Here is a 56430-nt window from a genome sequence, read left to right as displayed (position 1 = left end):
GGTGTAGCCGAAGACGTAGTCCAGGGCCCGGGCGGCGGGGATGTTGCGGCCGCGCCTCCCGAAGACCACGGCCAGTTCCACCTCGTAGTCCAGCTGCTGGGTCACCGGGTGGCAGACCACCGGTGCGTCGGGTCCCACCACCGCCGTGGGGGGCTTGGTGAAGAACACCGGCACCTCCGGCGGCGCCACTCCGCCTTCCCGGGCGTGCTCGGCGTAGTTGCGGCCCATGCACACGATGTTCTTGCGGGGCCGCGGGACGGGGGCCAGCAGGCGGGTCCGGTGCACGGGCGGGGCGGGACGTCCGGCGGCCACCCACGCCTGGGCCTCGCGGGCCAGAAAGGCCTTCAAGGTGTTCGTGGGCGCGCACCAAGCGCTGGCGACACCACGCCTTCTTGACCCCCACGATGTCAGCCTCATCATTTCTCAGATCCGACCGATCACCACCCGTCCCAGGGGCGCATCACAACGTCAGCGCGACGCCTTTACCTGAACGCCCCCGACGAACACCGCCATCACCGCCTCGGGTTGACCGAGCAGTTCGGGACGGTCCAGGGGGTCCCCGGCGACCAAGATGACATCGGCCAGCTTGCCGGGTTCCAGGGTCCCCAGGCGCGAGCCCAGGCCCAGAAGCTCCGCTGCCGTCATCGTCGCGGCACGGATCGCGTCCAGCGGCCGGAGTCCCGCCCGCACCAGCATCGCCACCTCCATCCCCGCCGCCCCGTGTGGGGTGAGCACCGATCCCGCATCGGTTCCCGCGGCGATCTTCACGCCCATCTGGTAGGCGAGCTGGACGTTGGCGTGGTGCTTCTTCGTCCGGTGGCCGACGTTGTCGATCATGAATTGCGGGAGTCCCGCGTCGCGCCCCTGGCGCAGGATCCGCTCCATGACGATGAGGGTCGGCACCAGGAAGACACCCGCTTCCACGGCTCGCGCCGCGCACTCCTCGTCGAAGGACATCCCGTGCTCGATGGAGCGTACGCCTGCGGCGATAGCGCGCAGGATGCCGGGCTTGTTGTGGGCGTGGCAGGCCACCGGCCGACCAGCGAGTCGGGCCGTGCCGACGATGGCCCGCAGCTCCTCCTCGTCGAACTCCTCTGCCTCGATCCGACCGTCAGGATCGATAACGCCGCCGGTCTGGAAGATCTTGATGTGGTCGCATCCGGCCTCGACCTGCCGGCGCACGGCGGCGCGCCCCTGCTCTGGGCCGTCCACGACTTCGGAGATATCGCCGTGGGCCACATGGATCCAGGGCGGGACGATAGTGCCGTGGCCGCCGGTGGAGGTCAGTCCCTTCCCGGCCGCCACGATCCTGGGGCCGCGAATCCGCCCCCTGGCGATCGCGTCTCGCGCCGCAATATCGATGTATCCGATATCCCCCACAGTCCGGATGGCCGTGACTCCGGCCTCCAGGGTGGAGGCGAGGTGGCCGACGGTGTCAAACGCGACCTGAGGCAGCGACCGCTGGAGGGACATCGCCAGGAGGTCGGCCCCGCCGGTCATCGTGATGTGCACATGGGCGTCAATCAGACCGGGCATCACCGTCAGGCCCTCCCCATCAATGACGCGGGCTCCGCCGGGAATGGCAACCCGGGAGGCCGGGCCCACGGCAACGATCCGCTCGCCTTCGAACACCAGCGCCGCGCGGTCCACCGGATCCGCCCCCGTGCCGTCGATCAGCCGTGCTCCTACGATGGCCGTCTGTTCCGTCATCTCGAGACCTCCTCTCTGCGCGCTAGCCGCGACCGCGGCCGGTCTTTGACAAAGTCACGGACAAACTCGGCGAGATCGACCAGCGTCCCTTCTACACACAGCCCGCCCGAGTGCCGCGTTCGCGCCCCGCGGGTCCCCGATCGCGCCGCTCCCCGTCGAGATGCTCGGGCATGGGCCAGATGTATCCAGCGGATGCTCCCGTGGGCTGTGTGAAAGTAGGGATATCCGCACAAGTCCCCCCGGGACCAGCGGCTTGGGGCGGACCGGCGGCGAGCCAGCGTGAGGCCATCAAGACTTCCCAGACTCCCGCGCGTGATCGCCCGCTGCCGCCTGACCGCTCGGGGCCCTTGAGCCGAAGCTCAGATAGGCGAACTCCACCTTCTCTCGTCGCACCAGGGGTGTGAGCCACCGTCCCGAGGGACTGGTCGTTGCCGACACGGCCGTCCAGGGCGAGGAATTTCCGTACCCTGTAACGGGACGAACTTTCCACCACGTCGAGCAGGAAGCCGGCTATGGTCTTCCGGTGTAGGCAAGCGGTCTCGGGGAAGTTTAGATAGCGCGGCGAGACGCCCAGCATGATCGCTGGCGCGACGAGGCCAAGAGGCAAGATTGCTGATCCAAGCGGGAGGTGAACTCTAGGGCGTGGGACGGCATCACAGACCGTGATCAGATTCGGTCCGTGCTGCTCTTGCGCACCGACCGGGACGAGCCTGGCCCCCGCCGCAACCTCAGAACAGATCATTTCCGGCAGGTAGCAGAGCTCGCCTTCAGGGCCCACCGCCGGTCTCCTCGCCTGCGACCTCCAGTATGATGCTGACCCGCTCGCCCGGATGGACGGCGAGGCCCCGGCGCCGCATCGAGGCCACGAAACTCCGCTCGAAGGGGGCACGTACCGTTTCCACGACGTCGCCGTAGGCGTCGACGAGTTCGGCGACCACCGCCTCCCGGGGTACGATCTCCCCGGGTCGGGCCTTTGGGAGGAGGATCCCGCCCCGCCGCACCTGCATCATCTGGGATGCCCCCAGGATCGTGTAGCGGGGCTGGCGAACCACCGGTTTCTCCACCATTTCCAGCGCCGCCAGCACCCCATGGAGGGCCTGCTCGAAGTGACGGAGGTCATCGTCGGTGACGTCGCCGCCGCCCACCTCTACGATCACCGCCGGAATCCCTTCCTGGGTGAGGCGGGTGAACATTGCCCCGGCGAGCCAGTCCGCCCGCGAGGCCCACAGATACGGCGTGCCTGCCGCCTCCGCCATCCGGCGGGCGGTGCGGCTGGCTTCCGAGCCGTCCGCGTGGTAGATGGCGTAGAACGGCACCCGGCCTAGGTCGCCGCCGCTGTGGAGGTCGAGTGCCGCGGTCGCCGTGGCGCGCACGAGCCCCCAGATCCGGTCGGCCATCTGGTCGCTGAAGCGGCCCGCGGCGTTGCCGGGGAATACCCGGTTGAGGTTGGCGTGGTCTACGGGGCTCTCGCGGCTGCGGGCGCGAAAGGCCGGTACGTTGAGGATGGGGACGGCAACAATGGTTCCCCGGAGGCGGGACGGCGATAGCGAGGCCAGCAGCCGGTGGAGGGCCAGCGTTCCTCCCACCTCGTTGCCGTGGATGCAGGCCTGGATCCACAGTACCGGCCCCGGACGCGCCCCGCACATGATGACGACGGGCGCATCGACGGTGTCGCCGTCCGGGCAGGTCAATAGCCGGAAGCTCGTTCGTGCCACCTGTCCGGGGGCCACCGTCGTCTCACCGAACTGAAACACGATCGGCCTCCTTCCCTTTGGAGGGAAACACCTGCAGGTCTTCGGGCAACAGCTGGATTCGCAGCGAGCCCTGTTGCAGGGCGGTGCGGGTCTCCTGGCGGTTGTGGGCACTGATCTGGACGACATCCCCCTGCCGGAGGCGCACGGTGGCCCGCAGCACGTCGCCGCCGAAGATCAGGCGCTCCACGGTTGCTTCGAAGAGGTTGGGGCCCTCCACATCGGCCCCCGGCGGAAAGAAGCGAACGCGATGCGGTCGGATGAACAGGCGCACGCTTTCCTCACCAGCGGGTACGTGCTCGGGGGAGACCACGAGCTCCGTGCCCCGGCTCGTGGTGAAGACGACCCGGCCATGGTCGCGGCGCAGCCGGCCGTTTAGGGTATTCGTTTCGCCGATGAAATCCGCGACCTCGGGCGTTGCCGGGCGCTCGTACAGCTCGTCCGGCCGTGCGTACTGGTGGACACGGCCGTGGAAGAGCACGGCGATCCGGTCCGAGAGTCCGAAGGCTTCGGTCTGATCGTGGGTCACGTAGACGGTGGTGATGCCCAACTCGCGTTGAATGCGCTTGATCTCGGCCTGCATCCGCTGACGCAGGGCCAGGTCGAGGTTGCTCAGCGGCTCGTCCAGCAACAGGATGCGCGGGTTGATCACAACGGCACGGGCCAGGGCCACCCGTTGCTGCTGGCCGCCAGAGAGCTGCCGCGGCAGCCGCTGTTCGTAGCCCACCAGCCCCACCAGCTCCAGCGCCTCGGCCACGCGCCGCCGGGCCTCCGCGCCGGTCACCCCGCGGTAGCGGAGCCCGAAGGCGACGTTGTCGAACACGGAGAGATGGGGGAAGAGCGCGTAGTTCTGGAATACCAACCCGATGTTGCGGCGATAGCTGGGCACGCCGGTGACGTCCTCCTCACCGATGCGGATCGCCCCGGCCGTGGGCCGCTCCAGCCCGGCGATAAGGCGCAGTGTCGTCGTCTTGCCGCACCCGGAGGGGCCGAGGAGGGAGACGAATTCCCCAGGGGCCACCTCGAGGCTGACCGGTCCCACCCCCAGCACGTGTCCGTAGTACTTCACGACCCCCACCAGCGCCAGGGGAACGGCCATGACCGTGTTAGCCGAGGACCTCCTTGTTCCAGCGCTCCGCGTGCCGGTCCCGATTGGCCAGCATGGCCTTGATGTCGAAGCGCATCCGGCCCAGGTTCGCCATCTGCTCCGGGGTGAGCAGGACGTTGGAGTTGCTCGGGAGCAGGGCCTGGGCTCGCCGGTTCGTCGGCGGATAGCCGGTGAGGATGCCGAACTGCGCTTGCTGCACCGGGTCCAACGTGAAGTTGAGGAACTCCTGGGCCAGCGCGGTACTGGCGGCGCCGCGTCCCCGGATGATCCCCAGGTTGAAAGTCCAGTTCAGAGCTCCCTCGGAGGGGAAAACGAACTCCACCGGCGCCCCGGCGTCGCGGGCCTGCTCGGTGCGGGCGGTGTAGAAGGGCTGAATCCAGGTCTCTTCGCTCGTCAGCAGGGCGATGCCGTGTTCGACGTTGTTCATGATCACGGCGCGGTTGGCGCGCACCAGCTCGCGGCACTTGGCGATGCCGGGATCGATGTTCGTCTCGGTGCCGCCCCAGACCCGGTTGACGGCGTAGAACCAGGTATTGCCCACCCACTCCCACTTCGGGATGGCCACCCGGCCCGCGAAGACGGGATCCCAGAGGTCCTTCCAGGACGTCACCTTCTTCGGTGCCCGACGGGTATTCACGGCTAGGCCGAAGGGCGCCAGCACCTTGCCGACAAAGTACGGGAAGCGAAACGCCTCATCCACGTCCTTGAGGTTCGTAACGATCCGCGGATCAGGCGGCACGAGCAGCCCCAATTCATTCAGCTGGGCTGCAGCATACTGGTGCATGTGGATCATGTCGAACCGCGGGTTGTCGCGTTCGGCGATGACCCGGGAGATCTGCTGGGCCGAGTCGCCGACGCTGAAGACCACCCGCACCCCCTTCGCCTTCTCGAAGGGCCGGGCGTAGATCCGCTCGAAGTACTCCTTCCACGTCCCCCCCGCGAACAGCAGGTTGAGGTCCGAAACCGGGGCGGCGGCCGTGGCCGGGCTCCCGCCCGATAGCGCGGCGAGTCGGCCGAGGACCGCCGCGCCGACCGTGGCCGCGCCTAGCCGCAGCAAACTCCTCCGGCTGAGGACCAGCTCGATCCGATCGCCTTCTGCCCGGATCAGCATCCTCCCACCTCCTCGATGGCGTGCGTTGTGCTGCAGACCTCGTCAGTACCTCACGACAGCATCCAACCCGGCCAGCCGGTGAATCACCAGCGCGATGACCAGGATCATCGCCACCTGCACCGCGGCAATCGCGGCGATCACGGGCGTGCTCTCCCAGCGCAGGTAGGCGAACACCTCCACCGGCAGCGTCGTGGTCCGCGGCCCGGTGAGAAACAGGGCCACGTTTACGTCGGTGAAAGAGAGGGTGAAGGCGAACAGCATCGCGGCCAGCAGCCCCGATCCGATCAGCGGCGCCGTGACACGGGCGAAGGTCTGCAGGGGATTGGCACCCAGGCTCAGAGCTGCCTCCTCCAGTTGGGGATCACTGCCCTCCAGGCTGGCCGTGATGGCCCGGATGGCGATGGGTAGGGCGATGAGCGTGTGGCCAACCACGATGCGGAGCTCATCGGCGAAGGTGTAACGGGCAAAGAACAGCAGCAGGGCGATCCCCACCACCATCTGGGGGACCATCATCGGCGACAGGAACAGCGTCTGAAGCAGGGTGCGTCCTCGGAACCGATAGCGGCTGAGCGCATACGCCGCGGGCAGGGCCAGGAGCCCCGTGACGACAGCGACGATCAGGGCCAGCTTCAAGCTCACGGCAACGAAGGCGTGGGTGAAGTTGTCGGCCTGGAGGAACTCCCGATACCAGATGAGCGAGACTCCCTGCGGGGGGAACAGGTTCAGCCGGGTCGGGTTGAAAGATGTGAGCACGGCGACCACGACGGGGGCGAGGAGAAAGACAAAGACCGACACGAGGTACAGACGTCCCAGCGCCCGGAGCAACGTCATGGTCCCCTCCCGGCCCGCCCTCGGGCCGTCGCGGCGAAGAAGAGGAAGACGGGGAAGGCTTCAAAGGCCAGGAGGATGAAGGCGACGGCGGAGCCGAAAGGCCAGTTTAACGTGGCGGTCATGAGCTGGTAGATCAGCGTCCCCATGGTCTGTGTGCGCGGGCCGCCCAGGACGGCCGGGGTCACGATCGCGCCCGCGGACAGGGTGAAGACGATCACCGTGCCCGAGACGATGCCCGGCAGACTGAGGGGCAACACCACGCGCCGCAGCACCTCCAGCGGGCCGGCGCCCAGGGAGGCGGCCGCCGCTTCCAGCGTGGGGTCCACCTTCTGCAAGGCGGAGATCAGGGGAAAGATCATGTAGGGCAGGAGGATCTCGATCAGGCCCAGGACGACGGCAGTCTCCGTAAACAGGATGCGCACCGGCTCCTGGACGAGACCCAGGGCCAGCAGCAACTGGTTGACGGTGCCGTTGCGCCCCAGCAGGACGATCCAGCCGTAGGTACGGACGACGATCCCGACCATGAGCGGCGTCAGCAGCAGGAAGATGAGCCACCCTTTGACCCGGCTGGTCGTTCGGGAAAGATAATAGGCCAAGGGATAGGCGAGGAGCAGAGCGGCGGCGCTTACGACCGCCGCCAGGCGGAGGGTGGAGAGCAGGATCCGGCGATAGAACGGGTCGAGGAGAAACCGCAGGTAGTTCTCCAACGTGAGGCGGTCCCCGACGATCTGGGCCGGCGCGTAGTTGCGAATGCTGACGAGGAACATCAGCGCCAGCGGATAGACGAGAAAAACCCCGAAGAAAACCAGGGGAAGCGCCGCCAGCGCGAGGTAGGGCCGGCCCTGCACCGCCGCTCCCAACGAGCGGATTTCGCCCCGAATTCCGGGGAGCGCGACGTCGTTCATCGGCGTCGCGGCCTCCCTGCTGCCGTATCCCACCAGCGATCTCCGAGGGCCCGGCCCAGGCGCTCGCCCCGCAGGAGCAGGGCCTCGACGATGCGCTGCTCGTCCTGTGGGGAGACACCGGCGATCGGATAGGAGACGCTGAGGGCGAAGGATTCGTCGTCCGCGGTACTGGTGAACCCGATGCCCGCGGCCTTGATCCCGTCGAAGGTCTCCTGGTCGGCGACGGCGTAGCGCCGGGTCCGGGTCCGCCCGAGCTCGGCCAGGAGCGCGGGAATCTCGCGCAAGGTGGCTCGGGTGAGAGGGATCAGCGGCATGTTGCCATAGAGGCGCGCCACCTCTTCATCCGGCAGGCGGGCCAGGAGCGCTTTGCCGATCGCCGTAGCGTACGCCGGGAACCGCTCGCCCGGTTTGACCACGAGACGCACCCGGTAAGCGCCGGCCTCCGATGCCAGCACCACGACGTCGGGGCCAGCCAGGACGCCGACGTACCCGGTGTGGCCGGTGGAGGCCACAAGATCCTTCAGCGCCTCCAGGGCCAGCGGCAGCCATCGGTGGCGGTGCGTGTAGCGCGCCCCCAGATCGAACAGCCCGATGCCGATGCGATACCGTCGCGACCCGACTTCCTGTTCCAGGAGGCCTTCCGATTTCAGCGTGGTGGCGATGCGGTACACCACGCTGCGCGGCAGGTCCAGGCGGCGGCTGAGGTCGGAGATGCCGAGAACCGGGTGGGCAGCATCGAAACAGCGGAGCAGTTCGATAGCCTTTTGGAGGGTCTTAAGTTTTCCGGAATCCGGAACAGCATCCATTAACAGGAACATTCTCTTCGCGCCCGGCAACTCCTTCACCCGGGAGCGAGCGGGTCAAGGGAGGGTAGTGGGCGGCGGTCAGCGCGGCGCGACCACCTGGTTGCGCAGGACCCCGATGCCCTCCACCTCCGCCTCCATCACGTCGCCGGGCTGCAGCCACCGGGGCGGGGAGAACCCCATCCCCACCCCTTCGGGGGTGCCGGTGGCCAGGATGTCGCCGGGCTCCACGGTCATCCCCGCCGACAGGGTTTCGATCAGCTGCGCCACCGAGAAGATCATCTTGGCGGTGGTGGAATCCTGGCGGATCTCCCCGTTGATCCGCATCCGCAGCGACAGGGCCTGGGGGTCGGGCAGGGCCGAGCGGTGGACGATCCACGGCCCCAGGGGGGCGAACGTGTCCAGGGACTTGCCCTTGAACCACTGCTGGTGGCGGCGCTGCAGGTCCCGGGCGGTCACGTCGTTGAGGATGGTGTAGCCGAAGACGTAGTCCAGGGCCCGGGCGGCGGGGATGTTGCGGCCGCGCCTCCCGAAGACCACGGCCAGTTCCACCTCGTAGTCCAGCTGCTGGGTCACCGGGTGGCAGACCACCGGTGCGTCGGGTCCCACCACCGCCGTGGGGGGCTTGGTGAAGAACACCGGCACCTCCGGCGGCGCCACTCCGCCTTCCCGGGCGTGCTCGGCGTAGTTGCGGCCCATGCACACGATGTTCTTGCGGGGCCGCGGGACGGGGGCCAGCAGGCGGGTCCGGTGCACGGGCGGGGCGGGACGTCCGGCGGCCACCCACGCCTGGGCCTCGCGGGCCAGCGTCCGCAGGACCGTGAGGGGCACCTCGGCGATGACGTCCACCATCTCCCGGGGCACCCGCACCCGCCGCTGGCGGGCCACCGCCTCCAGGTCCACGATCCTGTCGCCCACCACGAATCCCACCCGCGCCTCGCGCCCTGCCTGATACGTCGCCAGCCTCACGCCCGACCCTCCTCACATGAGAGTGCGGCCCGCGGCCGGCCGCACCCGCGACGCGCCGCTCCGCCGGCAGGGGAGTTTCCACGCGCAGCGAAGGCTACCCTCCGACGCGCGGAGGAGGGTGGAGATGGCATCCGTCCGGGTCTGGGTGGGGACGACCGACGGGCTGTACGCATTCACGTCCGACGCCCGGCGCCTGAGGTGGCGCCGCCAGGGACCCTACCTGCGGGGTCTGTCTGTCAGCCACTGCGCCTGGGACGCCCGTACGCGGACCCTGTACGCCGCCACCCTCACCGATGGCGTGTATGCATCCCGGACCGGGGGGCGGACCTGGACGGCGCTCAACGACGGCCTGTCCATCCGCCGGGTGTGGACGGTGGCGGTGAATCCGCGGGATCCCGACCAGCTGTGGGCGGGGACGCACTTCAGCTATCTGTTCTGGAGCGCCGACCGCGGCCGCACCTGGCGGGTCCACCCGGGCTACCTGGAGGCGCCCGGCAAGGAGGGACGGTACGGCGACTGGGGATACGGGACCATCGGCAACTCCCTGCACGGGATCCACCTGGACCCGCGCGACCCCCGGCGGATGCTTGTGGTCAGCAGCACCAACCACGGCGCGGTGCGCTCCCTGGACGGCGGGCAGAGCTGGGAGTACGCCCGGACCGGAGTGTACGAGTCCTGCCCGGTGGCCGGCACCGCCGACCTGCGGCGGCCGATGAGTGCGGACGAGCGGGCCCGGGCCGTCGAGCAGCACCTGGCCGAGGTGCACGCCTGCACCCACCGCATTGACGTCTGCGCCGCCAACCCCCGGGTGCTGTACCGGCAGCAGCACTGCGGGGTCTACCGCAGCGAGGACTTCGGCGCCACCTGGCAGGACATCTCCACCGGGCTGCCCGACCGGCACGGCTTTCCCGTGGCCGCCCACCCGGCCGACCCCGGGACTGCCTTCACGGTTCCGGCCTACCAGGGCACGGGGTGCGCCCGCCACAACTCCTGCATCCGGGGACCCCTGGACGTCTACCGGACCCGGACGGGGGGACGGACCTGGGAGCGCCTGTCCGACGGCCTGCCCCGCCGGGTGCACTGCGTGGTCCTCCGCCACGCCCTGGACGCCGACACCCTGCGTCCGGTCGGCATCTACCTGGGGACCACCAGCGGCGAGGTCTACGGCAGCCCCGATGAGGGCGACCGGTGGGTGATATTGGGGCGGGGGCTGCCCCGGGTGCAGGGGATCACGGCGGTGGTGGGGTAAAAGCGGTCCCGCACTCGCGGGCCGGGCCGCGTCCACGGAACGTCAGAGGGGCCGCTGCGGCGCGCAGGACAGACTCAGGCGCCTCCCGGTGCGAGGTCGGAGGCGGGGGCGTCCTCCAGCAGGGAGGGATCGCGCTCGAGGACCTCCACGGGGCCGGTGGGGAGGGCGACCACCCGGATCCGGAAGTCGCGGTACAGGGCGGGCGCCAGCGGCCGGGCCACCTCCCGGAAGATGGTCACCGCCACCTCCCGCATCTCCTGGTCCACGTGCAGCTCCCCCCGCTTTTCGAAGAACTCCCGCCAGGCCCGGTGGTTGCCCGTGATGACGATGTGGGTTTCGGTCATGTTGGGCAGGACGCACCGCGCCGCCTCCCGCGCCCGCTTCCGGCGCAGGGTCCTGTCCTCCAGGCCCCGCAGCTTGCGGGCGCCGATCTCGGTGAGGGCCTGGTAGGCGTGCTGGACCCGGTCGTACAGGTCCAGCAGGACCGCCAGGGCGTCGGGGTCGTCGCGGAACAGCGGGGGGATGACCCACGGGGCGTCGTCCTCGCTGACAAAGCGCTGGCTGAGCTGGGAGAAGCTGAAGTGCCGGTGCCGCACCATCTCGTGGGTGAACGAGCGGGACACGCCGGTCAGCATCACCGTGAACCCGGCATGCTCGAGGACCGAGTAGTGCTTCTGGGACAGCAGGTGCGCCAGGTACCCGGCGTTGGTGCGGGTGGCGGGATTGGGCTTGTGCCAGGACTGGTAGCACGCCCGCCCGGCAAACTCCACCAGGGCGGCGGCGTCGTCGGCAGCGTCGGTGGACCATACCGCCCAGGGCGTTCCCTCCCGGTCGTCCAGGACGAACCGGGTCTCTGCAACCTTCACCACTCGCAGGTGCGCGGTCCGCATCGGTGTCCTCCTGCCAGCAGCGACCCCAGGGAGGAGGTGCGGGCGAAGGAGGAGTGGTCAGGGTACTGCCGTGTGGGGAGCCTGGCGTGGAAGGCGTCCGGAATCAGACTCGAAGGCTCCTCCCCCCTGTGGGTCCGAGGGAGGTATTTCCCCACTACTCCCCCGGATTCCTGCCGGGAACATCAACATCTTGTGGACAACCCGGGGATCTGGACCCAGATTCTGGGGCGATCAGGTGTTTGAGGTCGTGGGTGGAGGACGGCGAGGCCATGGGCAAGGCGGATCTGGACGAGATTGAGTGGACGATTCGCAGGCGACTGGCGGGCCGCCCCCGCAAGGAGGTTACCGAGCCGGGCCTGCGCCGGGCGGCCGTGCTCCTCGCCCTGCTCTCCCGTGGGGGGGAGGTGGCCGTGCTCCTCACCCGGCGGACGGAGGTGGTGGAGCACCACAAGGGACAGATCTCCCTGCCCGGCGGGACGGCCGACCCCGCCGATCGAGGCCCTGTGGATACCGCCCTGCGGGAGGCGGAGGAGGAGCTGGGGATTCCCCGCGGCGCCGTGCAGGTCCTGGGTCTTCTGGACGACGTGGTGACCGTGGTGAGCGGCTTCGTCATCACCCCGGTCGTCGGGATCCTCCGGGAACCCGTGGCCCTCCGGGTCAACGCCGCGGAGATCGCCGAGGTCCTGACCGTGCCTCTGCGGACCTTCACCGACCCCCAGGCCCTGCGGATCGAGCGGCGTCTGAGGGACGGTCGGTGGGTGGAGGTCCTGTCCTACCGGTACGGACCCCACGAGGTCTGGGGTGCCACGGCGCGGGTCCTCAAGGGTTTCGTGGACGCCGTGTTCGGCACCGACCCCCCGCCCCCCGCGAGGATTTAGGGGTCAGACCCCATATCGTCCGGGTTATGAAAATAGCGGTCAAAGAACTTTACAAGGAAAGAATTGGTTGAATTTGAGGAGTTTCAGGTCAATATCTCGATTTTTCCCGATTTTTCGTCGCAGATCTGGCCATCTTCGACGCCTGTTCGGTGGTTCCGGGGGGAGGCCCCCGTTGCTATACTGGTCGCCGGCAGGATCCCTCGGGAGGCTCCCCATGACGCACTACACTCGTCCCGTGTTCACAATTACCGTCGCCGCCAACCTGGTCGGGGTCTCTCCGCAGACGCTGCGCCGGTGGGAGAGGGCCGGGTTGCTCTCGCCCCTCCGGGAGGGGCCCCGCAGGCGGAGGCTGTACTCCTGGCGCGACATCGAGCGGGCCCAGGAGATCCGCTACCTCGTGGTACGCAGGCGGCTGCCGCTGAAGGCCGTGCGGGCCCACCTGCGCCTGGCGGCCGCCAGGCGGCTCGTGGCGGTGCTGCCGCGGATCGGATCCCGGACCGGCACGCCGCTGGTGCCCCCCATCGCCCTGGCCATCCCGCGCTGACGGTCCGTCCGTGGTAGGCTGGAGAGTGAAGTCCCCGGCCGCGAGCCCCGGCCGGTGGGGAGGGGCCCATGAGCGCGCCGCGGCGCATCTACATGGACTACGCCGCCACCACCCCGGTGGACCCGCGGGTGGTGGAGGCGATGCTGCCGTACTTCACCGAGCGGTTCGGCAACGCCAGCAGCGTCCACCAGTTCGGCCAGGAGGCCCGGGAGGCGGTGGAGCGGGCGCGGGAGGCGGTCGCCCGGGCCATCGGCGCGCGCCCCGCGGAGATCGTCTTCACCAGCGGAGCCACCGAAAGCGATAACTTCGCCATCCTCGGGACGGCGTGGGCGAACGAGGACCGGGGGCGCCACATCATCACGTCGGCGGTGGAGCACCATGCGGTCCTGGAGCCCTGCCGGTTTTTGGAGTCCCGCGGATTTGAGGTCACCTACCTGCCCGTGGACCGGTACGGCCGGGTCGACCCCGACGACGTGCGCCGGGCGATCCGCCCCGACACCATCCTGATTTCGGTGATGCACGCCAACAACGAGATCGGGACGCTGCAGCCGGTGGCCGAGATCGCGCGCCTGGGACGGGAGCGCGGCATCCTGGTGCATACCGACGCCACCCAGTCGGTGGGCATCCTGCCGGTGGATGTGGACGACCTGGGCGTGGACCTGCTGTCCCTGTCGGCCCACAAGCGGTACGGCCCCAAAGGGGTGGGCGCCCTGTTCATCCGGCGCGGCGCCCGGGTGGCCCGGATCCAGCACGGGGGCGCCCACGAGCGCAACCGGCGGGCCGGCACCGAGAACGTTCCCGGCATTGTGGGCCTGGGGGCGGCCCTGGAGCTGGCGATGGAGCTCCGGGAGGACGAGGCCGCCCGGCTGCGCCGCCTGCGGGACCGGCTGATCGCCGGACTGCTGGAGATCGAGGGGGCGCGCCTCAACGGCCACCCCGCCGAGCGCCTGCCGGGGAACGTCAACGTCTCCTTCGCCGGCACCGACAGCGAGTCGCTGCTGCTGGCGCTGGATCTGCGCGGGGTGGCGGCCAGCAGCGGGTCCGCCTGCACCGCGGGCAGCCTGGAACCCTCTCACGTGCTGTCGGCCATCGGCCTGCCGCCCGAGGTGGCCGCGGGGACGCTGCGCCTGTCTCTGGGCCGGGGCACCACCGAGCAGGACGTGGATGACGTCCTGGCCCTGATGCCCGAGATCGTCGCCGCCGTGCGCCGCGCCGGGCGGGGCGCGCGCGCCGGCGCGCGTTGACACCGCCCGCGGCCTCTGCGATCATCGGGAGTAGTGGCGGACTTCGTTCCCATCGTCGTCCACATCGCCCTGGTGGTGCTGGTGGTGGCGGGTCTGGTGGCCTTCCACCACCTGGTGGGCCGCCGCCGACCTGTGCCGGGCAAGCTGGAGCCCTACGAATCCGGCGTGTGGCCCGTCGGCACCGCCCGGGAGAGGGTGCCGATCCGCTACTACCTCATCGCCATGCTCTTCCTGCTCCTTGACGTGGAGGCGGTCTTCCTGTACCCGTGGGCGGTGGTCGCCCGGGAGCTGCGGGTCCTGGGACTGGTGGAGATGCTGGCCTTCGTGGGCGTGCTGGGCGCCGGGTTCGCGTACGCCTGGCGGCGGGGGGCGCTGCAGTGGCAGTGATCGGGTCGGCCACGGTGGTTTCCCGGGCCCGCTCGCCGGACGAGGCGACCGAGGCCGACGTGCGCGCCCTGGAGGGCAACCTCCTGACCACCACCGTGGAGCGGCTGCTGGCCTGGGCCCGGCGCAACTCCATCTGGCCGGCCCAGTTCGGGCTGGCGTGCTGCGCCATCGAGATGATGTCCGCCGCCGCATCGCGGTTTGACATCGCCCGCTTCGGCAGCGAGCTGTTCCGGGCCTCGCCCCGCCAGGCGGACCTCATGATTGTCTCGGGTCGGGTCAGCCAGAAGATGGCGCCGGTGGTCAAGCACATCTACGAGCAGATGCTGGAACCCAAGTGGGTCATCGCCATGGGCGACTGCGCCTCCTGCGGCGGCGTGTTCAACAACTACGCCCTGGTGCAGGGTGTGGACAAGCTGATCCCGGTGGACGTCTACGTGGCGGGATGCCCGCCCCGGCCCGAGGCCCTGCTGTACGGGCTGCTCGCGCTCCAGGAGCTCATCGCCCACCCGGAGCGCCGGAGGAGGCGGCCGTGACCGGGGCCCCCGCGCGCCTGGCCGCCCGCCTGGCCGCCGCCGTCCGGGAGCGGGCGGAGTTTCGGGACGAGCTGACGCTGGTCGTCTCCCGGGAGGACCTCCTGGAAGCCCTGCAGGCCGCGCGGGCGGAGGGCTTTGTGATGCTGACCGACCTCACCGCGGTGGACCGCCATCCGGCCCGGCCGCGGTTTGAGGTCGTCTACCTGCTGACGGCCCTGGACCCGCCGGCCCGGGTGCGGCTGAAGGTGCGGGTGGAAGCGGACGATGCCACCGTGCCCTCGGCCACCGGCCTGTGGCCCGGCGCGTCCTGGCTGGAGCGGGAAGTGTACGACCTGTTCGGCATCGTGTTCATCGGGCATCCCGACCTGCGGCGGATCCTGCTGCCGGACGACTGGGAGGGTCACCCCCTGCGCAAGGATTACCCGCTGGTCGAGGAGCCGGTGCAGTTCCGGGGCCACACGCCCAAAGTCCCCAGCCAGATCATCCCCCGGGTTCCGCCGGGCCAGTAGGCGGATGGCGCCGGGCGGCGGAAGAGGGTCGGCCGGCGGCGGGCGCGTGTGCGAGTGCGGGCATGGCTGAGCTGACGCGGGAAACCCTCGTCCTGAACATGGGCCCCCAGCACCCCAGCACCCACGGGGTCCTGCGCCTGCTGCTCGAGCTGGAGGGCGAGGTGATCGTGGGCGCCCACCCGGTGATCGGCTACCTCCACACGGGTTTCGAGAAAGAGATGGAAACCCGCACCTACCACCAGAACATCGTCTTCCCGCCGCGCATCGAGTACCTGGCCACCTTCATCGAGGAGCAGGCGTACGTCCTGGCCGTGGAAAAACTGCTGGGGATCACCGCCCCGCCCCGGGCCCAGACCATCCGGCTGATCCTCGCCGAGTTGTCCCGGATTGCCAGCCACCTGGTCTACCTGGGAACCGCCGCCATCGACCTCAACGTCAGCAGCGTGTTCATGTACTGCTTCCGGGACCGGGAGCAGATCCTGGACATCTTCGAGATGGTGAGCGGCCAGCGGATGATGCACGGCTACTTCCGCATCGGCGGCCTGCAGTGGGACCTGCCCGAGGGGTTCGTCCCCCGGGTGCGGGCGTTTCTGGAGGAGCTGCCCCGCCACCTGGACGAGTACGAGGCGCTGCTCACCGACAACCTGATCTGGCGGCGGCGCACCGAGGGGGTGGCGGTGCTCAGCGCCGACGACGCCCTCCGCTACGGCTGCACCGGTCCGGTGCTGCGGGGGTCGGGCGTGCCCTATGACGTGCGCAAGGCCTTCCCCTACGGGGGCTACGACCAGTACGCCTTTGACATCCCGGTGGGGCGCCGCGGCGACGCATTCGACCGCTACCGGGTGCGGATGGAGGAGATGCGCCAGAGCCGCCGGATCGTGCTGCAGGCCCTCGACCGCCTGGCCCCGGGGCCGGTGATGGTGGACGACCCGAAGGTGGCGCTGCCGCCCCGCTCCGAGCTGGTCCGCAGCATGGAGGCGGTGATCCACCACTTCAAGCTGGTCAGCGAGGGGATCCACCCCCCGCCGGGGGAGGTGTACGCCGCAGTGGAGTCCCCCCGGGGCGAGAAGGGCTACTACATCGTCAGCGACGGGAGCAACCGGCCGGTGCGCGTGCGGGTGCGCTCGGCGTCCTTCAACAACCTGCAGGCCCTGCCCGTGATGCTGTACCGGGGCACCGTCGCCGACGTGGTGGTGGCCATCGCCAGCATCGACATCGTGTTGGGAGACGTGGACCGGTGAACGCGCCTTCCGAGCAGCCTCCGACCCTCTCTGTTCTCTCCGACCGGGCCCGGGCGCAGATCCGGCGGCTGGCGGAGCGCTTCCCCCACCGGCAGTCGGCCCTCCTGGGCGCCCTGTTCGTCGCCCAGGAGGAGGTCGGATACCTCAGCCCGCAGGCCCTGGCGGACGTGGCCGAGGTGCTGGACCTGCCCTACACCGAGGTGGCGTCGGTGGCGTCCTTCTACCACCTGTACCACCTGCGGCCGGTGGGCCGGCACCTGATCCAGGTGTGCACCAACATCTCCTGCCTGCTGTCCGGCTGCGATCGGGTGGTGGATCGCCTGCGCCGGCGGCTGGGGGTGGAGGTGGGCCAGACGACCGCCGACGGGATGTTCACCCTGCGGGCCGCCGAGTGCCTGGCGGCCTGCGACCGCGCCCCGGCGCTGATGGTCGACGACGACCTGCATGGCCCGGTGGCCCCCTCCACGGTTGACCGGATCCTGGCCGCGTACGCCTCCGGCACCCCTCCGGCTGCCGCCGCGGCGGACCCGTCCGCGGCCGGGCTTCAGCCCGCGGTCTCCGGCGGTCCCGCAGCCCCAACCGCGGACCCCGGACTCGGACAGCCTGAGGGCGGTCCCGTGCTGCTGCGGTACGTGCACGATCCCGACCAGGCCGACCTGGAGGTGTACCGCTCCCGGGGGGGGTACGAGGGGCTGCGCCGGGCCCTGGCGATGCCGCCGGAGGCGGTGATCGAGGAGGTGGAGCGCTCCGGCCTGCGCGGCCGGGGCGGGGCCGGCTTCCCCACCGGCCGCAAGTGGAAGTTCCTGCCCCGCGACCCGGCGGTCACCAAGTACGTGGTGGTCAACGCCGACGAGGGTGAGCCCGGCACCTTCAAGGATCGCACCCTCCTGGAAGGGGACCCCCACCGCCTGGTGGAGGGGGCGCTCATCGCCGCCTACGCGGTGGGGGCCCGGCAGGCCTTCATCTACCTGCGGCGGGAGTTCGCGCGCGCCCGCGCCCGCCTGGAGCGCGCCCTGGCGCAGGCGGCCGATGCGGGGCTGGTGGGCCGGAACATCCTGGGCAGCGGGGTGGACGTGGAGGTGGTCCTGGCCACCGGCGCCGGTGCGTACATCGCGGGGGAAGAGACGGCCCTGCTGGAGTCCCTGGAGGGCCGGCGCGCCCTGCCCCGGCTGAAGCCTCCCTACTACCCCGCCGTCAAGGGTCTGTACGGACAGCCCACGGCGCTCAACAACGTGGAGACCCTCTGCCACGTGGCCTGGATCCTCGCCCGCGGGGCCGACTGGTACCGCCAGCAGGGGCCGCCGATCCTGGTCTCGGTGAGCGGGCACGTGGCCCGGCCCGGAGTGTACGAGATCCCCCTGGGCACGACCATCCGCCAGGTGATCGAGCGGGCCGGGGGCATGCGGGAGGGGCGCGCGTTCAAGGCGTGCTTTCCGGGGGGGTCGTCGTCGGCCATCCTGCCCGCCGCCTACCTGGACACCCCGATGGACTACGACGCGCTGGCCCGGCTGGACGTGTACGGGGCCATGCTCGGCTCGGGGGCGCTGATCGTCATGGACGAGACCACCTGCATGGTGGAGGTGGTGGCCCGCACCGTGGAGTTCTACCGCGACGAGTCCTGCGGCAAGTGCACGCCCTGCCGGGAGGGCACCGTGTGGCTGAGCCAGGTCCTGGGGCGGATCCTGGCCGGCGGCGGCCGGCCGGCGGACCTGGACCTGCTGGAGGGCATCGCCCGGGGCATGACGGGCACGTGCTTCTGCCCGCTGGGGGAGAGCGTGCCCCCCGCCATCTACGCGGCGCTGCGCTTCTTCCGCCACGAGTTCGAGCACCACATCGCCCGGGGACGCTGCGATGTCCGGGCGCCGGTGCCCGCCTCCTGAGCCATGAGCCAGCCCACCGTCACCCTCACCATCGACGGCCGGACGGTGACCGTGCCCCGGGGCACCACCGTCTACCAGGCCGCCCGGGCCGCCGGCGTGGAGATCCCCATCTTCTGCTATCACGACCGCATGCCGCCCCTGGGGGCCTGCCGCATGTGCCTGGTGAAGGTGGAGAAGATGCCGCGGTTGCAGACCTCCTGCACCCTGGAGGCCGCCGACGGCATGGTGGTCTCCACCACCGCTCCCGAGGTGGTGGCCGGCCAGCGGGCCATCCTGGAGTTCCTCCTCATCAACCACCCGCTGGACTGCCCCATCTGCGACAAGGGGGGCGAATGCCCCCTCCAGGACCAGACGGTGCGCTTCGGCCCCGGCCGCAGCCGCTTCGTGGAAGCCAAGCGGGATTTCGCCAAACCCGTGTCCCTGGGGCCGGTCCTGGTCCTGGACCGGGAGCGCTGCATCCTGTGCTGGCGGTGCGTGCGCTTCGGGGAGATCGTGGCCGGCGACGACGCCCTCAAGGGCTTCGAGCGCGGCTTCCGCAGCGAGATCAACACGCCCTTCACCGTGCCGGCGCAGTCCAAGTTCATCGGCAACACCATCGCCATCTGCCCGGTGGGGGCGCTGACGGCCCGCCCCTACCGCTTTGTGGCCCGCCCGTGGGACAACCGCCCGGTGCCCGGCGCCTGCACCCTGTGCGGGGTGGGCTGCGCCGTGGAGTTCGACGTGCGCGACGGGCGGGTGGTGCGGGTGCGGGCGCGGGAGGAGCCGGCGGTCAACGACATCTGGCTGTGCGACCTGGGCTTTTTCGGCCACGCCGCCGTCTCCCACCCGGACCGGCTGCGGACGCCCCTGGTGCGCCGCGACGGCCTGCTGGTGGAGGCGTCCTGGGACGAGGCCCTGGACGTTGTGGCCTCCCGGCTGCGGGCCGCCGCCCCCGGGCGCGTGGCGGTCCTGGGCGGGGCGCGCCTGACCACCGAGGACGCCTACGTGGCCGTCCGGTTCTTCCGCGGGGTGGTCGGCACGCCGCACCTGGACCACCGGGTGGACGCCGCCCCCGGCGGCGCCAGCCTCCTGGTGGGGTGGGGCATGCGGCGCCCCATCGCGGACCTGGACCGGGCCGACGTGGTGGTCCTGGTGGGCTGTGACCTGACCGAGGAGTACCCGGTGCTGTGGCTGCGCTGCAAGCGCGCCGTCGACCGCGGCGCGGCGGTGATCGCCGTCACGCCCCGGCGGCTGGAGATCGGCCGGTTCGTGCGGGCGCACCTGGTGCACCGCTTCGGGGACGGCGCCCGGGTCCTGGACGCGCTGCTGGCGGGAACGGACAGCCCTCCGGCCGGCGTGGACCCGGCGGCCCTGGCCGCCGCGGTCGAGGCCATCCGGGGGGCTCGCTCTCCGGTGGTGATGGTGGGGCGGCTGGCCCTGGAGGCTCCCGACGGCGTCGAGATCCTCCGGCGCGTCCGGGATCTGGCCGCGCGCTGGGGCGTGCCGGTGGACGTCCTGCGGGGCAAAGGCAACGCCCGCGGAGCCGCCCTGGCGGGGCTGCTGCCCGACGCCGGACCCGGCGGCCGCCCGCTGGACGAGGTCAGGGAAGTGCTGCGGTCTGCGTGGGGCAGCGCCGCGTCGGCGGAGGTCGGGTGGACGGCTCCGGAGATCGTGGAGCGGGCCGCCCGGGGGGAGGTGGAGGTGCTGTTCGCGCTGGGCGCCGACCCCGCCTCGGAAGTCCCCGACCGGTCGCGCTGGAGCGACGCCCGCCGGCGCGTGTCCCTGCTGGTGGCGGTGGACGCCTTCCTGTCCCCCACCGCCCGCGCGGCCGACGTGGTCCTGCCGGCCCTGATGGCCCCCGAGAAGGACGGGACGGTCTGCGGGCTGGACGGGCGGGTGCACCGCCTCCACGCCGCCGTGCCCGGTCCGGGGGCGGCGTGGGCGGAAGCGACCATCTTCTCGGCCCTGGCCGACCGCCTGGGGCGGGTGCTGGTCTACAGCGGGTGGGAGGAGATCTTTGACGAGATGCGGGCCTTCGCGCCGTCCCTGGCCGTAGGCGAGCGGATCCCGCCTCCTCCCGACCGGCCCCTGCCGGAGCCGGCACCCCAGGAGGCGCCCGCGGGCGACGGGTTTGTGCTCATCCCCGGCGACGTCCTGTTCGATCGGGGCGCCGTGACGTCCCGCAGCCCGGCCATCGCCGAGCTGGCGGGCGAGCCGTGGGCCCTGCTGCACCCCGCGGACGCCTCCCGGCTGGGAGTGGCCGACGGCGACCCGGTGGTCCTGCGGGGGGAGCGGGGCGAGGCGGCGGTGCGCGCCCGCGTGGCGCCCGACATCCTGCCGGGCCAGGTGTTCCTGCCCCGGGGGTTTGACGAGGCGCCGGCCAACGCCCTGGCCGACGGAATCCGGCCGGCGCGCGTCCGGATCATCCCGCTGGCGGCCGGCGGGTCGGGAGGACGCCCGTGACCGCCGTCCTGGTGGCGTCGGCTGTCAAGAGCCTGGTCCTGATCGTCCTCCTGCTGACCGTCTTTGCCTACATGACCTGGCTGGAGCGCCGCCTGCTGGCCCGCTTCCAGGTCCGCATCGGTCCCAACCGGGTGGGGCCGGCGGGGCTGCTGCAGCCTTTGGCCGACGGCCTCAAGCTGCTGTTCAAGGAGAGCTTCATTCCCGCGCGGGTGGACCGCGTCGTCTACCTGGTGGCGCCGGCTCTCTCCATGGTGTCGGCGCTGGCGGTCTACGCGGTGATCCCCCTGGGGCCCGAGGTCACCGTGGCCGGGCGGCGGATCGCCCCGTACCTGGCCGACGTGAACGTGGGGATTCTGGTGGTCCTGGCCATCTCCTCTCTGGGGGTGTACGGGATCATCCTGGGCGGGTGGTCCACCGACAACAAGTACGCCCTGCTGGGCAGCCTGCGCAGCAGCGCGCAGCTGATCAGCTACGAGCTGGCCCTGGGGCTGGCGGTCATCAGCGTGGTCCTGCAGGCCGGGTCGCTCAGCCTGGTGGAGATCGTGCGCGCCCAGCGGGACCTGTGGTTTGTGGCGGTGCAGCCCGTGGCCTTTCTGCTGTACTTCGTGGCGGCGGTGGCCGAGACCCACCGGGCGCCCTTTGACCTGCCCGAGGCGGAGCAGGAGCTGGTGGCCGGCTACCAGACCGAGTACGGGGGGTTCCGCTTTGCCCTGTTCTATGCCGGCGAGTACATCGGCATCGTCACCCAGAGCGCCCTGGCCACCCTGCTGTTCTGGGGAGGATGGTGGGGACCGCTCCTGCCCGGGGTGGTGTGGTTCCTGCTGAAGACCGGTGTTTTCATCTTCGTGTTCATCTGGCTGCGGGCGACCCTGCCGCGGGTCCGCCACGACCAGCTCATGGCCCTGGGGTGGAAGGTGCTGGTGCCGGTCGGGCTGGCGAACATCGCCGTCACCGGCGTGTGGGTGGCGCTGCGGGGATAGGAGGAGCGATGGCGACGGTGGGCACGACGGTGCGGCAGGCCTGGGCCATGGTCCGCGGGTTGGGGGTGACCCTGCGCTATCTGGTGCGGCCCCCGGTGACGGTGCCCTATCCCGATGTCAAGCGCGCGGCCGTCCAGCCGCGGTTCAAGGGGCGGCACTGGCTGACCCTGTACGAGGACGGCCTCGAGCGGTGCGTGGGGTGCGAGCTGTGCGTCATCGTGTGTCCGTCCCAGGCCATCTACGTGCGCGCCGCCGAGAACACCCCCGAACACCAGGTGAGCCGGGGAGAGCGCTACGCCGCCGACTTCCAGATCAACGAGCTGCGGTGCATCTTCTGCGGGTTCTGCGAAGAGGCGTGTCCCACCGGGGCGATCGTCCTGGGGCGGGACTACGAGCTGGCCGGGTCCAGCCGGGAGGAGCTGATCTACACCAAGGAGATGCTCACCGAGCCCTATCCGGGAGCGTCGGGGCGGGACCCGCGGCGGGAGGTGTGAGGCCACGGAGCGGGTGGTGGAGGTCGCCCTGTTCTCCCTGGCCGCCGCCGGCGCGCTGGCCGGGGGAGTGGGCGTGGTGGCCAGCCGGCTGCCGGTGCGCAACGTCCTGTCGCTGCTGCTGGTGCTGGTCTGCGTGGCGGTCCTGTACCTGCTGCTGGCCGCCCCGTTCATCGCGGTCCTGCAGGTGATCGTCTACGCCGGCGCCATCGTGGTCCTGTTCCTGTTCGTCGTGATGCTCCTGCACGTGCGCTCCGGGGAGCCGCCCCCGGACCGCCTGCGGGGCCAGCGCCCCCTGTCCGTCCTGCTGGTGGCGTCCCTGCTGGCCGCCCTGGCGGCGGTGGTCCGGGCCGGTCCGGCCGCCCCCGCGCCCGCGCCGGAGGACTTCGGCACCGCCCAGGCGGTCGGCCGCGTGCTGTTCACCACATACCTGCTGGCCTTTGAGGTGGCCTCGGTGATCCTGCTGGCGGGCATCGTCGCCGCCGTGGTCCTCGGCCGGCCCGCCCGGCCCGCGACCGGGCGGGGGGAGGAGCGGCGGTGAGTGTGCCGCTGGCCGCCTACCAGGCGCTGGGCGCCCTGCTGTTCACTTTGGGGGTGGCGGGGGTGCTGCTGCGCCGCAACGCGCTGGTGGTGTTCATGTCCATCGAGCTCATGCTCAACGCCGTCAACCTGAGCTTCGTGGCCTTCGCCCGCCAGCACGCCGCCGTGGCGGGCCAGGTGGCGGTGTTCTTCGTGGTGGCGGTGGCCGCCGTGGAGGTGGTGGTGGGGCTGGCCATCATCATCTCCATCTTCCGCGTCCGCGACACGGTGGACCTGGACAGCGTGGACCTGCTGCGGGGGTAGCCGGACGTGATCCTGGCGCTGCTGGTCGGTCTGCCGCTGGCCGGCTGGGTGATCCTGGCCCTGGCGGGATGGCGCCTGCCCCGGCCGGTTGTGGCCACGGTGGGATGCGCCACGGTGGGCGGCGCCTTCCTGGTCGCCGCCGCCCTCGCCCGGCATCCGGCGGTCGCCGGTGCGGGGCTGCGGGAGGTCTGGTTCGACTGGATCGTCGCCGGAGGAGTCGCCGTGCAGGCCGGGGCGGTCTACGATCGGCTGTCGGCCCTGATGGCCCAGGTGGTCACCGGGGTGGGATTCCTCATCCACGTCTACTCCGCCGGCTACATGGCCGATGAGGCCGGCTACGCGCGCTACTTCGCCGCCCTCAACCTGTTCGTGGCGTCCATGCTGATCCTGGTCCTGGGCAGCAGCCTGCTGGTGCTGTTCGTGGGGTGGGAGCTGGTCGGCCTGTGCTCGTACCTGCTCATCGGCTTCTGGTTCGACCGCGAGAGGGCGGCCAGCGCCGGCCGCAAGGCGTTCCTGGTCAACCGCATCGGCGATGCGGGCTTCCTGCTGGGGGTCCTGGTCCTGGCGACCGCCGGCGGCACCCTGGAGATCGCCCAGATGGGCGCGGTGGCCGCGCGCCTGGAGCCGGGCCTGCTGGCGGTCATCACCCTGCTGCTGTTCTGGGGGGCCACCGGCAAGTCGGCCCAGCTGCCCCTGTACGTCTGGCTGCCCGACGCCATGGAAGGCCCCACGCCGGTGTCGGCCCTCATCCACGCCGCCACCATGGTGACCGCCGGCGTCTACATGATCGCCCGGCTGCACCCGCTGTTCGAGGCGGCACCCCTGACCCTGGACGTGGTCGCCGCCGTGGGGGTGGTCACGGCCCTGTTCGCCGCGACGGCGGCGCTGGCCGAGTGGGACCTCAAGCGGGTCCTGGCCTACTCCACCATCAGCCAGCTGGGCTACATGTTCCTGGCCATGGGCACGCTGGCCATGCCGGCGGGCCTGCTGCACCTCACCACCCACGCCTTCTTCAAGGCCGCGCTGTTCCTGGCCGCCGGCAGCGTGATGCACGCCCTGGGCGGGGTGGTGGACATGCGGCGCCTGGGGGGACTGGCTGCGCCCATGCGCGCGACGTTTCTGGCGTTTGCCTCCGGCGCCCTGGCGCTGGCCGGGGTGCCGCCCTTTGCCGGCTTTGTCAGCAAGGACCTGATCCTCGAGCACGCCTACGCCCACGCCCGGGCCGGCGGCTCTGTGGTTCCCTGGGTCCTGGGAGTGCTGACGGCGTTCGTCACCGCGGTGTACATCACCCGCGCCGCGGTGTACACGTTCGCACCTCCGGCCTCCCACCACGGCCACCCCCACGAGCCTCCGGCGTCCATGACCTGGCCCATGGGGATCCTGGCGGTGCTGTCGGCGGTCGGGGGGCTGCTGGGGGCCCGGATCGCAGGGGCGCCGCTGGTGCGCGCCCTGGAGGACTCCTTCGGCCTGCCGCATCCGGAAGCCCCCGCTGGCGGGTGGGTGGCGGCCGCGCCGGTGGCCGTCAGCCTGGCCGGCATCGCCGTGGCCCTGCTGGCGTACCGCGGGCGGCGGGAGGTCTCCCTGGGCCTGCTGGGCCGGCTGTGCGCCCGCCAGTGGTACGTGGAGGCGGCCTACGAGGCGGCGGTGGTGCGACCGGCCCGGGCCGCCGCCCGGGCGCTGGCCGTCGTGGACGTGCGCGGCATTGACGGCGCCGTCATGGCCCTGGCGGGAGCGGTGGGGCGGGCCGGGACCGGGCTGCGGAGGCTGCAGACCGGCTTCGTGCGCAGCTACGCCGCCGTGCTGCTGGTCGGAGCCGTCCTGGCGCTGGGATACTGGGTGCTGCGATGACGTCGCTCCCCCTGCTGTCGGTGGCTGTGTCCCTGCCCCTGGCGACCGCCGCCGTGGTGGCCGTCATCGACCGGCGGCGTTCCCACGCGCTGTACGGCGTGGGGCTGGCGGGGATGCTGCTGGTGGCGGCGGTGGTCGGGTGGGTGTTCGCGCGCTTTGACACCTCCAGCCCCGCCCTGCAGTTCGTCGAGCGCGCGCCCTGGATTCCGTCGGCGGGGATGGGCTACCACCTGGGCGTGGACGGCATCTCCCTGCCCCTGGTGGTGCTCACGGCGGTCATGATGCCCCTGGCCCTGCTGTCGGCGTGGGGGTCGATCGCCGAGCGGGTGAAGGAGCTGGTGGTGGTCCTCCTGCTGCTGGAGAGCGCGCTGCTGGGGACGTTCCTCGCCCAGGACCTGGTCCTCTTCTACGTGTTCTGGGAGGCCGTCCTCATCCCCATGTACTTCCTCATCGGCCTGTGGGGCGGGCCGGGGCGGGCCCTGGCCGCCATCAAGTTCCTGCTGTACACCATGGCCGGCAGCGCCCTGATGCTGGTGGCCATCATCGTCCTGTACCTGCAGTCCGGCGTCCAGCTGGGCGCCCGGACCTTCGACCTGGTGGCCCTGCGGGGGCTGCGGCTGGATCCGGGCCTGGAGGTCTGGCTGTTCGCGGCCTTCACCCTCGCCCTGGCCATCAAGGTGCCGGTCTGGCCCCTGCACACCTGGCTGCCCGACGCCCACACCGAAGCGCCCACCGCCGGCAGCGTCATCCTGGCCGCCGTGCTGCTGAAGATGGGCACCTACGGGTTCCTGCGGTTCGTGATGCCGCTGTTCAGCGCCAGCGCCGTGCGCTACGCGCCCGTCCTGATGGCCCTGGCGGTGGTGGGGATTCTGTACGGCGGGGCCGTGTCGTGGGCCCAGGGCGATGTCAAGAGGCTGGTGGCCATGAGCAGCGTCAGCCACCTGGGGCTGATCACCCTGGGCCTGTTCGCGCTGTCGGTGGAGGCCCTCCAGGGCAGCCTCCTGCAGATGGTCAACCACGGCCTCAGTACCGGGGGGCTGTTCCTGCTGGTCGGGGTCCTGTACGACCGCACTCACTCGCGGCGGATGGAGGACTACGGCGGGGTGGCCTCGCTGATGCCGCGCCTGGCCCCCCTGGCCCTGATCGTGGTCCTCTCGTCGCTGGCGCTGCCGGGGACCAACGGGTTTGTGGGCGAGTTTCTGGTGCTCCTGGGCACCTATCGGGTCGCGCCCGGCTATGCGGTGCCCGCGGTGGGCGGGGTGATTCTCTCGGCGGCGTACCTGCTGTGGATGTACCAGAAAGTGATGCACGGCCCGGTGGCCGTCCGGGAGCCCCGGGCGATGCGGGAGCTCACCCGCCGAGAGCAGCTCCTGTTCTGGCCCCTGGTGGTCCTGATCTTCTGGATCGGGCTGTACCCGGCGCCCCTGCTGCGGCGCAGCGAGGCCTCCGTCCGCGCCCTGGTGGCCCTGGTGCGCGAGCGGGCGGCCGTCGAGGTGCCGGGGGCCGGCGGGGGGCCGCCGTGGCTGCGAGTGGCCCCGCCCCGCGGCGCGGCCTCCCCGGCTGCGGCGGGGCGGAGCGGGGCGTTCGGCGGAGGTGAGGTGGCGCCGTGACGGCGACCGCGGCAGACCTGCGCCTGCTGCTGCCCGAGCTCCTCATCGCCGCGGGCGCGGTGGCGGTCCTGCTGGCGGGGACGGCCCTGCCCGCGCCCCGCCAGGCCCTGCTGCGGTGGCTGGCGGTGGGGGTGGCCGCCGGTGGCCTGGGAGCCGTCGCCGCGGTCCCGCCGTCGGGCGCGGTCGCGTTCTGGGGAGCGTATGCCCGGGACCCTCTGGCGGCGGCGCTGCAGGGCGTGGTCCTGGTGGGCACCGTCCTGGCCCTGGTCCTGTCCGGAGAGTACGTGTCCCGCACCCGCCTGGACGCCGCCGAGTTCTACGCCCTGGTCCTGATGGCGGCCCTGGGGGCCATGCTGATGGCGGCCAGCGCCGACCTGCTGCTGCTGTTCGTGGGCCTGGAGACGCTGTCGGTGCCCCTGTACGTGCTGGCGGCCCTCGCCCGCGCCGACGTCCGCTCCCAGGAAGCCGGTCTGAAGTACTTCCTGCTGGGCGCGTTCGCCACCGCGTTCTTCCTGTACGGCGTCGCCCTGGCGTTTGGGGCCACCGGGTCCACCGCGCTCGCCGCCCTGGCGGGGGCGCGTCCCACGGCGACCCTGCGGGCGGCGGTCGCCCTGCTGACCACCGGTCTGGCGTTCAAGGCGGCGGTGGTGCCTTTTCACGTCTGGGCCCCCGACGTCTACGAGGGCGCGCCCCTTCCGGTGACCGCCTACATGGCGGTGGTGGCCAAGGTCGGGGCGTTTGCGGCCTTCCTGCGGGTGTTCGTCGCCACCCTGGGACCGCGGGCGGGCGAATGGGGAGCGGTCCTCGCCGCGGGGGCCGTCCTGACCATGGTGGTCGGCAACGTCGCCGCGCTGCACCAGACGTCGATCAAGCGGCTCCTGGCCTACAGCAGCATCGCCCACGCCGGCTTTCTGCTGACCGGCGTCCTGGCGGCCAGCCCTGCGGGGACGGCAGCCGTGGTCTTCTACCTGCTGGCCTACACCGTCATGACCCTGGGCGCCTTCGCGGTGGTCCTGATGGTGCGCCGGGCTGACGGGGAAGCCGACCGGATCGCCGATCTGGCCGGGCTGGCCTCGCGCTCCCCGGCCCTGGGCGCGGCCATGGCCGTGTTCATGGCGTCCCTCACCGGCCTGCCCCCCACCGCCGGCTTTGCGGCCAAGTTCTTCGTGTTCACCGCGGCCCTGGACGCCGGGTACACCGGCGTGGTGGTGGTGGCGGTGCTCAGCAGCGTGGTGTCGGCGTACTACTACCTGCGGGTCGCCTCCACGCTGTTCAGCGGTCCGCCGGCGGCGGACGTGGCGCTGGTGGCCGACCGGTGGGTGCCGGCCGCGCTGCTGCTGCTGTCGGCGGGCACGGTGCTGCTGGGAGTCTTCCCCGCGCCCGTGCTGGAGGCGGTCCGGCAGGTGGCGGCCGTCCTCCGGTAGGGACGGCCGCCTGCGGGGGTGGGAGGATGGCCACCGAGAAGTTCGACGCGATCGTGGTCGGCGCGGGGCCCGCGGGCAGCGCCGCCGCCCTGACCATGGCCCGGGCGGGGCTGAACGTGGTCCTGATCGAGCGCGGCGACTACCCGGGCGCCAAGAACGTCATGGGCGGGGTGATGTACGGCCGCATGCTGGCCGACCTGGTCCCCGCCTTCGCCCGCGAGGCCCCCATCGAGCGGGTGATCGTCGAGGAGCGGGTGTGGCTGACCACCGAGGACAGCGCGGTCACCGTGGGCTTCAAGACCGCGTCGCCGCCGGGGGAGGTGCCCAACGCCTTCACCGTCCTGCGGGCCAGGTTCGACCGGTGGTTCGCCTCCAAGGCCGAGGAAGCCGGCGCCCTGCTGATCACCTCGACCGTCGTGGAGGATCTGCTGTGGCGCGACGGCCGCGTGGTGGGGGTGCGCACCGGCCGCGAGGCCGGTGACCTCTACGCCGACGTGGTGGTCATCTGCGACGGGGTGCACTCGTTCCTGGCGAAGAAGGCAGGCCTGCAGACCCGCGAGATCGCGCCCCACGAGGTGGCCCTGGCGGTCAAGGAGGTCATCGCGCTGCCCCCCGAGGTGATCCAGGAGCGGTTCACGGTGGGCCCCCAAGAGGGGGTGACCATCGAGCTGTACGGGTCGGTCACCCGGGGGATGGGCGGCTACGGGTTCATCTACACCAACCGGGACAGCCTCAGCGTGGGGGTGGGGGCGCTGCTCAGCCACTTCATGCGCACCCGCATCACCCCCTACGACCTGCTGGAGCAGCTCAAGCAGCACCCGCTGGTGCGCCCCCTGCTGGCCGGCGGACAGGTGGTGGAGTACCTGGCCCACGCCATCCCCGAGGGCGGCTACCGGGCGATGCCGCGGCTGTACGGCGACGGGGTGCTGGTGGCCGGGGACGCGGCCATGATGGTCAACGGGCTGCACCGGGAGGGCAGCAACCTGGCCATGACCGCGGGCCGGCTGGCCGGAGAGACGGTGATCGAAGCCCGCGCCCGCGGGGACTTCTCCGCCGCCTCCCTGGCATCGTACCGCCGGCGGCTGCTGGACAGCTTCGTCCTGCAGGACCTCATGAAGTACCAGCACCTGCCCGAGTTTGTGGACCGCCACCCCGAGCTGCTGCAGATCTACTCCGGCATCGCCGCGCACGCCATCCACGAGATGCTGACGGTGGACGGAGTGCCCAAGAGGGAAAAGCAGCGCCGCATCTGGAAGGCCATCACCGCCCGCCGCCCGCTCCGGCAGCTGCTTCTGGACGCCTACCGGGCCTGGCGGGTGCTGCGCTAGCGCCGGGAAGGAGGCGAGGGCTGTGGCGCGGGAGCCGGCGGTGCCCACCCTGACCCTGGAGCAGAAGCTGTACCTGCTGACCTACCGCCACGACCGGCAGAGCCACATCAGCATCCGCTCCCCGGACGTCTGCCGGACCGCGTGCGGCCAGGCCTGGGGACGCCCGTGCACCACCTTCTGCCCGGCGGGGGTCTATGCGTGGGACGGGGAGAAGATCACGGCCTCCTACGAGAACTGCGTGGAGTGCACCTCCTGCCTCACCGGCTGCCCCTACCACAACATCGACTGGCGCCTGCCCCGCGGCGGGTTCGGGGTACTCTACCGCACCGGGTAGGGAGCCGTCCCGGTCGCGCCTGTCGATCCGTCGCTGCCTGTGCCTGGATGTGTCCGGTATGTCCCCGGGCCGAACAGGCGTTCAAACGGTACTTCCCAGATTCCCGGCTCCACCTCGTCCACGTCGCGCCCGCGCGTGACCACAATACCCAGGCGCCACAGGACCCGGGCGTCTCTCGGCCACCGCACTGCCTCGAGGGCGTCTCGCAATGTCCGGACAGTGCGGCGATCGACATATCGTCCAGCGCGTACTTCGATGGCCAGCAGACGCGTTGCATCCGAGAGCATGACATCAACTTCCCGACCGGTGTACGTGCGAAAGAAGTGCAGCCGGGGCGGTGCACCCTGCCAGGACGCCCACCGCAGGAGTTCGTCCACGACGGCTGTCTCGAAGAGTGCCCCGTTGGTTTCTCCCAGGCGGTCGGACAGGACACGCACTAAGCCGGGGTCTGTCCAGTAGAGCTTTGGACTTTTCACCAGCCGAGCAGCTGTGGGCAGGAGAGGGCGCAATAGGTAGACTTGGTAGGAAATCTCCAGGAATCGAATGTATCTCTTGACGGTGTTTTGCGCCACCCCGAGCTCCCGCGCGACCTCGCTGTAGGAGAGGATCTGACCCGTACGGGCGGCGAGGAGGTCTTGGGCGGAGGCGAACTGGTCCAGGTCCGCAACCCGGCCCAGGTCGGCAAGGTCTCGCTCGAGATAGGTTCGCCTGAAATCGCGAAGCCACACGGCGCGCTCGGACGGCGGGATGGCGGCCAAAGCGGGATACCCTCCCCACTGCAGGTGGTCTTCAGCAATGCCTCGCCACACGCGCGCGATGTCGGCGGAGGGGGAGGAGTCCCTCAGCTGCCTGAGCGCCTCCTCGCCTTGGTCCCAGATCAGGCTGAGGGCAGGCGCAGGTGCTTCGGCGGCCTCTACCTTTTCCGCGAGAGCGAGCGGCCAGAGCTCCAACACTGTGACCCGTCCCGCCAGAGTCTCCCGGACTTTCTGCAGGAGAAGAATCTGCGAGGAGCCGAGGAGGAGGAAGCGGTGTGCGCCGTTGCGGTCGGCCAGAAGTTTGACCGCGTCCAGGAGCGCGGGGGCCTTCTGGACCTCGTCCAACACGACCAGGCGATCGGGGTGATCCAGGCGCCTGACCGGGTCGTCCAGGAGCCGGCGGCGTTCGTCCGGGTCGTCCAAGGTGATGTACAGTATGGGCGGGATCTCCGGGCTGGGGAGGAGATCACGCGCGAGGGTGGTCTTCCCAGTCTGGCGGGCCCCTGTCAGGACCACGATCCTCCTGGTTGTTACACGTGAGCGAAGAAGTGGAAGAATGGCCCGGGGATACAGCCTCATGCTTAAATATTAGCAGTGGTATTGCAGAAATTCAATGAATAGTTGCATTCACACTTTCAAAATTTTTCCATCCGAACCCCGGCCCCCCTTCCCCCGCGAGGTCAGATACCACACCCCCGCCCCCAGCAGCGCTGCCGCCGGGATGTGGCCGAGGGTGATCACCCACACCACCCGGTCGTGGCTGCGCAGCAGGTCCCAGACGATCCGCCCGGCCGAGGTCAGGACGATCACCGTCCAGAACAGTTCGCCGGGGAAGCGCCGTCGGCCCAGCCGCGGCCAGGTGAGGGTCAGGATCGCCGCCGCCCAGATCATCTCGTAGATCTGCAGCGGGTGGCGGGGCTGGGGAACTCCCGGGAAGGTGACTCCCCACGGCAGCGTGGTCGGGTCGCCGTACAGCTCGCCGTTGATGAAGTTCCCCAGGCGCACGAAGATGTTGCCCAGCGGCACCGCCCACACCACCGCGTCGGCCAGGCTCCAGAAGTCCAGCCCCCGCCGCCGCGCCGCCCACCACAGCCCCAGCGCGCCGCCGGCCAGCGCGCCGTGGGAAGTCAGCCCGCCCCGGTCGACCCGCAGGACCTCCACCAGAGACCCGAACTGGGACGGATGGGACAGGACGTAGCCCAGCCGGGCGCCGAGAAACGCCAGCACGATCGCCGGGACCGCCAGGCGGTCGATCTCCTCGGCGGGGATCCCCACCCGCGGGCCCGCGCGCAGGGCGGCCCCCACCGCCAGGACGATGGTGACCGCCATCATCACGCCGTACCAGCGGATGACCACCGGACCCCACTGCACCAGCACCGGATCCATGGCGCAGGCCAGTATAGCAGGTCGGCCCCGACGGAGGAAACCGCGCGGCCGGGGATGGCAGTGTTGACGGTTTTGCGTAGAAGCCGTTGAGCGGGAACGCATCCCCCGCCGGGTATGCAGGCCGCTGATCACCCCAGAGGCGATGCGGTCCCAGCTGGCCAGGTTGGTGAAGCCGGGACGGCCCGATCCAGAGCCCGGGTGATGCGGGAGATGGTGGTGACGTCCCCGGAGGACGCCCAGGATGCTATCCTGTTCGGGGGTCCGGTCCAGGACCCGGATTGCTGATCCCACCGTGGTGGTCATGAAGGTCGCCGTCGGGTCCTCGTCGAGCGCGTCCAAGGTGCGCGCCACCCGGGCGGTGTGCGCCCGGCTGTTCCCGCACGCCGAGGTGGTGGCCGTGCCGGTGGAGTCGGGGGTGTCGCCGCAGCCGACCAGCGACGAGGAAGCCATCCGGGGCGCCCGGCGCCGGGCCCGGGAAGCCCTGGAGCGCGCCGGCGCCGACCTGGGGATCGGCATCGAAGGGGGCGTGCACCGCGACCGCTACGGCGTGTGGATGTGCGCCTGGGTCGCCGCGGTGGATCGGTCCGGCCGGGAAGGGCTCAGCTGCGGGGTGCGGTTCCTGCTGCCCGACGGGATGGCCGCCCGGGCGCTGGCCGGCGAGGAGCTGGGCGCCATCGTGGACGCCCTGGCGGGACCGGGAGCCCACGAGGACCTGGGAGCCATCGGCCTGCTGACCCGCGGGTTGGTGGACCGCCAGGCGGCCCTCGAGCAGGCGGTGGCCGCCGCCCTGATCCCGTTTCTGGAGCCGCCTCCAGGTGCCTGAACTGCCCTTCGTGCAGGTCCTGGTGGAGAACCTGTCTCCGCAGGTCTGCGGGCGGGCCATCGCCCGGGTGGTGGTGGCGAGCCCGTCGGCGGTGGAGACCGCCGACCCGCCGATCACCGCCGCCGTCGGCCGGCGCGTCACCGCTACGCCGACGAGATCCTGTGGGAGGCGCGCCTGTCGCCGTTCGCGCCGGCGGCGCGCCTGGCTGACGCGGACATCGTCCGGCTGCACGGCGCGGTGCGCGGCGTGCTGGAGGCCGCGGTGGCCGCCTGGCGGGAACGCGCCGGCGGCCGGCTGCCCGCTGGCGAGCCGGCGGACCTGCTGCGGGTGCACCGCCGCGGCGGCCAGCCCTGTCCGCGGTGCGACACCCCGATCCGGGTGGTGTACTATGCGGAGCGGGAGACGTACTACTGTCCGGCCTGCCAGACGGCGGGCCGTGTGTACGCCGACCGGCGCCTGTCCCGCCTGTTGCGGTAGGCGGAGGCCACCATGCCCGAACTGCCAGAGGTAGAGTCGGCCAGGCGCAGCCTGGGCCCGCTGGTCCGGGGGCGGACCATCGCGGCGGTGGAGGTGCGGACACCGGCCAGCGTCCGCACCCACAGCCCCGCCGCGTTCGCGCGGCTGCTGCGGGGGCAGACCATCACCGCTGTGTCCCGGCGCGGCAAGATTCTGCTGTTCACCCTCAGCGGAGGGTGGACGCTGGCCTTCCACTTCAAGCTGTGGGGGATGGTCCGGTGGACCCCGTCGCCGGAGGCGGACCCCCAGGCCAACGTCACGCTGACCTTCACCGGCGGCACCGCCCTGCAGTTCCGGGAGCTGCAGCTGTCCGAACTCGGCCTGTACCGCACCGATGCCCTGGACCGGGTGGAGTACCTGGCGACCCTGGGGATCGAGCCGCTGTCGGCGGCGCTCACCCGCGACCGGTTCCGGGCGCTGATGACCGGCCGCGGGACGGTCCACGGCGCGCTGACCGACCAGGAGCGCCTGGCCGGTATCGGCAACCTGTGGGCGCACGAGATCTGCCACGCCGCCCGCATCCGGCCCGACCGCCGGCTGACCACCCTCACCTCCAGGGAGGTGGACGCCCTGTACCGGGCCGTCCGGACCGTGCTGCGGCGCGCCGTGGCGGCCGGCGGCGAGCCGGAGTTCGCCGACGCCCGGGGCCGGCGCGGCCGGGCCCGCCTGGCGGTGTACGACCGCGCGGGCCAGCGCTGCCCCCGCTCCGACGGCACCATCGTGGCCGCCCGCATCGGCGGCCGGCCGTCGTTCTACTGCCCGCGGTGCCAGCGATGACCGGCGGCCGGCCGGAGTCCGCCACAGCCGGCGTCCGGACACCCCGGAGGTCGACGGTCCCACGCTTCAACGGTCCGACGCTTCGACGCTCCACCGTCAGCGGACCGCCTCCACACCTCCGACCACCGGTCCACTCTCCAGGGGGGAGTAAGGTTTCATGGGCATCGTCACCCTCCTCAGCGACTTCGGCAGCGCCAGCCCCTATCCCGCCCAGATGAAGGCCGTGCTGGCATCCTCCTGCGACGCCGCGCTCGTCGACATCACCCACGACGTCCCGCGCCACGACGTGCGCACGGGCGCGTACCTGCTGGCGGCGGTGGCGGCTGCCACCCCCGCCGGCACGGTCCACCTGGCCGTGGTCGATCCGGGCGTGGGCACCGCCCGCCAGGGGCTGGTGGTCGCCGCGGGGGGCCAGCTGTTTGTGGGCCCCGACAACGGATTGCTGATTCCCGCCGCCCGACGCCTGGGGGTCATGCGGGTCTACGCGCTGTCACTGCCTCAGGACCGTCCCGTGTCGGCGACCTTCCACGGGCGGGACGTCTTCGCCCCCGCCGCCGCCCGTCTGGCCCGGGGCGCGCCTCCCCACGCCCTGGGAACTCCCACGGACCGGTGGGTGGACCTGGACCTGGGGGCGGGGAGCCGGCGGGGGCGGCGCCTGTCCGGCGCCGTGATCTACGTGGACGCGTTCGGCAACCTGATCACCAACATTCCCTCCTCCCTGCTGCCCGAGATGGGCGCCCCGCTGGAGGTGGTGGTCGGGCGCCGCCGCGGCCGGGCCTTGGCGGCGCCCGCCTATGGGGCCGCCGGGCACGGCGCCCTGGTGGTGGTGCCGGGCAGCGACGGCCTGCTGGAGGTCGCGGTGCGCGAGGGCGACGCGGCGTCGCGCCTGCAGGCCGCAGCGGGCGCCCGGGTCACCATCACCGTGGGATCGGGGCGGCATCGGTGATGGCGGCCGCCGTGGGGCCGGACGCGCCGGAGGCGGGAACATCGCCGGCGCGGGGAGGCGTTACGCCGGGGGGAACCCATGTCTGAGGTGAGCGTGGTCATCGCCTTCGCCGCCGGCGTTCTGGGCTTTGCCTCCCCGTGCATCGTGCCCCTGATTCCCGGGTATCTCTCGTTTGTCTCCGGGATCTCGCTGCACCAGCTGGCGGCCGCCGATCGCCGCGCCGCCCGCGGACGGGTCCTGGCGGCCACGGCGCTGTTCGTCGTGGGTTTCGCCGCCGTCTTCACGGCCCTGGGCGCGTCGGCCAGCTGGGTGGGAGGGCTGGTCCTGGCGTACCGGCTGTGGCTGGGCCGCATCGGGGGCGCCGTCATCGTCCTGCTGGGCCTGGCCGTGCTGGGCGTGATCCGGATCCCCTGGCTGTGGCGGGAACGCCGGCTGTCCGTGCGTCCGCCCGCGGGCCTGCTGGGGGCGTGTGCGGTCGGCATGGCGTTCGGATTCGCGTGGACCCCGTGCGTCGGTCCCGTCCTGGCCGCCATCCTGACCCTGGCGGCCACATCTCCCCGCGTCAGCGACGGGGCCCTCCTGCTGCTGGCCTACTCGCTGGGACTGGGGCTGCCGTTTCTGGCCACCGCGGCCCTGCTCACCTCCGCCGTGGACGCCCTGGGATGGATCCGCCGCCACAGCCGCGCCATTGAAGTGGTCAGTGGAGGGTTTCTGGTGCTGATGGGTGTGGCCCTGATGTTCGACCTGATCTTCCGCCTCAACGCCTGGATCCTGCGGCTGGCGCCGTTCCGGCCGCCCCTGTGACCGGTGCGCCCATGACCATCCCGATGAGACCTCCTGCCGCTGCCTGGCCGGCCACAACCCCGCCAGGTCTCCGCGCCGCCTCCGGGGCCCGCGTCCTGGCCGCCGCGCTCCTGCTGGTTGTGCTGGTCGTCGCGCCGGCGCGGGCCGACGCCCAGGCGGCGTCGCCGGCCCTGGTCTTTGAGGCCCTCCAGGTGCTGCAGGCCCACTACGTGGACCCGGTGGACGTTCCCCGCACCCTCGCCGCCGCGGTGGCGGCCCTGCGGCGCCAGCTGGCGGACGCGGGTATCGCCGCGGACCTGCCCGACCTGCCGCCGGGTCTGTCCGACGCCGAGGCGCAGCGGGCGTTCGCCGAGCGGTTCGCCGCGGCGGCCGACGCCGCCGCCGGCCGGATCCCGGCCATCCAGCTGGCGCACGCCGCCATCCGGGGGATGGCCGACTCCTTCAACGACTCCCACACCGGCTTTCTGAGCCCGGAGCAGAACGCCGAGCGCCGCCGCCGCCAGCAGGGCCAGCCCGGGTTCAGCGGGGTGGGCATCGTGCTGATGTCCAAAGATGGCCGGTTCTACGTGGGGAGCGTCATTCCCGGGGGGCCGGCGGACGCCGCGGGCGTGCGCGCCTTCGACCGGATCGTGCAGGTCAACGACATCCCCACCGGCGGCCTGACGGTGGACCAGGTGTCCGCGCTGATCCGCGGGCCGGCCGGCACCCCGGTGACGCTGACCCTCAAGCGGCCGGGGATCTCCGACCCGGTGGTGGTGACCGTCACCCGGGCCCCCATCGTCATCCCCTCCATCTTCCGGGCCGAGGTGCTGCCCGGGGGGATCGGCTACCTGCGCCTGTACCAGTTCGTCGAGCGCACCGGCCGCGAGGTCCGCGCCGCCCTCGCCCGCCTCCTGGAGGAGGGCATGCGCTCGCTGGTCCTGGACCTGCGCGGCAACGGCGGCGGCTACCTGGATGAGCTCACCTCCGTCTTCAACGCCCTCCTGCCTCCCGGGACCCCGGTGTACACCGAGCGCCGCCAGGGCGGGGCCGTGCGGACGGTCCGGACCACCCAGATTCCCCTCCTGCCACCGTCGCTGCCGGTGGTGGTGCTGGTGGACGACGCCAGCGCGTCGGCCGCCGAGCTGCTGGCCGCCGCCGTCCAGGAGAGCCGCCGCGGCGTCGTGGTGGGCTCCCGGACCGCGGGCGCGGTGGAGGCCAGCGTGCTGATCGACCTCTCCGACGGGTCGGCCCTCAGCGTCACCACCATCCGGCTGGCGACCGGTCGGGGCGTCCGGCTGGAGGGAGCGGGGGTGACCCCGGACGTGGTGGTGGAGCTGACCGCAGACGACCTGGAGGCGGGCGTGGACCCCCAGTTCCTGGCGGGGGTGCGGACCGCCCTGCAGGCTCTGGGGCGCCCCGGCGTCGGCCGCACACCCTTCTAGGGCTCTCCGTTCCGTCCCTCCCCGATGCGCCCCGCCCCCCACGGGGGAAAGTGGCGGGCGTGGGCGAAACAAGCACTCAGGCCCCGTCCATGACCGATGTCCTCTCTGCCGTCGAACGCCGCCGCGCCAGCCTGGTGGGCCTGCTGGCCACCCTGGTGCGCGCGCCCAGCGTGAACCCTCCGGGGGACACCCGCGCGGTGGCCGAGGTGGTGGCCCGGCGGCTGCGGGATGCGGCCGTGGACTTCCAGGTGCTGGCCGACGAGCCCCGCAAGCCCAACATCCTGGCCCGCATCGGGGCCGGCCGCCCCCAGGTGCTGTACCTGTCCCACATGGACACGGTGCCCCCCGGAGACCTGCGCGCCTGGCGCCACGACCCCTTCGCCGCCGAGGTGGTGGGCACCCGGCTATTTGGCCGCGGCGCCGCCGACGCCAAGGCCAGCCTGGCCGCCATGCTGGGCGCGGTGGAGGTCCTGGCGGCGGCCGCGCCGCTGCGGGGGACGCTGGTGTTCGCGGCGGTCAGCGACGAGGAGGTGGGCGGGGTCAAGGGGACGGAGTTCCTGGTGGACCGCGGCCTGCTAAGGGCGGACCAGGTGGTGGTGGGCGAGCTCACCGGCAACCGGGTGGCCATCGCCGAGAAGGGGCTGCTGTGGGTGCGGCTGGTGACCCACGGACGCGCGGCGCACGCCAGCACCCCCTGGGAGGGCAGCAACGCCATCAGCCAGATGATCCGCGTGCTGCTGGCGGTGGAGGAGCGGGTGGGCGCGCGCCTGCGGGACCTGTCCCACCCGCTGGTGCCCCCGCCGTCGCTGAGCATCGGGACCATCCGCGGGGGTGTGGCCGTCAACATCGTCCCCGACTGGTGCGAGGCCACCCTGGACCGCCGCACCCTGCCCGGCGAGTCGGTGGCCGCGGCGCTGGCCGAGATCGAGCGGGTGGTGGCCGACCTGCGCGCGGCGGATCCCTCCCTGCAGGTGGACGTGGAGGTCCTGCAGTCGGGAGCGCCCATCGAGACGCCGGTGGACAGCCCCCTGGTCCGCACCGCCCGGGAGGCGGCGCGGCGCCTGCACCTGCCCGACGAGCCGGTGGGCTATCCCCAGGCCAGCGACGGCCGGTTCTTCGCCGAGCGGGGAATCCCGACCATCCTGTTCGGGCCCGGGGATCCCGATGTGTCCCACACGCCCGACGAGTTCGTGGACCTGAACAGCATGATCACCGCCGCCCAGTTTCTCGCGCTGCTGGGCCAGATGCTGCTGGCCCCGACCGTGCGGGCGGCGGAGGAGGCGAGGTGAGGGGATGGACTTCACCCTGGCCGACCACCAGCTGGCCGCCCAGCGCCTGGTGCGGGAGTTTGCCCAGACGGAGGTGGCGCCCCGCATCCGGGACCTGGACCGCGCCCAGCGCTTTGACCGGTCCGTCCTGGACGCCATGGCCCGGCTGGGCATCCTGGGCCTGTGTATCCCCGAGCGCTACGGCGGCGCCGGGATGGACTACATCAGCCTGGGGCTGGCCTGCGAGGAGCTGGAGTACGTGGACACCTCCCTGCGGGTCATCCTCTCGGTGCACCTGGCCCTCAACAGCCTGACCCTGCTCACCTGGGGGACCGAGGAGCAGCGGCGCCGCTTCCTGGTGCCCCAGGCCCGGGGAGAGAAGATCGCCGCCTACGGGCTCACCGAGCCTGCCGCCGGCAGCGACGCCGTGGGGATCCAGGCCACCGCGGTGCGGGACGGCCGCCACTACGTGCTCACCGGGGAGAAGACGTGGATGTCCCTGGCCGACGTGGCCGACCACTTCCTGGTCTTCGCCTGGACGGACCCGGCCAGGCAGCGCCAGCGGGACCACACGGGCATCTCCGCCTTCCTGGTGACCCGGGAGATGCGCGGGGTGAGCACGTCGACCATCCACGGCAAGCTGGGCATCCGCGCGGGCAACACCGGCAGCCTGGTCCTGGAGGAGGTGCGGGTGCCCGAGGACCACCGGATCGGCGAGGAGGGGGAGGGGTTCCGCATCGCCATGTTCGCCCTGGACCAGGGGCGGTACACGGTGGCCGCCGGGGCCACGGGCCTGATCCGCGCCTGCCTGGACGCCAGCGTCCGCTACGCCCGGCAGCGGCAGGCCTTCGGCCGGCCCATCGGGGAGCACCAGCTGGTCAAGGAGATGATTGCGCGGATGGCCCGGGACTACGAGGTCAGCCGCCTGCTGTACCTGCGGGCGGGGTGGATGAAAAACCAGGGCCTGCGCAACACCCGCGAGACGTCCCTGGCCAAGTGGTACGCCACGGTGGCCAGCGAGCAGGCGGCCAGCGACGCCGTGGAGATCCACGGGGCCTACGGCTACGCGGACGAGTACCCGGTGGAGCGTTTTTACCGCAACGCCAAGGGCGCGGTCATCTACGAGGGGACCCGGGAGATCCACACCCTGCTGCAGGCCGACTACGCCCTGGGCTACCGCGAGGACCGCCCCCTGCGGGTGTCGCTGCCTCCCTGGCCGTTTCCCGACCGATGACCGCGCCGTTCGAGTGCGAGGTGCGCTTTCCCATCGGCGACCTCGCCGCCTTCCGCCGCCGGGTGGCGTCCCTGGGGGGGCGGGCGGTCGGGGAGTACGCCTTCACCGACCACTACTACCGGCTGCCGGGAGCATCGGACCCCGCCGCCCGGTCGCTGCGGGTGCGCGAGCACCACGCGCCCCCGCAGCCGGCGGAGCTGTTGCTGTCGTGGGTGGACCTGCAGGCCAGCGGGGAGCTGACGTTCAAGCGCTCGCGCTTTCCGGAGGGCAAGCTCTGCCTGCACCGGGCCGATCCGGCCGCCTGCCACGCCGTGGCCGCAGCCCTGGGCGGCGTGCCGTGGGTTGTGGTGCGCAAGACCGCCGGGACGCTGTACGAGCTGCCCGGGCTGGGGGGCGTGGCCGTGGAGCACGTGGACGGCGTGGGGTGGATGGGTGAGGTGGAGGCGGCCGGAGCGGATCCCCAGGCGGCGGCCGCCGCCCTCCGCCGCAGGCTGGAGGCGCTGGGCGTGGCGCCGGCCAGCCTCCGCCCGCACCCCCTGGCCGCGCAGGTGGCCGGCGGATCGGGCCGGGCGGTGTACTTTTCGGGGTCGATCCGGGGCGGGCGCGCCCTCCAGCCCACCTACGCCGCCCTGGTGGCGTTCCTGGAGCGGGCCGGCTACCGGGTGCTCACCGCCCACGTGGCGGCCCCGGACGTCCTGGAGCAGGAGCAGGCCGCCGGGGCCAGTCCCCGCGACATCTACCGGCGGGACAGGGAGTGGCTGGCCGCGTGCGACCTGGTGGTGGCCGAGGTCTCGGTGCCGTCGCTGGGGGTAGGGGTGGAGATCGCCACGGCCCAGCACCTGGGCAAGCCCGTGGTCTGCCTGTGCCAGCAGGACGTCGCCCTGTCGGCCATGGTGGCCGGCAACGACTGGGTGCGCCTGATCCGCTACCGCGACGCCGACGACGCCGTGCGCCTGCTGGAGGCTGCGCTGCAGGAACCGGAGCGGTCCGCATCTCACCTCTCGGATGCCTGACCCGGCGGGGACCTGTCGCCGTGTTGCCCTGGGAACGCCTGCGCGACAAGATCCTCACCCTGGAGGGCAAGCCCCTTCAGGCCGCCCGGGCCCTGGAGGGCGAGTACCGGTTCGAACGGTTCGTCCTCGCCCTGGACCGGGTGACGGCCGAGCCCCCCGGCGCGCCGTCGGCGATGCGGGTGCGCGTGGATATGGCCGAGGCGCGATTCCCCCCGGGCCTGTGGTCCACCCGACCCGGCAGGATCGCCCTGGAGGACTTCCTGGCGCGCCGCTGGCTGGACGCCGCTCGCCGCGTGGCCCGCGCCCGAGGGGTCCGGCCGGCGTTCGCCATCAGCGTGGGCGAGCAGGAAATCCTGGAACGGACGGCCTGCCGCCTGGCCGAGGACTATGTCGAGGTGCGGGGCACGGTGGTTCTTCCCACCGAGGGCCGGCGGCTCGCCAGCAAGGCCCTGCAGGCGCTGTTCGTCGACGACCTGCCCCAGGTGGTCGAGGGCTCGCTCCTGTACCCCAACCTCAACCCGTCGGCGGTCCAGCGACACTGTGAGGCCGTCGAGGATTACGAGGCCATGCGCACGGAACTGTCCGTGCACAACCTCGTGGCCTTCCTGGCCGACGGCGCGGTCCTGCCCCGGGATCCCGCCACCGACAGGCCCCTGCTGTCCCGGCTGGTCCCCCTGGAGGCCCCCCGCGAGCTCCGGGTGACCCTCACCCCGCCCCACCGGGGGCCCGTCACGGGGCTGGGCATTCCGCGGGGCGTCACCGTGGTCCTGGGCCACCCGCTATCCGGGCGCTCCACCTTTCTGCGGGCGGTGGCGGCGGCGGTGTACCCTCACCTGCCAGGGGACGGGCGCGAGTACTGCGTGACCGTGCCCGACGCCGTCCTGGTGCGGGCCGATCCCGGCCGGCGGGTGGAGGGGGTGGACGTCTCCGCCTTCGTCGAGCGGCTCCCCGGCGGCCAGGACCCGCGCCGGCTGCGGACCGAATCGGCCTCTGACGCGCTGGCGATGGCCGCCTCGGTGATGGAGGCTCTGGAGGCGGGCTGCTCGCTGCTGCTGGTGGACGAGGACACGGCGGCGGCCGCCCTGATGGGCCGGGATGCCCTGTGGGCGGAGATCGCCCCCGAGGCTGCGCGTCCCGTGGTGTCCCTGGCCGAGGTGCTCCGCCCCCTGTACGAGGAGCATGGGGTGTCTTCCATCGTCGTGACCACCCGCGGCGCCGAGTACGTGCCGGTGGCGGATACGGTCATCGCCCTGGACGAATTCCGTCCCCGGGTGGTGACGGCGCAGGCAAAGCAGGCCGCCCCGGCCGCCCGGCCCCCCCGCGCCCGCTTCGGAGGCGTTCACCACCGGATCCCGCTCCCGGACAGCCTGGCCCCTCTGCGCGGGCGCCGTCCGCGCGTCGAGTCCGCCGACGGCCCGCGGCTGCCCCGGCGGGCGATCCCCCTCGGTCCCCACACCGTGGACCTCTCGGCCGTCGAGCAGCTGGTGGATCCTGCCCAGGCGCGGGCCATTGCGGCCGCGCTGGTCTTTGCCGCCGACCGGGGCCTGGCCGACGGCGCCCGCACCATCCGCGAGATCCTGGGGCTGATCGAGATGGAGATCGCCCGCGCCGGGCTGGAGGTGCTGGTTCCCGACGGCCCCGCCGGCGATCTGGCTCTGCCCCGCCGCCACGAGCTGGCCGCCGCCCTGAACCGCCTGCGCACCCTGCGCGTGAAGTGACCACCCAGGCGCGGAGACCCGCCCCCGACGGTCCCTCTCCCTGTGGGAGGGGGCCGGGTGAGGGCACGGGCGAGGGTGGGCCATGCCAGGAGGGAATCTCCCGTGCGGGGCGAATACACCTCGCAACCCGATGACCGGAACGAGTAGGCGCCGGCGGCCCCTGCAGAGAGCCGCGGGGACGCTGGGACCGCGGCGGCGGCGCGGCGCTGAATGGATCCGGGAGGGCGGCCCGAGAGCGTGAGGAGACCGGACGGCGTTCCCGGCCGGCGCGTCTTCCTCGCGCGGTAGGCGCCGACGGCGTCCCGCCGTGACCGGGGCAGGAGTGCCGCGCGTGGCCCGCAGGCGGCGCGCGGAACTGGGGTGGCACCACGGAGCGAGCCCTTCGTCCCCGCGACGAAGGGCTCGGTGATTTTTGCAGAGGAGGTCCTGCCATGGACAGCGTCAAGTACCTGCTGGACGAAACCCAGATTCCCCGGGCCTGGTACAACATCCAGGCCGACTTGCCGGTGCCCCTGCCGCCCGTCATCCACCCCGGGACCAAGCAGCCCATCGGGCCCGACGATCTGGCCCCGCTGTTTCCCATGGACCTGATCGCCCAGGAGGTGAGCACCGAACGCGAGGTTCCCATTCCCGAGCCCGTGCGCGACGTGTACCGCCTGTGGCGGCCCACGCCGCTGTACCGGGCCCGGCGGCTGGAGCGGGCCCTGGACACGCCTGCGCGGATCTACTACAAGTACGAGGGCACCAGCCCTGCCGGCAGCCACAAGCCCAACACCGCAGTCGCCCAGGCCTTCTACAACAAGCAGGCCGGCGTGCGCCGGCTCACCACCGAGACCGGCGCCGGGCAGTGGGGCAGCGCCCTGGCCCTGGCCTGCCGCCTGTTCGGCCTGGAGTGCACCGTGTACATGGTGCGCGTCAGCTACGAGCAGAAGCCCTACCGCAAGGTGATGATGCAGACCTGGGGCGCCGAGGTCATCCCCAGCCCCAGCCCCCGCACCCGGGCGGGCCGGGCGATTCTGGAGCGGGATCCCGACTCGCCGGGCAGCCTGGGCATCGCCATCAGCGAGGCGGTGGAGGATGCCGCCACCCACGACGACACCAAGTACTCCCTGGGCAGCGTGCTCAACCACGTCCTCATGCACCAGACGGTCATCGGCCTGGAGGCCAAGCGGCAGATGGAGATGGCCGGGGACTACCCGGACGTGGTCATCGGGTGCATCGGCGGCGGCAGCAACATGGCGGGGCTGACATTCCCGTTCCTGGCCGACAAGTTCAAGGGAAAGGACGTCCGGGTCGTGGCCGTGGAGCCGGAGGCGTGCCCGTCCCTGACCCGGGGCAGGTACCTGTACGACTTCGGGGACACCGCCGCCACCACCCCGCTGCTGAAGATGTACACCCTCGGCCACTCCTTTGTTCCGCCCGCCATCCACGCCGGCGGGCTGCGCTACCACGGGGACGCGCCCCTGGTCTGCCTGCTGTACCACCACGGCTACATCGAGGCCGTCGCCTATCCCCAGCGGGCGGTGTTCGACGCCGCGGTGCAGTTCGCCCGGGCGGAGGGAATCATCCCGGCGCCCGAGTCCGCCCACGCGGTGCGCAAGGCCATCGACGAGGCCCTGGAGGCCAGGCGGGACGGGCGGGCGCGGGTCATCCTGTTCAACCTCAGCGGCCACGGGCACTTCGACCTCAAGGCCTATGAGGACTTCCTGGCCGGGCGCCTGGAGGACTACGCCTACCCCCGCCAGCAGGTGGAGGCGGCGTTGCGGGAGCTGGCGGCGATCCAGCCCTGAGGCGCAGGCGCGGGGCCGCGACCTCACAGGGGCTTTCATCTCCCCCGCGGGGCGGAGGCGGGATCTCTGACGTGTGGGGGATCCGCGATGCGACCCCCGTGTGACTCCCCTCTCCCCCGTGGGGAGAGGGGACGGGTGAGGGGCTCTACGTGGAGGGCGTGGCGTTCCCGCGCTCCCGCAGGTCCACCCGAATCCGGGCCGCCACCTCCCGCCCGATGGCCTGTCGCCGCCCTCCCACCGAGATGGTCAGCGGCCCGTTGAAGGGCGCGATCTCCTCCACGTCCACCGCGGCTCCGGGCACCAGCCCCAGCCCTGCCAGGTAGGCCACCATGGCCGAATCCTCTTCGGGAATCGCCGCCACCCGGCCCCGCGTCCCCGGGCCGGCGTCCAGCAGGGTGTGAGATGGAGGTGGTTCGGAACTCTCGCCGGGGATGGGCAGGCCGTGGGGGCAGGTGCAGGGGTGGCCGAGGACGTCCGCCAGGCGCGCCTCCACCTCCTCGCTGATGACGTGCTCCATCTTGCACGCCTCGTCGTACACCCTGGGCAGATCCAGGCGGAGCACGTCGGTCAGCAACCTCTCGGCCAGCCGCAGCCGGCGCACCACCTTGGTGGCCCGCTCCAGACCCGCGGGGGTCAGGTGGAACCCGTCCTCTCCGGCCCCGCGGACCAGCCCCTGGTGCTCCAGCCGCCGCAGCATCTCCCACGCCGAGGGGGTGGCCACGCCCATGAACTCGGCGACTTTGGAGGCCGTCACCGGCGGGGCCGCCTGCTGGACCGTGTACACCGCCTTCAGGTACATCTCGACGCGCTCGGTTTTGGAGATGTCGTGGGTGGTCATCGGCACTCGGCGCAGATGCCGCGGAACACGATCTCGTGGTCGGTGATCACGAACCCCTGGCGCTGGTCCGGCGGGACGTCCAGGGGGCCGGGGTCCACGAACACGTCGCGGGTCTTGCCGCACTTCACGCACACCACGTGGTGGTGGCGGCGCGGGTCCACGCACACCCGCATCCCGCCGGTGCCCACGTGCAGGGCCCGGATCACCCGCATCGCCGCCAGTTCTTCCAGGGTGCTGTAGACGGTGCGCAGGGACAGGGTGGGCATCTCCCGGGCCGCCCGCACGTACAGCGCCTCGGCGGTCGGGTGGTCTTCCTGCAGGCGCTCGATCAGCCTGAACAGCAGGGCGCGCTGTGGGGTGACCCGTCGGCCCCGGGCGCGGAACGCCTGGGCCAGCTTCGCGGCGGTTATCATCGCGTCAGGGTTCCTGACAACGCTTGTTAGGATGCCGTCGCTGCGGCAGGAAAACCCCCGGTGGATGCGGGTTTTTCACGCCTCCTCCAGTTAACCACCCCCCTGTTAGGCCTGTCAATCAGTCCCCAAATGGATTGACGGAACTCAGGTATTAGGCTAGCCTGATCGCGCTTTTCGACCGCCGGTACCCGGGGAGGAGGATATGGGAGCTGCCCTGCTCGTCACGCTGCGGGAGGGACTGGAGGCTGCCCTGATCGTGGGCATCATCCTGGCGTACCTGGCCAGGACCGGCCATCGGGCCAAGTTCGGCCTGGTGTGGACGGGGACGGGACTGGCCGTGGGGGTGAGCCTGCTGGCGGGCGCGGCCATCTTCCTGACCGCCGGGCAGCTGGAAGGACGCGTCGAAGAGATCTTTGAGGGGACCGCGATGTTCACGGCTGCCGGCGTGCTGACCTACATGGTCTTCTGGATGCGCCGGCAGGCCATCAACATCCGCGCCCACCTGCAGGCCCAGGTGAGTACCGCCCTGGCGCGGGGATCCTCGACCGCCCTGGTCCTGCTGGCGTTCGTCGCCGTGGGGCGGGAGGGGATCGAGACGGCGCTGTTCATGTTTGCGGCGGCCCAGAGCGCCACGGCGCTGCAGACCGTCGCCGGCGGGGTGCTGGGGTTGGGAACGGCGGTCTTGCTGGGCTACCTGCTGTACCGGGGAACCTATCGGCTCAACCTGCGGGCGTTCTTCAACATCACCAGCGTGCTGCTGCTCCTGTTCGGCGCCGGCCTGCTGGCCCACGGCATCCACGAATACCAGGAGGCTGGCCTGCTGCCCGTGATGGTCGAACAGGTCTGGGACACGAGCCGGATCCTGTCGGAAAAGTCGGTGGCGGGCAGTCTGCTGGGAGCGGTCTTTGGCTACAACGCCAACCCGTCTCTGCTGGAGGTGCTGGCCTACGGGCTGTACCTGCTGGGCGTCGGGTGGGCGTACTTCCGGCCACCCACCGCCCGTGAGCTGGCCGCCCACCACGCACGCGCCTAGGGGGTTCCAGCGGCGCCGGGCGCCCGTCGAGCCGTGACCACCGACGAGATCATGGCCGTGGCGCTGCGCCTGGCCGGGTGGGATCGGGTGCCCGGAGACTCGGCGGTGTTTGTGCCTGGAGACCGCATCCGCCGGGCGCTGTTCGGGCTGGACGTCGGCGTGGCCGAGCTGCAGCTGGCGCGCGCGCTGGGCGCCGATCTGGTCATCGCCCACCACCCGCCGGCTCCGCCGGCCGGCGCCTGGCAGGTGTTCTCCCGGCACGTGGAGTTCATGACCGCCGCCGGAGTCCCGGCCGAGGCGGCGCAGGAGGCGGTGGCCGAACGCCTGGAAGCGCTGCGGCTGCGGGCCCACGTGGCCAACACCGACCACGTGCCCTCGGCCGCCCGGCTGCTCCGGATGCCGTTCATGAACATCCACGCGCCGCTGGACGAAGTCGGGCGCCGTCGGGTGGTCGAGGTGGTGGACGCCGTGCTCCGCGCGAGTCCCGCCACCGCCGGGGATCTCGTGGACGCGCTGGGGGCGCTCCCGGAGGTGCGGGCCGCCCCGGTGCCGGTCCGCCTGGCCCTGGGCGACCCCGGCGCGCCGGTGCGCCGGGTGGTGGTGGCCCACGGCGCCTACACCAACGGCGGCTACCCGGTGGCCCGCACCTGCTTCGCCCACGGGGTGGACGCGGTCATCTACCTGCACATCGACTTTGCCGACCTGCAGCGTCTGCGGGCCGACGGCCGCGGCGTCCTGATCCTGCTGGGGCACTTGGCCGGGGACTCCCTGGGGTTCACCCCGTTCCTGGCCGAGCTGCGCCGCCGCGGTCTGGAGGTCGTGACCTTCAGCGGGGTGGTGGAGCCCCATTAGGTGTCGGGAGCCGGGTCTCCAGCCGGGGGCGTCGTCCCGTGGCGGCCCGGGACCGTCAACCCCAGGCGGGTCAGTTCACCTTCAACCTCCAACCTCCCTCCGTAGGCGCGAGGTTCCGCATCCCGCGCCCCTTCCTGGTACAATCACCTGTGTGATGGCACCCCGCCGACCCTGGCTGCTGGACCTGCCCGGACGCACGCCCTACGCCGAGGCCTGGGCGCTGCAGAAGCGCCTGGTGGCCGCGCGCCAGCAGGACCGGATCGGCGACGGCCTCATCCTGCTGGAGCACCCTCCGGTGATTACCATGGGCCGCTCGGCCCGCGCCGAGCACCTGCTGGTGCCGCGGGAGATTCTCCTCCGGCAGGGGTTTGAGGTCTACGAGGTGGAGCGCGGCGGCAGCGTCACCTACCACGGCCCGGGCCAGCTGGTCGGCTACCCGATCCTGCACCTGACGACCTTTGACGTGGTGGGCTTCGTGCGCGCCCTGGAGGAGACCCTCATCCGCACCCTGCGCGGCTACGGCATCGACGCGGCGCGGCTGGCGGGCTACCCGGGCGTGTGGGTCGGCGACGCGAAGATCGCGGCGGTGGGGGTGGCCGTCAAACGGAAGGTCACCATGCACGGCTTTGCCCTCAACGTGGACCCCGACCTGTCCCGCTTTGCCGTCATCAACCCGTGCGGCCTGGGCCGGCCGGTGACATCCATGGCGCGGCTCCTGGGCCGGCCGTGCGCCGTCGACGAGGTGCGCCCGGCCTACCGGCGGGCGTTCTGCGAGGTCTTCGCCCTCGACCTGGAGCCGGCGACCGCCGACGACCTGGACCGCGCCCTGGCTCCCGACGCCGGACCGGCGGTGCCGGCCTGATGCCCGTGGCCCGCCGTCGGTTTGAGACCCGCGCCATCCACGAGGGCCAGCCGCCCGACCCCGCCACCGGCGCCGTCATCCCGCCCATCTACCAGACGTCCACCTTCGCCCAGTCGGCTCCCGGCGTCCACAAGGGATACGAGTACAGCCGCACAGCCAACCCCACCCGCACGGCCCTGGAGACCTGCCTGGCGTCCCTGGAGGAGGCCCGCTACGGCCTGGCCTTTGCCTCGGGGATGGCCGCCCTGACCACGGTGGGGTACCTGCTGAACCCCGGCGACCGGGTTCTGGCCCCCGACGACGTCTACGGGGGCACGTACCGGCTACTGGTGCGGATCCTGCGCCGCTACGGCGTCGAGTCCGCCTTCGTGGACATGACCGACCTCGGGCAGGTGGAGTCGGCCCTGCGAGCGCACCCCCGGCTGGTGCTGGTGGAGACCCCCACCAACCCGTACCTGAAGATCCTGGACATCGCCGCCATCGCCGAGCGGGCCCATGCCCGCGACGCCCTGGTGGTGGTGGACAACACCTTCGCCTCCCCTTACTTCCAGCGGCCCCTCACGCTGGGCGCGGACATCGTGGTCCACTCCACCACCAAGTACCTCGGCGGCCACAGCGACGTGGTGGGCGGGGCGGTCCTGACCAACAGCAAGGACATCTACGAAACCCTCAAGTTCCACCAGAACGCCGCCGGGGCCGTGCCCGGGCCGTTTGACTGCTGGCTGGTCCTGCGGGGCATCAAGACCCTGGCGGTGCGCATGGAGCGCCACGCCCGCAACGCCCGGCTCGTGGCCGAGTTCCTCCGGGGCCACCCCGCGGTCCGCCGGGTGTTCTACCCGGGGCTGCCCGACCACCCCGGCCACGACCTGGCCCGGCGGCAGATGACAGGGTTCGGGGGGATGGTGTCGTTCATCGTGGCCGGAGGGGGCGCGGCGGCGCGCGCCGTGGCCTCCGCCACCCGGGTGTTCACCCTGGCCGAGAGCCTGGGAGGGGTGGAGTCGTTGCTGGACCACCCGGCCAGCATGACCCACGCCAGCCTGGCCGGGTCGCCCCTGGAGGTGGACGAGGGACTGATCCGCCTGTCGGTGGGATTGGAGCACCCGGATGACCTGATCGAAGACCTCCGCCAGGCCCTGGCCCGGGCCGGCTGAGCGTTCCGCCGGGGCCGCCCCGCCTGCGGTCTGCCCTCCCGCCGGGCCGACAGTGTAGACTGGTCACGAGGAGGCGACGGACCCGTGCCGACCGTGTACGTTCCCACGCCGCTGCGCCGGGTCACCGGCGGCCAGAGCACGATCCGGGTGGCGGGGGGCACCGTGGGCGAGGTGCTGGAGGCCCTGGACCGCCAGTACCCCGGCATCCGCAGCCAGCTGTGTGACGACAGCGGCCAGGTGCGGTCGTTCATCAACGTCTTCGTCAACGGCACCGAGATCCGCCAGCTGCAGGGGCTGGCGACCCCGGTGCGGGACACCGACGAGGTGTCCATCATCCCCGCCATGGCGGGCGGGGAAAGCGGGTCCCGGATCCCGGACCCCGCCGCTCAGGGAGGACCGCCGTGCCCCGCAAAGTGACCGCCGCCTCGCGCCGATCGCGCCGCCGCGCCCGGCCCCACGAGGAGATCTACGACACCGTCCTGGACGTCGTCGGCCGCACGCCCCTGGTGCGCCTGCACCGGGTGACCCGGGACGTCCGGGCCGAGGTGGTGGCCAAGCTGGAGTTTCTCAACCCCGGAGGGTCGGTGAAGGACCGGATCGGTCCGGCCATGATCGCCGACGCCGAGCGCCGGGGACTGTTGCGGCCCGGCGGCACGATCGTGGAGGCCACCTCCGGCAACACGGGCGTGGGACTGGCCATCGCCGCCGCCGTGCGCGGGTACCGGACGGTCTTCGTGATGCCCGACAAGATGTCCGAGGAGAAGATCCGGCTGCTGCGGGCGTTCGGCGCGCGGGTGGTGATCACCCCCACCGCCGTCCCCCCCGACGACCCGCGGTCGTACTACAGCGTGAGCCGTCGGATTGCCGAGGAGACTCCCAACAGCTTCTACGCCAACCAGTACGCCAACCCGGCCAACCCCCGGGCGCACTACGAGACCACCGGCCCGGAGATCTGGCGGCAGACCGGCGGGCGGGTGGACATCCTGGTGGCCGGCATGGGCACCGGCGGCACCATCTCGGGGGCGGGCCGGTACCTCAAGGAGCGCAATCCCCGCGTGCGGGTGGTGGGCGTGGACCCGGTGGGCTCGGTCTACTACGACTACGTCCGTACGGGCCGCCTGCCCGAGCCCCGCACCTACAAGGTGGAGGGCATCGGGGAGGACTTCCTCCCCCAGACCATGGACTTCGGGGTCGTGGACGAGGTGGTCCAGGTCTCGGACCGGGAGGCGTTCCTGATGACCCGCCGCCTGGTGCGGGAGGAGGGGCTGTTCTGCGGGGGCAGCAGTGGCGCGGCGGTGGCCGGGGCGCTCAAGTACCTGCGGGGCCTGCCCGACGCCGGGGCCGGCCTGCGGGTGGTGGTCATCCTGCCCGACTCGGGGTCCCGCTACCTGTCCAAGATCTTCTCCGACGACTGGATGCGCGAGCACGGCTTTCTGGACGTGGAGCGGGGGACGGTGGCGGACCTGGTGCGCACCCGGCGCCTGCCCCTGGTCACCGCCGCCCGCACCGACCCCATCAGCGACGTGATCGCCAAGATGAAGCAGTACGACGTCTCCCAGCTCCCGGTGCTGGAGGACGGGCGCCTGGTGGGCATGGTCAGCGAGGTGGACGTGCTGCGCTACCTGCTGGACCCGTCCCACCGCCCCGACGACCCCATCCAGCCCCTCATCGACCCGGCGCCGCCGGTGGTGTCCCCCGACACGCCCGTTGACGCCCTGGCCGACATCTTCCTGGCGGCCGGCGCCGTCGTGGTGGTGGACCACGGGACGGTGGTGGGGATCGTCACCAAGATCGACGTCATCGACCACCTGGCCCGCCGCCCCTGAATCCCGCCGGCCGGTGCGGATCCCTGATCCCGCCCTCCCCGAAGAGGTGTGCTGCCGGGCCGGACTGTATAGACTAGTGACGTGATCGCCGAGACGGGTGACGTGATCGCCGATGGCTGACCCGACCCGAGCCCACTCCGCCGTCCGCCTGCCCGCCGGCGCGGCGCTGCCGGATCTGCGGATCGTCGCCCGGGACCAGGTGCATCTGCACGAGGAGTGCGACCCCGGCCGGGTGGCGCGCCTGGTGCAGAGGCTGCGCGCCGATGGCGTGCTGCGCAACCCCCCGGTGGCCGCCCCCCTGCCCGACGGCGGCTTCGTGGTCCTCGACGGCGCCAACCGCACCCGCGCCCTGGCCGAGATGGGCGCCCCGGCGGCGGTGCTGCAGGTGGTGGACTACCAGGACCCCCAGGTGCGTCTGGAGGTCTGGCACCACCTGCTGGTGGAGGCCGCCGACCTCCCCGCCCAGCTGGCCCGCCGCGGCCTGCCGGTACGCCCCGTGCCTGCGGACGCGGTCGCTCGCTGGCTGGGGGAGCGCGCCGCGGCCTGCTGCGTGATCACCCGCGCCGGCGCCTACGCCGTGACCCTCTCCCCCGAGAGGCTGCTGGCCGCGCTGCTCCTGGAGGTGGTGGACACCTACAAGGGCGCCAACCGGATCTACCGGGTGGCGGAGTCGGACCTGGACGTGCTGGAGCGGGAGTACGGCGCGGTGGGCGCGCTGGTGGTGTTCCCCCGCTTCACCAAGGAGGACATCCTCCAGATCGCCGGCGGCCCGGCCAAGCTGCCCACCGGCATCACCCGCCACCTGATTCCCGGCCGGGCCCTGCGCCTCAACCTGCCCCTGGCGGTGCTCACCGACGCCCGGGACCTGGAGGCCGCCAACCGCTGGCTCGCCGACGAGATGCGCCGGCGCCTGCTGGAGCACCGCGTACGCTACTACCCCGAGCCGGTCTTTCTGCTCGATGAGTAGTCCGCTGCCCTCGGCCCGCCCGGCCATCGCGTCCGCCACCACGTTGCTGGACGCCATCGGCCACACCCCTCTGCTGCGCCTGATCCGCCTCGCCCGGGACCTGCCCCCGTCGGTGGAGGTCTACGTCAAGGCCGAGTGGTTCAACCCGGGCGGGTCGGTCAAGGACCGCCCCGTGCGCCAGATCATCCTGGACGCCGAGCGGGACGGCCGCCTCACCCCCGACCGGATCATCCTGGACTCCACGTCGGGCAACGCCGGGATCGCCTACGCCATGATCGGCGCCGCCCGCGGCTACCGGGTCCACCTGGTGGTGCCCGGCAACGTCAGCGAGGAACGGCGGCGGATCCTGGCCGCCTACGGGGCGGAGGTGGAGTATACCGACCCCCTGGAGGGGTCCGACGGCGCCATCGTCGTCGCCCGCCGGCTGTACGAGGCCGGGCGGGACCGCTACTTTTACGGAGACCAGTACAACAACCCCAGCAATCCCCGCGCCCACTACGAGACCACCGGCCCGGAGGTCTTCGCGCAGACCGGCGGCCGGATCACCCACTTCGTGGCGGGCCTGGGCACCTCGGGCACGGTGATGGGCGCCGGCCGCCGCCTGCGGGAGATGCGCCCGGGCGTGCAGGTGGTGGCCGTGGAGCCCGACAGCCCCCTGCACGGGATCGAGGGCCTCAAGCACATGGCCAGCGCCATCGTGCCGGGGATCTACGACCCCACCGGACACGACCGCACGATCTCCGTCCGCACCGAGGTGGCCTACGAGATGGCCCGGCGCCTGGCGCGGGAGGAAGGGCTGCTGGTGGGCCAGTCCGCCGGCGCCGCCGTGGCGGCCGCCCTGGAGGTCGCCCGCGACCTGCGGGAGGGGGTGATCGTCGCCGTGGCCCCCGACGGCGGCGACCGCTACCTGTCCACGCCCCTGTGGCGGTTCTGACCGCGCCTCCCCGGACGGGGAAGGCCAAACGGAGGACGCTGGGTCGGCCGGCGGACTCCGCCCGGATCCCTGCTCCCGGATCGCGAAGTCCACTTGACAGCGTCCCCTGCTCCTGCTAGCAGTAATCTCAACCACCATGGTGAGCGCGGCGCTTCGTCCCGGACATGCCCGCCACTTCCCCCGGGGGTGCATCTGTCCCCGCCCCACGGGTCTGCTGCGGCAGGCCCGTGGGGTCTTCCCGCAGCCGGCGGAGGCTGCCGCGCGCCCCGTCCGCTAGCTTCGACCCACTCTCGGGCACCAACCTGACGGCCGCGACCGCCTCCGCCACCCGGACCTGGGCGTCCGGATGACCCGGAGAGGAGGGAACGGCGATGAGTGGATACGCGCATCCCGAGGTGCTGGTGGAGCCGGAGTGGCTGCAGGCGCGCCTGTCTGATCCGTCGGTCCGCATCGTGGAGGCCGACGAGAACCCCGAGCTGTACGCCGACGGCCACATCCCCGGCGCCATCCGGCTGCACTGGAAGGACGACCTGCAGGACCCCGTCATCCGGGACTGGGTGCCCCCGGACCGCTTTGCCGCCATCGTGGGCGAGCGGGGGATCGGCCCCGACCACACCGTGGTCTTCTACGGGGACCGCAGCAACTGGTTCGCCACCTACACCTTCTGGCTGTTCACGTACTACGGCCATCGCGACTGCCGCATCCTCAACGGCGGGCGCGACCGCTGGCTGCGGGAGGGCCGCCCGGTCAGCCGGGAGGTGCCCCGGCACCCTCCGGCGGCGTATCCGGTGCCGGTCCCCGACCGGTCCGTCCGCGCCTATCGCGACGAGATCCTCCGGCGGCTGGGCCAGCCCCAGGTGGCCCTGGTGGACGTGCGTTCCCCCGACGAATACGCCGGCCGGCTGCTGGCCCCGCCGGCGTACCCCCAGGAGGGAGCCCAGCGGCCCGGCCACATCCCCGGCGCCGCCAACATCCCCTGGACCCAGAATGTCCGCGACGACGGCACCTTCAAGCCCGCCGACGAACTGCGCCGGCTGTACGAGGGCCAGGGTATCCGGTCCGACCAGGAGGTGATCGCCTACTGCCGCATCGGCGAGCGGTCGTCCCTGACCTGGTTCACCCTGCGGTACCTGCTGGGCTATCCCCGGGTCCGCAACTACGACGGCTCGTGGACCGAGTGGGGCAGCCTGGTGGGTGCGCCCATCGAGCGGTGAGGAGGTGAAGGAGGTGGCTCAGGACGGACGGCAGATCACCTACGACGCGGTGCTGTACGCGCTGGGCGCCCTCCTGGGCGACCTGGCCTCCTCCGGAGTCGGCGCCCGGCTGGCGGAGGAACTGCACCGGGAGTTCGGTCGCCACCTGGCCGAGTACCTGCGCGAGCGGGGCATCACCTACCAGACCGGCCCCTCTCCCGAGGATTCGGTGCGGAGCATCCTCACCATGTTCCTCGAGCGCCTGGAATTCGCCCGGCTGGAGAAGGCCGAGCCCACCCCTGACCGGGGGACCCACGGCGTGTGGCGGGACCTGCTCGGCACCGGGGCCTACGCCGCCCTGGCCCGCCGCTATCCCGACCCGTTCCTGTCCTGCCCCCTCAACGCGGTGATCCGTTACGAACTGGCCAGGGTCGGCCACACCCTGCGCGTGCACGGCTGCTCGGCGGACCCGGCCCGCCGGCTGCTGGAGTCGTGGGAGGAAGTCACGCCCGGACTGCGCTTCCTGGCCGCACCCGCTGCCGCTGGGTGATAAGACGCCCATGCGCGACCGTGCGGCGCCTTCGCGCCTGACCTCCCTGCTGGGTCCGCCGCCCGACCGGGTCGCTCCGCGCGGCCTGGGACCCCGGGGCCTGTACCCGCCCGCGGGCGGAGGCTGGCCGGTGGATTACCAGGTCCTGGAGCGCGGCCAGGTGTGGGCCGACGGTGTCGAGGCCCTGTACGTCCAGGCCCGCCAGCGCCAGTGGGACGCCGACCGGGACATTCCCTGGCCGGCCGCCCGGGGCGTCCCCGAGCCCCTGGAGCGCGCCCTGTGCACCGTCCTGACGTGGATGGTCCAGCAGGAGATGGCGGCCTGGTACATCCCGGCCAAGTTCGTGCCGCGCATTCACCCGGCGTATCTGGAGCCGGTGCTGTTCCTGTCCACCCAGGTGGTGGATGAGGCCCGCCACGTGGAGGTGTTCGTCAGGCGCCTGTTCAGCAACGGCGTAGGCTACGTGGGCACCTACCCGGCCACCGAGGCGTCGCTGCTGGGCCTGCTCCGCCAGGAGGAGTTCGACAAGGCGTCGTTCCTGCTCCACGTTCTGGGCGAAGGGACGTTTCTGGACCTGTTCGCGTTCCTGCGCCGGATCGCCCCCGACGAGGCCAGCCGGGCCATCTTCACCCGCTCCCACGAGGACGAGGCGCGCCACGTGGCCTACGGGACCGGGCGGGTGCGCGTGCAGCTCAGCCAGGACCCCCAGGCGGTGGACCGGTTCGTCCAGGCGCTGGAGGAGCGGGTGGCATTCGCCCGGGAGGTGTCGGGGATCCCGGACGAGATCCAGGAAGCTCTGGCCGTCCTGGCCGGCGGCGCCCCCCAGGGGCCGGCATTCGTGCGCGGGGTTGACAAGGTGCGGGCGTTCGTGCAGGAGCTCCAGGAGGTCCGTGTGCGCCGCCTGGTCGGCAGCGGTTTTCCCGAGCCCGCGGCCCGGCACATCGCCGATCTGCACGCCCGGGCTGCCGGCAACGCCATGTAAGGGAGGCCGCGTGGACCGTCCGCTTCCTCCGCCCGGCCCCAGCCGTGCCGCCGGTCGCCTGGCGTTCGACCCGCAGGCGTTCCGGTGGCCGCAGGTACCGGCGGAGGTCTACAAGTTCGCCACGGGTGACGCCCGGGGCATGGGCTGGCGGGGGGTGGTACGCGTCACCTTGGCCGGTCCTCCGGCGGTGCCGTCGGTGTTCGAGCTGCGCTACTTCGAGATCGCCTCGGGGGGCTACTCGAGCCTGGAAAAGCACCGCCACCCCCATCTGATCGTGGTCCTGCGGGGCCGGGGCCGGGCCCTGGTGGGGGACCGCGTCGTCGACCTGCGCCCGTTCGACCTGCTGCGGGTGCCCCCGGGCGTCCCCCATCGGTGGATCAACGAGGCCGACGAGCCGTTTGGCTTTCTCTGCCCGGTGGACGCACAGCGGGATCCCCCGCAGCCGGTCTCGGACGCCGAGTGGGAGGCCCTGCGGGCCAACCCCGCCACCGCCCCCTACGCGTTCTGACCGGGACCTCCGACGCCCACGGCC

General features: G+C 71.9%; 56 protein-coding genes (1 of these 56 running past the window's edge). 42 read left to right on the top strand and 14 right to left on the bottom strand.

Annotation, left to right across the window (positions count from 1 at the left end; genetic code table 11):
• From RB150_00460 to RB150_00420, 9 genes are all read right to left on the bottom strand, one after another.
• Nucleotides 1–312: the beginning of a fumarylacetoacetate hydrolase family protein gene (locus tag RB150_00460; GenBank protein ID MDQ7819014.1), read on the bottom strand. 393 nt of this gene lie to the left of the window's left edge; only the first 312 of its 705 coding nucleotides appear in the window; it begins with the start codon at nt 310–312; the stop codon falls past the left edge of the window.
• Between the two features lie 156 nt (nt 313–468).
• Entirely contained in the window at nt 469–1710 is a 1242-nt protein-coding gene (locus tag RB150_00455) for an amidohydrolase family protein (protein MDQ7819013.1), read from the bottom strand.
• Between the two features lie 767 nt (nt 1711–2477).
• On the bottom strand, nt 2478–3464 hold the full coding sequence (locus RB150_00450) for a succinylglutamate desuccinylase/aspartoacylase family protein (protein MDQ7819012.1): 987 nt from the start codon (nt 3462–3464) through the stop codon (nt 2478–2480).
• Nucleotides 3448–4560 (bottom strand): ABC transporter ATP-binding protein, encoded by a 1113-nt coding sequence (locus tag RB150_00445; GenBank protein MDQ7819011.1) that lies wholly within the window; start codon nt 4558–4560, stop codon nt 3448–3450. Before RB150_00445 ends, RB150_00450 begins: the two co-directional genes overlap by 17 nt.
• Nucleotides 4561–4567: 7 nt before the next feature.
• Nucleotides 4568–5680: an extracellular solute-binding protein gene (locus RB150_00440; protein MDQ7819010.1), complete on the bottom strand. Its 1113-nt coding sequence runs from the start codon at nt 5678–5680 to the stop codon at nt 4568–4570.
• A gap of 42 nt (nt 5681–5722) precedes the next feature.
• On the bottom strand, nt 5723–6511 hold the full coding sequence (locus RB150_00435) for an ABC transporter permease (protein ID MDQ7819009.1): 789 nt from the start codon (nt 6509–6511) through the stop codon (nt 5723–5725).
• Complete coding sequence (locus RB150_00430) at nt 6508–7449, bottom strand: ABC transporter permease (protein ID MDQ7819008.1); 942 nt, start codon at nt 7447–7449, stop codon at nt 6508–6510. Before RB150_00430 ends, RB150_00435 begins: the two co-directional genes overlap by 4 nt.
• Entirely contained in the window at nt 7413–8222 is an 810-nt protein-coding gene (locus RB150_00425; GenBank protein MDQ7819007.1) for an IclR family transcriptional regulator, read from the bottom strand. The genes RB150_00430 and RB150_00425 overlap by 37 nt, the downstream gene beginning before the upstream one ends.
• Before the next feature lie 78 nt (nt 8223–8300).
• Entirely contained in the window at nt 8301–9188 is an 888-nt protein-coding gene (locus RB150_00420; GenBank protein ID MDQ7819006.1) for a fumarylacetoacetate hydrolase family protein, read from the bottom strand.
• A 124-nt stretch (nt 9189–9312) separates the two neighbouring features.
• On the opposite strand from RB150_00420, the gene RB150_00415 reads away from it, so the two are divergent.
• Nucleotides 9313–10437 carry a hypothetical protein gene (locus RB150_00415; protein ID MDQ7819005.1) on the top strand — a complete coding sequence of 375 codons (1125 nt, stop codon included), beginning with the start codon at nt 9313–9315 and terminating at the stop codon, nt 10435–10437.
• A gap of 74 nt (nt 10438–10511) precedes the next feature.
• On the opposite strand, the gene thyX is transcribed toward RB150_00415, so the two are convergent.
• Nucleotides 10512–11327 carry an FAD-dependent thymidylate synthase gene (thyX, locus tag RB150_00410; protein MDQ7819004.1) on the bottom strand — a complete coding sequence of 272 codons (816 nt, stop codon included), beginning with the start codon at nt 11325–11327 and terminating at the stop codon, nt 10512–10514.
• A gap of 251 nt (nt 11328–11578) precedes the next feature.
• Here thyX and RB150_00405 point away from each other — a divergent pair, with 251 nt between their 5' ends.
• From RB150_00405 to RB150_00320, 18 genes are all read left to right on the top strand, one after another.
• Nucleotides 11579–12205, top strand: coding sequence for a CoA pyrophosphatase (locus RB150_00405; protein MDQ7819003.1), 627 nt, complete (start codon nt 11579–11581; stop codon nt 12203–12205).
• Between the two features lie 214 nt (nt 12206–12419).
• Nucleotides 12420–12749 (top strand): MerR family transcriptional regulator, encoded by a 330-nt coding sequence (locus RB150_00400; protein MDQ7819002.1) that lies wholly within the window; start codon nt 12420–12422, stop codon nt 12747–12749.
• Between the two features lie 68 nt (nt 12750–12817).
• The gene (nifS, locus tag RB150_00395; protein ID MDQ7819001.1) at nt 12818–13993 is read left to right on the top strand and encodes a cysteine desulfurase NifS; all 1176 of its coding nucleotides are present in this window, start codon (nt 12818–12820) and stop codon (nt 13991–13993) included.
• 33 nt (nt 13994–14026) lie between these two features.
• Nucleotides 14027–14380 (top strand): NADH-quinone oxidoreductase subunit A, encoded by a 354-nt coding sequence (locus RB150_00390; GenBank protein MDQ7819000.1) that lies wholly within the window; start codon nt 14027–14029, stop codon nt 14378–14380.
• A 59-nt stretch (nt 14381–14439) separates the two neighbouring features.
• Nucleotides 14440–14913 carry an NADH-quinone oxidoreductase subunit B family protein gene (locus tag RB150_00385; protein ID MDQ7818999.1) on the top strand — a complete coding sequence of 158 codons (474 nt, stop codon included), beginning with the start codon at nt 14440–14442 and terminating at the stop codon, nt 14911–14913.
• Entirely contained in the window at nt 14910–15422 is a 513-nt protein-coding gene (locus RB150_00380; GenBank protein ID MDQ7818998.1) for an NADH-quinone oxidoreductase subunit C, read from the top strand. Before RB150_00385 ends, RB150_00380 begins: the two co-directional genes overlap by 4 nt.
• A gap of 62 nt (nt 15423–15484) precedes the next feature.
• Nucleotides 15485–16663, top strand: a complete 1179-nt coding sequence (gene nuoD, locus RB150_00375) for an NADH dehydrogenase (quinone) subunit D (protein ID MDQ7818997.1) — start codon at nt 15485–15487, stop codon at nt 16661–16663.
• Nucleotides 16660–18543, top strand: a complete 1884-nt coding sequence (nuoF, locus tag RB150_00370; GenBank protein MDQ7818996.1) for an NADH-quinone oxidoreductase subunit NuoF — start codon at nt 16660–16662, stop codon at nt 18541–18543. Before nuoD ends, nuoF begins: the two co-directional genes overlap by 4 nt.
• Nucleotides 18544–18546: 3 nt before the next feature.
• Complete coding sequence (nuoG, locus tag RB150_00365; GenBank protein MDQ7818995.1) at nt 18547–20985, top strand: NADH-quinone oxidoreductase subunit NuoG; 2439 nt, start codon at nt 18547–18549, stop codon at nt 20983–20985.
• A complete protein-coding gene (nuoH, locus tag RB150_00360; protein ID MDQ7818994.1) occupies nt 20982–21965 on the top strand; it encodes an NADH-quinone oxidoreductase subunit NuoH in 984 nt (327 codons plus the stop codon). The genes nuoG and nuoH overlap by 4 nt, the downstream gene beginning before the upstream one ends.
• Nucleotides 21966–21973: 8 nt before the next feature.
• Nucleotides 21974–22459: an NADH-quinone oxidoreductase subunit NuoI gene (gene nuoI, locus RB150_00355; protein MDQ7818993.1), complete on the top strand. Its 486-nt coding sequence runs from the start codon at nt 21974–21976 to the stop codon at nt 22457–22459.
• Nucleotides 22460–22475: 16 nt separating this feature from the next.
• Entirely contained in the window at nt 22476–22997 is a 522-nt protein-coding gene (locus RB150_00350) for an NADH-quinone oxidoreductase subunit J (GenBank protein MDQ7818992.1), read from the top strand.
• Nucleotides 22998–22999: 2 nt separating this feature from the next.
• The gene (gene nuoK, locus RB150_00345; protein ID MDQ7818991.1) at nt 23000–23299 is read left to right on the top strand and encodes an NADH-quinone oxidoreductase subunit NuoK; all 300 of its coding nucleotides are present in this window, start codon (nt 23000–23002) and stop codon (nt 23297–23299) included.
• Between the two features lie 6 nt (nt 23300–23305).
• The gene (gene nuoL, locus RB150_00340; GenBank protein ID MDQ7818990.1) at nt 23306–25147 is read left to right on the top strand and encodes an NADH-quinone oxidoreductase subunit L; all 1842 of its coding nucleotides are present in this window, start codon (nt 23306–23308) and stop codon (nt 25145–25147) included.
• Nucleotides 25144–26757 carry an NADH-quinone oxidoreductase subunit M gene (locus RB150_00335; protein ID MDQ7818989.1) on the top strand — a complete coding sequence of 538 codons (1614 nt, stop codon included), beginning with the start codon at nt 25144–25146 and terminating at the stop codon, nt 26755–26757. Before nuoL ends, RB150_00335 begins: the two co-directional genes overlap by 4 nt.
• On the top strand, nt 26754–28181 hold the full coding sequence (locus tag RB150_00330; GenBank protein MDQ7818988.1) for an NADH-quinone oxidoreductase subunit N: 1428 nt from the start codon (nt 26754–26756) through the stop codon (nt 28179–28181). The genes RB150_00335 and RB150_00330 overlap by 4 nt, the downstream gene beginning before the upstream one ends.
• A gap of 26 nt (nt 28182–28207) precedes the next feature.
• Nucleotides 28208–29509 (top strand): FAD-dependent oxidoreductase, encoded by a 1302-nt coding sequence (locus RB150_00325; protein MDQ7818987.1) that lies wholly within the window; start codon nt 28208–28210, stop codon nt 29507–29509.
• A 22-nt stretch (nt 29510–29531) separates the two neighbouring features.
• Nucleotides 29532–29843, top strand: a complete 312-nt coding sequence (locus RB150_00320) for a 4Fe-4S dicluster domain-containing protein (protein ID MDQ7818986.1) — start codon at nt 29532–29534, stop codon at nt 29841–29843.
• Here the strand turns inward: RB150_00320 and RB150_00315 are convergent.
• Both RB150_00315 and lgt read right to left on the bottom strand, forming a co-directional pair.
• Nucleotides 29828–31177 carry an ATP-binding protein gene (locus tag RB150_00315; GenBank protein ID MDQ7818985.1) on the bottom strand — a complete coding sequence of 450 codons (1350 nt, stop codon included), beginning with the start codon at nt 31175–31177 and terminating at the stop codon, nt 29828–29830. The two genes, RB150_00320 and RB150_00315, sit on opposite strands and share 16 nt — an antisense overlap.
• 48 nt (nt 31178–31225) lie before the next feature.
• Nucleotides 31226–31984 (bottom strand): prolipoprotein diacylglyceryl transferase, encoded by a 759-nt coding sequence (gene lgt, locus RB150_00310; protein ID MDQ7818984.1) that lies wholly within the window; start codon nt 31982–31984, stop codon nt 31226–31228.
• Nucleotides 31985–32225: 241 nt separating this feature from the next.
• Here lgt and RB150_00305 point away from each other — a divergent pair, with 241 nt between their 5' ends.
• The 11 genes from RB150_00305 (at nt 32226) to RB150_00255 (ending at nt 44297) form a co-directional block, all read left to right on the top strand.
• Nucleotides 32226–32807, top strand: a complete 582-nt coding sequence (locus RB150_00305) for an inosine/xanthosine triphosphatase (protein ID MDQ7818983.1) — start codon at nt 32226–32228, stop codon at nt 32805–32807.
• Nucleotides 32808–33044: 237 nt separating this feature from the next.
• Nucleotides 33045–33284: a zinc finger domain-containing protein gene (locus tag RB150_00300; GenBank protein ID MDQ7818982.1), complete on the top strand. Its 240-nt coding sequence runs from the start codon at nt 33045–33047 to the stop codon at nt 33282–33284.
• A 12-nt stretch (nt 33285–33296) separates the two neighbouring features.
• Nucleotides 33297–34100 (top strand): DNA-formamidopyrimidine glycosylase family protein, encoded by an 804-nt coding sequence (locus RB150_00295; GenBank protein ID MDQ7818981.1) that lies wholly within the window; start codon nt 33297–33299, stop codon nt 34098–34100.
• 157 nt (nt 34101–34257) lie between these two features.
• The gene (locus RB150_00290) at nt 34258–35046 is read left to right on the top strand and encodes an SAM-dependent chlorinase/fluorinase (protein MDQ7818980.1); all 789 of its coding nucleotides are present in this window, start codon (nt 34258–34260) and stop codon (nt 35044–35046) included.
• A gap of 78 nt (nt 35047–35124) precedes the next feature.
• Nucleotides 35125–35850 carry a cytochrome c biogenesis protein CcdA gene (locus tag RB150_00285; GenBank protein ID MDQ7818979.1) on the top strand — a complete coding sequence of 242 codons (726 nt, stop codon included), beginning with the start codon at nt 35125–35127 and terminating at the stop codon, nt 35848–35850.
• Between the two features lie 23 nt (nt 35851–35873).
• A complete protein-coding gene (locus tag RB150_00280) occupies nt 35874–37274 on the top strand; it encodes a S41 family peptidase (protein MDQ7818978.1) in 1401 nt (466 codons plus the stop codon).
• An 89-nt stretch (nt 37275–37363) separates the two neighbouring features.
• Nucleotides 37364–38563: a M20 family metallopeptidase gene (locus RB150_00275; protein MDQ7818977.1), complete on the top strand. Its 1200-nt coding sequence runs from the start codon at nt 37364–37366 to the stop codon at nt 38561–38563.
• A 4-nt stretch (nt 38564–38567) separates the two neighbouring features.
• Nucleotides 38568–39776: an acyl-CoA dehydrogenase family protein gene (locus RB150_00270; GenBank protein MDQ7818976.1), complete on the top strand. Its 1209-nt coding sequence runs from the start codon at nt 38568–38570 to the stop codon at nt 39774–39776.
• Nucleotides 39773–40789 carry a nucleoside 2-deoxyribosyltransferase gene (locus tag RB150_00265; GenBank protein ID MDQ7818975.1) on the top strand — a complete coding sequence of 339 codons (1017 nt, stop codon included), beginning with the start codon at nt 39773–39775 and terminating at the stop codon, nt 40787–40789. The genes RB150_00270 and RB150_00265 overlap by 4 nt, the downstream gene beginning before the upstream one ends.
• 20 nt (nt 40790–40809) lie before the next feature.
• Nucleotides 40810–42507 carry an ABC-ATPase domain-containing protein gene (locus RB150_00260; GenBank protein ID MDQ7818974.1) on the top strand — a complete coding sequence of 566 codons (1698 nt, stop codon included), beginning with the start codon at nt 40810–40812 and terminating at the stop codon, nt 42505–42507.
• Between the two features lie 431 nt (nt 42508–42938).
• Entirely contained in the window at nt 42939–44297 is a 1359-nt protein-coding gene (locus tag RB150_00255) for a TrpB-like pyridoxal phosphate-dependent enzyme (GenBank protein ID MDQ7818973.1), read from the top strand.
• 145 nt (nt 44298–44442) lie between these two features.
• Here RB150_00255 and RB150_00250 read toward each other — a convergent pair whose 3' ends face one another.
• A complete protein-coding gene (locus RB150_00250; protein MDQ7818972.1) occupies nt 44443–45135 on the bottom strand; it encodes a metal-dependent transcriptional regulator in 693 nt (230 codons plus the stop codon).
• A complete protein-coding gene (locus tag RB150_00245; protein ID MDQ7818971.1) occupies nt 45132–45548 on the bottom strand; it encodes a Fur family transcriptional regulator in 417 nt (138 codons plus the stop codon). Before RB150_00245 ends, RB150_00250 begins: the two co-directional genes overlap by 4 nt.
• Nucleotides 45549–45750: 202 nt before the next feature.
• Between RB150_00245 and efeU the strand changes: the two genes are divergently transcribed.
• The 12 genes from efeU to RB150_00185 all read left to right on the top strand — a co-directional run bounded on the left by efeU (nt 45751) and on the right by RB150_00185 (nt 56406).
• On the top strand, nt 45751–46581 hold the full coding sequence (gene efeU / locus RB150_00240) for an iron uptake transporter permease EfeU (protein MDQ7818970.1): 831 nt from the start codon (nt 45751–45753) through the stop codon (nt 46579–46581).
• A 33-nt stretch (nt 46582–46614) separates the two neighbouring features.
• The gene (locus tag RB150_00235; GenBank protein MDQ7818969.1) at nt 46615–47433 is read left to right on the top strand and encodes a hypothetical protein; all 819 of its coding nucleotides are present in this window, start codon (nt 46615–46617) and stop codon (nt 47431–47433) included.
• Nucleotides 47434–47587: 154 nt separating this feature from the next.
• Complete coding sequence (gene lipB / locus RB150_00230) at nt 47588–48295, top strand: lipoyl(octanoyl) transferase LipB (protein ID MDQ7818968.1); 708 nt, start codon at nt 47588–47590, stop codon at nt 48293–48295.
• Nucleotides 48295–49446 (top strand): cystathionine gamma-synthase, encoded by a 1152-nt coding sequence (locus RB150_00225; GenBank protein MDQ7818967.1) that lies wholly within the window; start codon nt 48295–48297, stop codon nt 49444–49446. The genes lipB and RB150_00225 overlap by 1 nt, the downstream gene beginning before the upstream one ends.
• Nucleotides 49447–49530: 84 nt before the next feature.
• Complete coding sequence (locus tag RB150_00220; GenBank protein MDQ7818966.1) at nt 49531–49863, top strand: ubiquitin-like small modifier protein 1; 333 nt, start codon at nt 49531–49533, stop codon at nt 49861–49863.
• Nucleotides 49848–51272: a cystathionine beta-synthase gene (locus RB150_00215; protein MDQ7818965.1), complete on the top strand. Its 1425-nt coding sequence runs from the start codon at nt 49848–49850 to the stop codon at nt 51270–51272. Before RB150_00220 ends, RB150_00215 begins: the two co-directional genes overlap by 16 nt.
• A gap of 112 nt (nt 51273–51384) precedes the next feature.
• On the top strand, nt 51385–52239 hold the full coding sequence (locus RB150_00210; protein MDQ7818964.1) for a ParB N-terminal domain-containing protein: 855 nt from the start codon (nt 51385–51387) through the stop codon (nt 52237–52239).
• On the top strand, nt 52232–53173 hold the full coding sequence (locus tag RB150_00205) for a pyridoxal-phosphate dependent enzyme (protein ID MDQ7818963.1): 942 nt from the start codon (nt 52232–52234) through the stop codon (nt 53171–53173). The genes RB150_00210 and RB150_00205 overlap by 8 nt, the downstream gene beginning before the upstream one ends.
• Before the next feature lie 371 nt (nt 53174–53544).
• Nucleotides 53545–54387, top strand: a complete 843-nt coding sequence (locus RB150_00200) for a sulfurtransferase (GenBank protein MDQ7818962.1) — start codon at nt 53545–53547, stop codon at nt 54385–54387.
• A gap of 13 nt (nt 54388–54400) precedes the next feature.
• On the top strand, nt 54401–54916 hold the full coding sequence (locus RB150_00195) for a hypothetical protein (protein ID MDQ7818961.1): 516 nt from the start codon (nt 54401–54403) through the stop codon (nt 54914–54916).
• A gap of 10 nt (nt 54917–54926) precedes the next feature.
• Complete coding sequence (locus RB150_00190) at nt 54927–55898, top strand: ferritin-like domain-containing protein (GenBank protein MDQ7818960.1); 972 nt, start codon at nt 54927–54929, stop codon at nt 55896–55898.
• Between the two features lie 10 nt (nt 55899–55908).
• Complete coding sequence (locus RB150_00185; GenBank protein MDQ7818959.1) at nt 55909–56406, top strand: cupin domain-containing protein; 498 nt, start codon at nt 55909–55911, stop codon at nt 56404–56406.
• Nucleotides 56407–56430: the final 24 nt, after the last annotated feature.

The organism is Armatimonadota bacterium, assembly GCA_031081675.1.
In the GTDB taxonomy this organism is placed as follows: Bacteria; Sysuimicrobiota; Sysuimicrobiia; order Sysuimicrobiales; family Kaftiobacteriaceae; genus Calidihabitans; species Calidihabitans tengchongensis.
Note: the sequence above shows the minus strand (reverse complement) of the source record. Positions and strands in the feature narration are given on the sequence as shown.

Excerpts from the sequence above, each read along its gene's own strand:
- RB150_00200 (MDQ7818962.1), top strand. The coding sequence starts at position 53,545 with ATGAGTGGATACGCGCATCCCGAGGTGCTGGTGGAGCCGGAGTGGCTG.
- RB150_00265 (MDQ7818975.1), top strand. The coding sequence starts at position 39,773 with ATGACCGCGCCGTTCGAGTGCGAGGTGCGCTTTCCCATCGGCGACCTC.
- RB150_00445 (MDQ7819011.1), bottom strand. The coding sequence starts at position 4,560 with ATGGCCGTTCCCCTGGCGCTGGTGGGGGTCGTGAAGTACTACGGACAC.
- RB150_00295 (MDQ7818981.1), top strand. The coding sequence starts at position 33,297 with ATGCCCGAACTGCCAGAGGTAGAGTCGGCCAGGCGCAGCCTGGGCCCG.
- RB150_00270 (MDQ7818976.1), top strand. The coding sequence starts at position 38,568 with ATGGACTTCACCCTGGCCGACCACCAGCTGGCCGCCCAGCGCCTGGTG.
- RB150_00285 (MDQ7818979.1), top strand. The coding sequence starts at position 35,125 with ATGTCTGAGGTGAGCGTGGTCATCGCCTTCGCCGCCGGCGTTCTGGGC.
- RB150_00440 (MDQ7819010.1), bottom strand. The coding sequence starts at position 5,680 with ATGCTGATCCGGGCAGAAGGCGATCGGATCGAGCTGGTCCTCAGCCGG.
- RB150_00250 (MDQ7818972.1), bottom strand. The coding sequence starts at position 45,135 with ATGACCACCCACGACATCTCCAAAACCGAGCGCGTCGAGATGTACCTG.
- lipB (MDQ7818968.1), top strand. The coding sequence starts at position 47,588 with ATGGCACCCCGCCGACCCTGGCTGCTGGACCTGCCCGGACGCACGCCC.
- RB150_00305 (MDQ7818983.1), top strand. The coding sequence starts at position 32,226 with ATGCTATCCTGTTCGGGGGTCCGGTCCAGGACCCGGATTGCTGATCCC.
- RB150_00335 (MDQ7818989.1), top strand. The coding sequence starts at position 25,144 with ATGACGTCGCTCCCCCTGCTGTCGGTGGCTGTGTCCCTGCCCCTGGCG.
- RB150_00455 (MDQ7819013.1), bottom strand. The coding sequence starts at position 1,710 with ATGACGGAACAGACGGCCATCGTAGGAGCACGGCTGATCGACGGCACG.
- nifS (MDQ7819001.1), top strand. The coding sequence starts at position 12,818 with ATGAGCGCGCCGCGGCGCATCTACATGGACTACGCCGCCACCACCCCG.
- RB150_00255 (MDQ7818973.1), top strand. The coding sequence starts at position 42,939 with ATGGACAGCGTCAAGTACCTGCTGGACGAAACCCAGATTCCCCGGGCC.
- RB150_00400 (MDQ7819002.1), top strand. The coding sequence starts at position 12,420 with ATGACGCACTACACTCGTCCCGTGTTCACAATTACCGTCGCCGCCAAC.
- RB150_00435 (MDQ7819009.1), bottom strand. The coding sequence starts at position 6,511 with ATGACGTTGCTCCGGGCGCTGGGACGTCTGTACCTCGTGTCGGTCTTT.
- RB150_00210 (MDQ7818964.1), top strand. The coding sequence starts at position 51,385 with ATGGCTGACCCGACCCGAGCCCACTCCGCCGTCCGCCTGCCCGCCGGC.
- nuoI (MDQ7818993.1), top strand. The coding sequence starts at position 21,974 with ATGGCGACGGTGGGCACGACGGTGCGGCAGGCCTGGGCCATGGTCCGC.
- RB150_00190 (MDQ7818960.1), top strand. The coding sequence starts at position 54,927 with ATGCGCGACCGTGCGGCGCCTTCGCGCCTGACCTCCCTGCTGGGTCCG.
- RB150_00425 (MDQ7819007.1), bottom strand. The coding sequence starts at position 8,222 with ATGGATGCTGTTCCGGATTCCGGAAAACTTAAGACCCTCCAAAAGGCT.
- thyX (MDQ7819004.1), bottom strand. The coding sequence starts at position 11,327 with ATGCGGACCGCGCACCTGCGAGTGGTGAAGGTTGCAGAGACCCGGTTC.
- nuoD (MDQ7818997.1), top strand. The coding sequence starts at position 15,485 with ATGGCTGAGCTGACGCGGGAAACCCTCGTCCTGAACATGGGCCCCCAG.
- RB150_00290 (MDQ7818980.1), top strand. The coding sequence starts at position 34,258 with ATGGGCATCGTCACCCTCCTCAGCGACTTCGGCAGCGCCAGCCCCTAT.
- RB150_00325 (MDQ7818987.1), top strand. The coding sequence starts at position 28,208 with ATGGCCACCGAGAAGTTCGACGCGATCGTGGTCGGCGCGGGGCCCGCG.
- nuoG (MDQ7818995.1), top strand. The coding sequence starts at position 18,547 with ATGAGCCAGCCCACCGTCACCCTCACCATCGACGGCCGGACGGTGACC.
- RB150_00415 (MDQ7819005.1), top strand. The coding sequence starts at position 9,313 with ATGGCATCCGTCCGGGTCTGGGTGGGGACGACCGACGGGCTGTACGCA.
- RB150_00275 (MDQ7818977.1), top strand. The coding sequence starts at position 37,364 with ATGACCGATGTCCTCTCTGCCGTCGAACGCCGCCGCGCCAGCCTGGTG.
- RB150_00280 (MDQ7818978.1), top strand. The coding sequence starts at position 35,874 with ATGAGACCTCCTGCCGCTGCCTGGCCGGCCACAACCCCGCCAGGTCTC.
- RB150_00205 (MDQ7818963.1), top strand. The coding sequence starts at position 52,232 with ATGAGTAGTCCGCTGCCCTCGGCCCGCCCGGCCATCGCGTCCGCCACC.
- RB150_00315 (MDQ7818985.1), bottom strand. The coding sequence starts at position 31,177 with ATGAGGCTGTATCCCCGGGCCATTCTTCCACTTCTTCGCTCACGTGTA.
- RB150_00225 (MDQ7818967.1), top strand. The coding sequence starts at position 48,295 with ATGCCCGTGGCCCGCCGTCGGTTTGAGACCCGCGCCATCCACGAGGGC.
- RB150_00245 (MDQ7818971.1), bottom strand. The coding sequence starts at position 45,548 with ATGATAACCGCCGCGAAGCTGGCCCAGGCGTTCCGCGCCCGGGGCCGA.
- lgt (MDQ7818984.1), bottom strand. The coding sequence starts at position 31,984 with ATGGATCCGGTGCTGGTGCAGTGGGGTCCGGTGGTCATCCGCTGGTAC.
- efeU (MDQ7818970.1), top strand. The coding sequence starts at position 45,751 with ATGGGAGCTGCCCTGCTCGTCACGCTGCGGGAGGGACTGGAGGCTGCC.